This window comes from Pseudomonas sp. BIC9C (assembly GCF_034541995.1).
Classification (GTDB): Bacteria; Pseudomonadota; Gammaproteobacteria; order Pseudomonadales; family Pseudomonadaceae; genus Aquipseudomonas; species Aquipseudomonas fluorescens_CC.
Genome location: NZ_JAWDGM010000010.1, coordinates 1 through 52,923 on the forward strand (window position 1 = coordinate 1; position 52,923 = coordinate 52,923).

The following is a 52,923-nucleotide window of genomic DNA, read 5'->3' on the forward strand; positions in this document are numbered from 1 at the left end:
TCCATGCCGGGTTACCCACTGCGCAGAACCTCCACTCGGCCTTCCGACGGGGCAGATCAAGATCAAGATCAAGATCAAGATCAAAAGCCAAAGCGAGGCGGCCTGCGGGCCGACCTGTTCTTCAAGCCTGTATCGGCGGTGCATATAAATCTGTGGCCCTGCAAAAACTCCAATGTGGGAGCGAGCCTGCTCGCGAAGGCGGACTGGCATTCACTAATGATGTCGACTGCCACGACCCCTTCGCCACAGGCGGCGATCTTTTGCTTTTGAGCTACAGTGGCGGCTGCGCGTATCACACGCGCAGCGGTTTTTTTTCACCTGGAGACACCGGATTGTCGAGCGCCTTACCGCCCAACCCCGTTGAACCGCCCAATCGCTGGCAGGACCTGCTGGCAGGTTTATCGATTGCCGGTCTGCTGCTGCCCGAGGCGGTCGCTTATTCAGGCATCGCCGCACTGGCGCCCCAGGCCGGGGTGATCGCCTTGTTCGCCGGGTTGCTGTGTTATGGCCTGTTCGGCACCAGCCGCTTTGCGATCGTCTCGGCCACTTCATCCTCCGCTGCCGTGCTGGCCGCCGCGACCGCTACCCTGGCCAATGGCGATCCCGGGCTTCGCTCGACCCTGGCCTTCGGCCTGGTGCTGGTGACCGGGATGTTTTTCTTGCTGGCCGGGCTGTTCAAGCTCGGCAGCGTGACGTCGTTCATCGCCAAACCGGTGTTGCGCGGCTTTGCCTTTGGCCTGGCGCTGACCATCATTCTCAAGCAGCTCGCCAGTGTGGTCGGCGCGCATTTGACCGAGCCCAATCTGGTGCGGTTTCTGCCGCAGTTGTTGGGACAACTGCCGCAATGGAACTGGGTTGCCGCTGGCGTTGCGGCGGTGGCGTTGGCCTTGTTATGGCTGTTCTCGCGGTTTTGCCGCCTGCCGGGTGGTTTGTTGGTGGTAGTCATCGGCATTACGGCCAGTCAGTGGCTGAACCTGCCGGCCTATGGCGTGAAGTTGATCGGCGCGATCGACCTGAGCCTGGAGGTGCCGAAGCTGCCGGTACTGCCGTTTACCGATTGGCTGCGTCTGGGTGAACTGGCGTTCGCCATGGTGATGATTCTGTATGCGGAGTCTTATGGCTCGATCAGTGCCTATGCGCTCAAGCACGGGGATCGCGTTACCTCGAACCGCGATCTGCTGGCCCTCGGCGCCTCCAACTTGCTGTCCGGCCTGTTCCACGGCATGCCGGCGGGAGCGGGGTATTCGGCCACGTCGGCCAATGAGGCGGCAGGTGCCACTTCGCGCCTGGCCGGTATCGTGGCGGCGCTGGTGGTGCTGGTCATTGTCCTGACGGTGCTGCCCTACATTGCCCTGACCCCGGAGCCGATCCTCGCCGCCATCGTTATCCATGCCCTTGGACGCGGCCTGAGCCTGCAACCGCTGGGACGGTATTTCATCTGGCGCCGTGACCGTTTGCTGGTGATCTGCGCCGTGGGTGCGGTGTTGGTGCTAGGGGTGCTGGACGGCTTGCTGGTGGCGGTGGCGATCAGTGTATTGCTGATGCTCAAGCAGATGTCGGCGGCGGATATCCAGATTCTGGGGCGCATCGATGGCGGTCACGACTTTGTCGACCTGCAACGCCATCCAGCGGCGCAAACCGTGCCAGGCGTGTTGATTGTGCGGCCGGGTGAGGCGTTGTTCTTTGCCAACGTCGAGCGGATTCTTGGGGGAGCCTTGCATCTGATCCGGCATTCGCAAACGCCGATTCATACGGTGATTCTAAGTCTTGAGGAATCGCCAGATCTGGATGGCACCAGCATCGAGGCGTTGCAGGCGTTTTTCGTGCGGGTGCATCTGGAAGGCAAGCACCTGACTCTGGCTCGCCTCAAGGACAGTGCGCAAACGGCGCTGGCGGCGTTGCCGGAGGTGAAGGCCAACGGTGTGGTGCTGAGCGGGTTGAGCGTGGATGGTGCGGTGCAGCAGGCTCTTAACCAGTCTGTGGGCCAAGAGTGACTGCCTGTGGCGAGGGAGCTTGCTCCCGCTGGGGCGCGTAGCGACCCCCATTCCGGCAACGCAGTCCATCAGAAGGAACGCAGTGGCCGATTTTAGGGCCGCTGCGCAGCCCAGCGGGAGCAAGCTCCCTCGCCACAGGAACCGCGTTTGACCGTTGCAGGCATAAAAAAACGCCGCCCATCTCAAGATGGGCGGCGTTTTTCATTGCGTTGCAACGTTAGGCTTGAACGACCGGGATATTGGCGTTCGCAGCAGCTTCACGGAACTCGGCGATCTGGTCGAAAGACAGGTAGCGGTAGACATCGGCCGCCATACTGTCGATCTTGCCAGCGTATTCCATGTACTCCTCGACGGTCGGCAGGCGACCCAGGATGGAAGCCACGGACGCCAGCTCGGCCGAAGCCAGGTAGACGTTCGCGCCGTCGCCCAGACGGTTCGGGAAGTTACGGGTCGACGTCGACACCACGGTGGAGTTGGCTTCTACACGTGCCTGGTTACCCATGCACAGCGAGCAGCCTGGCATTTCCATGCGAGCGCCGGCCTTGCCGTAGATGCCGTAGTAGCCTTCTTCGGTCAGCTGGTGAGCGTCCATCTTGGTCGGCGGCGACAGCCACAGACGGGTTGGCAGCTGACCCTTGACCTGTTCCAGCAACTTGCCGGCGGCGCGGAAGTGACCGATGTTGGTCATGCACGAACCGATGAACACTTCGTCGATCTTCTCGCCAGCAACGCTGGAGAGCAGGCGAGCGTCGTCCGGGTCGTTCGGCGCGCAGAGCACAGGCTCCTTGACGTCGGCCAGGTCGATCTCGATGACTTCGGCGTATTCGGCGTCCTTGTCAGCTTCCAGCAGCTCAGGGTTGGCCAGCCAGGCTTCCATCGCTTGGGCGCGACGTTCCAGGGTACGAGCATCGCCGTAGCCTTCGCCGATCATCCAGCGCAGCAGGGTGATGTTCGATTGCAGGTACTCGGCGATCGACTCTTTGGACAGCTTGATGGTGCAACCGGCAGCCGAACGTTCGGCCGAGGCGTCGGACAGTTCGAACGCTTGCTCGACGGTCAGTTTTTCCAGACCTTCGATCTCCAGGATGCGACCGGAGAAGGCGTTCTTCTTGCCTTTCTTCTCTACGGTCAACAGGCCTTTCTGGATCGCGTAGTAAGGAATGGCGTGAACCAGGTCACGCAGGGTGACGCCTGGCTGCAGTTCGCCTTTGAAGCGAACCAGGATCGACTCAGGCATGTCCAGCGGCATGACGCCGGTGGCTGCGGCGAACGCGACCAGGCCGGAACCGGCCGGGAACGAAATGCCGATCGGGAAACGGGTGTGGGAGTCACCACCGGTACCGACGGTGTCCGGCAGCAGCATGCGGTTCAGCCACGAGTGGATGATGCCGTCGCCCGGACGCAGGGAAACGCCGCCGCGGGTCATGATGAAGTCAGGCAGGGTGTGGTGGGTGGTCACGTCGATCGGCTTTGGATAAGCCGCGGTGTGGCAGAAGGACTGCATCACCAGGTCGGTCGAGAAGCCCAGGCACGCGAGGTCTTTCAGTTCGTCACGGGTCATTGGACCGGTGGTGTCCTGGGAACCGACGGTGGTCATCTTCGGTTCGCAGTAGGTGCCCGGACGGATGCCGGTCACGCCGCAAGCCTTGCCGACCATTTTCTGCGCCAGGGTGTAACCCTTGGTGCTTTCAGCCGGTGCTTCAGGCTTCTTGAACAGGGTCGAAGGTGCCAGGCCCAGTTCGGCGCGAGCCTTCTCGGTCAGGCCACGGCCGATGATCAGCGGGATACGGCCGCCAGCACGCACTTCGTCGAGCAGGACCGGGGTCTTCATTTCGAAGGTGGTCAGGACTTCGTCGGTGCCGTGCTTGCAGACTTTGCCAGCATGCGGGTACAGGTCGATCACGTCGCCCATGTGCATGTTGGACACGTCGAATTCGATTGGCAGTGCGCCGGCATCTTCCATGGTGTTGTAGAAGATCGGAGCGATCTTGCTGCCGAAGCAGAAACCGCCGGCACGCTTGTTCGGCACGTAAGGAACGTCGTCACCGAAGAACCACAGTACCGAGTTGGTGGCCGATTTACGCGAAGAACCGGTACCGACCACGTCGCCGACGTAGGCGATCGGGAAGCCGGCATTGCGCATTTCTTCGATCTGTTTCATCGGGCCGGTGACGCCTTGCTCGTCCGGCACGATGCCGTCGCGAGCCATTTTCAGCATGGCCAGGGCGTGCAGCGGGATGTCCGGGCGGGACCAGGCATCTGGAGCAGGGGACAGGTCGTCGGTGTTGGTTTCGCCGGTGACCTTGAATACGCGCAGGCTGATCTTGTCGGCCAGGGTCGGGCGCTTCACGAACCACTCGCCGTCAGCCCAGGATTGCAGCACGCCTTTGGCGTGAACGTTACCCTTCTTGGCTTTCTCAGCGACGTCGTGGAAGGCGTCGAACATCAGCAGGGTGTGCTTGAGTTCTTCGGCAGCTACTGGGGCCAGTTCGGCGTCGTCCAGCAGGGTTACCAGGGTCACGATGTTGTAGCCGCCCTGCATGGTGCCGAGCAGTTCAACAGCGCGCTTCTTGTCGATCAGGGGGGATTTGGCTTCGCCTTTGGCGATGGCGGACAGGAAGCCGGCCTTGACATAGGCCGCTTCGTCCACGCCTGGCGGAACGCGATTGGTGATCAGGTCAACGAGGAATGCTTCTTCGCCAGCCGGGGGATTTTTCAGCAGCTCGACCAGGCCTGCAGTTTGTTCGGCGTTTAGCGGCTGGGGAACGATACCCAGTGCTGCGCGCTCTTCGATATGTTTGCGGTAGGCTTCAAGCACAGTTATTACCCTCATCAGTGGTCCCAAATGGGTGTCCGGGACGCTCATCCCGAAATTGCCGTACTCATGCGCTGCATGGCGTTGTGAGCCACTTAGCCAGAATTACCGACAATTCCTTACAGAAGCTGCTTTCAAAGTTTTACGCCTGCAGAACGGGAGCTGATGAGGGTTGGCGCCGGGCTTTTCCCCGCTGGAAAAACCCTTCGCCAACACCGCTCTGAAGGAACGACTGTGCTCGTGACGCTTTGAAAACAGCTTCTAACGGACATTGGCGCCTAAAAAGGCAGGCTGATTCTACGGCAAAAAAAAATTAAAGGTAAGTCAGGTTTTATTGGACTTTGGTGGAGGCGGCCAGCAACCCCCGGTTCACCCTAGGCCCTGAACTTTGAGGGGTGATCAATGGCGGACAAAGGGCTAACATGCCGGCCTGTCCTGCTTTTTCGCGTTTTGCCTATCTATGCCCAATCAGACCATCAAGACACCTTGCGTCGGCCTCTGCTCCACTGTTTACGGTGACCTGGTGTGCCGTGGCTGCAAGCGTTTCCACCACGAAGTGATCCACTGGAACGGTTACAACGAGGAAGAGAAGCGCGCGGTATGGCTGCGTCTTGAGCAATTGCTGTCGCAGGTGATGGCCGCCAAGGTGGAAATTTTCGACCCGGCACTGCTGAGAATGCAGCTGGAGCAACGCAAGATCCGTTTCGTGCCCCATCAGTCGGAATACTGCTGGGCCTACCAGTTGATCGCGCGGGGCGCGCGGGTGATCAACAACCTGGAAGCCTACGGGATGGTGTTGCTGCCGGAGTTTCGCGACTGGAACCTGCCGGAATTGCGCGATGCCATTGATCGGGAATTTTTCCTGCTCTCCGAGGCCCATTACCAGCGCTACATTGCGCCGGGGTTCCTCAAGGATGCGTTTGGCGGGTAATTTTAAAAGCTTCGCGAGCAGGCTCGCTCCCACAGTTGAAATGCATTCCTTGTGGGAGCGAGCCTGCTCGCGAAGACGCCCTGACAGGCGCTACAAATCTCAATGCTTGTTCGCAATCTCCTCCAGATGATCCTCGATCTCCCGCGGCTTGAGCACCAGCACATCGCTCTCGACCGCATCGAGCACCACTTCCGCCGTATTGCCGATCAAGGTCCCGGACAAACCGCTGCGGGCCACGGTGCCGATCACCGTCACCGCCGCTTGCAGTTTGTGCACCATGAACGGAATCAGCACATCCGCCGGGCCTTCCTCGATGTGCAGGTGTTCATCGTCGATGTCGAATTCAGCCTGGAACGACTGGCATTGCTCGCGGTAGCGCGCCTGGATGGTTTCACTGAGCTGAAACGTCGGGTCGGCCGACGACAGCATCGGCGACGGGTGGGCGCTGATCACGTGCAGGTGGGCCTTGGCCAGGGTCGCGATGTCATAGCCATGATCAATGATGGTGTCGTGCAGGTGGCGGTGTTCGGCGTCGGTGTTGCCGACGTCGACAGCGGCCAGGATCACTTTGTCTTTCCATGAACCTGCGGTTTTCACCAGCAGTACCGGGGAAGGGCATTGGCGCAGCAATTTCCAGTCCTCGGGTGTCAGCAGGGCCTTTTTCAGTGCGCTGTCGGGAAAGTGCTGCTTGACCACCAGTCCGCAGCCTTCGGCTTGCTGCACATCGATGATGGTTTGATGCAGGCTCTGATTCCAGGCCTGTTCAGTAGTGATGTTGTAACCGTCCTCCAGTAAAGCGGCCTTGAGCACCCCCAACATGCCACTGTGATCATGCCTGGGGTCGCACACCAGCAGATGCAGATGCGCCTGGGTCACGCCTGCAATCAATTTGGCCCGTTTGAGCGCCAGGCTTTCGGAGTGTTCGGGGTCGATGACCACCAGAATGCTGCGTACGGCTTGCATGATCGGGATCTCCTGAAAATAAAAAGCACGGCGTTGCACAACTATAGTTGCTGTCTGCGATTCGGGGACTTGATGCATATCAACGGTTGGCGACTGGTGGTCTGCGGGCAGGCCGGTATAATCGGCGCCCTTCGTTTTGAACCTATTTTTCCGTGAGCCCCATGATCCTTCCCGAAATTCACGAGTTCCTTGGCTGCCGCACCCCCGACGGCTGGGTTCAAGCCGCGCTGGCCGATCAGGAAACCCTGCTGATCGACCACAAGAACTGCGAATTCAAGGCCGCCAGCACCGCGTTGAGCCTGATCGCCAAGTATCACTCCCACGTCGACCTGATCAACATGATGTCGCGCCTGGCCCGGGAAGAGCTGGTGCACCACGAACAGGTCATGCGCCTGATGAAACGCCGCAAGATCGCGCTGCGCCAGCTGTCCGCCGGGCGCTATGCGTCGGGGCTGCGCAAGGTGGTACGCAGTCACGAGCCGGTGAAACTGGTGGACACATTGGTGGTGGGGGCATTCATCGAGGCCCGCAGTTGCGAGCGTTTCGAAGCGCTGGTGCCGCATCTGGACGAAGAGCTGGGCAAGTTCTATTTCGGTCTGCTCAAGAGCGAAGCCCGGCACTTCCAGGGTTACCTGAAACTGGCTTACCAGTACGGGGACGCCAAGGACATCGCCCAGGTGATCGACAAGGTTCGTGCCGCCGAGCAGGAACTGATCGAATCCCCGGATGTGGAATTCCGCTTCCATAGCGGCGTACCCGCGGCAGCCTGATTATTCGGTGTTGTTTTTGCGGACGCCTTCGCGAGCAAGCCCGCTCCCACAGTGAAATGCATTCCAACTGTGGGAGCGGCGGTGTGGCGATCCGACTTGCTCGCGAAGGGGCTATCAGCCACACAAAAGCTAACGGCTCAAACCCAACCGTTCATGCCATTGCGCAATGGACTCTTCGGGGTACAGCTCGAACTGTTGATCCCCAGGCTGCGCCCGAACCTCCACCCAAGGCGCTTTTGAGCCGAGCATCAGGTGCGTGTGCTCCGGCGGCACCGGCAGAGGCGTGTCGATGGCCGAGGCGAAGGGGTGAATCAACTCGGGCCATTCGGGGCTGAACAGCCATAAACCCGAGCCGCACACCGAGCAGAAATGCCGCTCGGCGGTGCTGCTGTGGGCGCGTTTGTCGCCTTGTTCCTTGAGTCGCGCGTGGTAAATCGCGATGTGCTTGCGCCCGCGAACCTTGAGGCTGGCGGCATCGCCACCTAGGTTGATCGCATAGCCGCCACCGCCCTGGGTCTTGCGGCAGATCGAGCAGTAACAACGCTGGTAAGGGTAGGGGTGGGCGCTGGTCAAACTGAACGACACCGCGCCGCAATGGCAGGAGCCTTCGAGGTGCATGGTGGTCTCCGGTGGCTTGGGGAATCCGGTATTAGCCTAGAAGACCAGAGTCGACAGTGCCGACGCCATCGCAGGCAAGCCAGCTCCCACAGGTTATGTGCCGGGTACAAGTTTTCTGTTCGCCTGCAATCCTTGTGGGAGCTGGCTTGCCTGCGATGAACGATGACACGGTGGCACTGGACGCACACTAATGGCCGGGTCAGCATGGCCGCCTCGAAACCGGGATCTAAAACCCATGCGACGACTACCTTCCCTGGCAGCCCTGCGAACCTTCGAATGCGCCGCCCGTCACGCCCATTTCGGTCGGGCGGCGGCCGAGTTGTGTGTCACCGACAGCGCGGTCAGCCACCAGATTCGCCAACTCGAAGAGCAACTCGGTGTGTCGCTGTTCGTGCGCGAAGGCCGGCAGATTCGCCCAACCCTGGCCGCCGGGCGCCTGATGCAGAGCTTGCAACAGGCCTTCGAACTGATTGGCGATGCCTGCGATGAACTGCGCGATCCTTCATCCCTCGCGGTATTACGCCTGGCGGTCACCGCCGAGCTGGCGCAAAAGTGGCTGATGAGTCGCCTCACGGATTTCTACGCGCGCTATCCGCACATCACCTTGCATCTGTATGAACAACCGATCGACGCCACGGCGCCCGGGGAAGACATCGACCTGGCGATCACCTACGGCACCGGCCCGGTGGACAGCACCGCGTATTTCGTCCGGCCGCTGCCGGCGTTGCAGTTCTTCCCGGTGTGCAGCCCCGGCCTGTTCAACCAGGGCACCCTGAAAACCCCGAAGGACCTGGCTCGCCATTGCCTGCTGCACGACGACCAGGACGGCAAGACCTGGACCGCGTGGCTCACCAGCCATGCCGGCGACCAGCGCCCGGACCGCCAGTTGTATTTTGCCCATGCCGGGCTGGCGCTTGAAGCCGCCGCTCAAGGGCAGGGCGTGGCCATGGGCGACAACCTGACGGCTCAGGAAGATTTGCTCAGCGGTCGGCTGGTCCGGCCGTTTACGTCGAGCATGACCGCCTTGGGCCAATATGCGCTGGTGTGCGAGCGGGTGCGGCTGGAGCGTCCGGCGGTGGCGCAGATGCTGGAATGGTTCAATGATCAGTTGCTCGATTAATGAGTTTAATTCAAGTATTCCGAAATAATCATCGTTGGCGGGCCAGTCGCCAACGCCCTTAGCCTGTGGTCATTCCAATCCCTGCTGAAGAGGTTTGACCATGGCACGTTTGCTTGACACCACTCCCAAACAGGACGGTTTCCGTCTGCCCGGTGAATTCGAAGCCAAGTCCGGTTGCTGGCTCGGCTGGCCGGAGCGCACTGACGTCTGGCGCAATGGAGCCAAGCCGGCGCAGAAAGTCTGGGTGCAGATCGTCACCGCCATTTCCATGAGCGAGCCGGTCACCGTGTGTGCCTCGGCGGCGCAGTTCGCCACCGCGCGCCGCCAGTTGCCACCGCAGGTGCGTGTGGTGGAAATGGCCTGCAACGACACCTGGTTCCGCGACAGCGGCCCGTGCTTTGTGGTCAATGATCAGAGCGGCGAAGTACGCGGCGTCGACTTCGAATTCAACGCCTACGGCGGGCTCGACGGCGGCCTGTACTACCCGTGGGACAAAGACGACCAGATCGCCAGCAAGATCCTCGAAATCGAACGCTTCGACCGCTATCGCGCGCCGCTGATTGCCGAACTGGGTGGCATCCAGAGCGACGGCCAGGGCAGCATCCTGACCACCGAACAATGCCTGCTCAACCGCAACCGCAACCAGCATCTGGGCAAGGACGAAGTCACCCGCCGCCTGACCGATTACCTCGGCGCCGAGCAGGTTATCTGGCTGCCGCGGGGCTGCAAGTTCGATGAAACCGACGGCCATGTCGACGACCTCGCGTGTTTCGTGCGCCCTGGTGAAGTGGTGTTGCAATGGACCGACAACCGCGATGACCCGCAGTGGGAAATCTATCAGGAAGCCTATGACATCCTGCGCAGCACCCGCGACAGTCGTGGCCGCGAGTTGATCGTGCACAAACTGCCGCAGCCGGATGTGCTGGAGTGGACGGCGGAAGAAGCCGAAGGGCTGGACCAGCAGGACAACACCCACACCCGCCAGGCCGGGACGAAAATCTGCGCGTCGTACATCAACTACTACGCCGGCAACCGTTCCATCGTGGTGCCGCTGTTTGGTGATCGCAACGACAAAGTGGCGCTGGCAACCCTGGCCGAACTGTTCCCGCAACACAGCATCGTCGGTATTGAAAACTCCCGGGAAATCCTCCTCGGTGGCGGCAACGTCGCGTGCATCACCATGCCGCAGTACGCCGCCACGACCTCCAGCAAAAAGGGAGCGTGATCGTGGGCCTGCACAAACTGACTCAAGCAATACTGCTGGTGCTTGCACCCCTGTGTGCAGGCCGCCGACACCGCCAGACCGGTGGTCAACCTGTACATCTGGGGCGAATACCTGGCCCCGGACACTTTGAAGAATTTCGAAAAAACCGGCATCCATGTGGTGGCCGACCACTTCGATTCCCTGGAAACCGTCGAGACCAAGCTGCTCACCGGCCGCAGTGGCTACGACCTGGTGCTGACGGCGGGGCAGCATCTGTCCCGGGCCATCGAGAGCGGCGCGGTGCAGACGGTCGACAAGCAGCAACTGCCGCATTTCGCCGGCGTCGGCGAAGAGTTCCGCCAGCACATGGCGGTGTTCGACCCGGGCAACCGCTATGCCGGGATCTACGCCTGGGGCACCACGGGTGTGGGTTATCAGGAAGAGGCCGTGAAAAAGCGCCTGCCCGACGTGCCGACAGACAGTTGGGCGATGCTGTTCGATCCGGCCGTGGTCTCGAAATTCGCTGATTGCGGGGTCAGCCTGCTCAACGATCCCAACGAAGTGTTTGCGGCGGTCATGAAATACGTGGGGCTGGACATCAACCGCCAGAACCTCGACGACCTGAAACTGGCCGAGCAGCAACTGGCGAAGATTCGGCCATACATTCGTTACTTCGACAACGATCTCAACATCAGCGACCTGGCCAACGGCAACACCTGCGTGGCGATGTCGTGGAACGGCAACGTGGGCATCGCAGCGGGCCAGGCCCAGGCAGCGGGAAAACCGTATTCGCTGACGTACCGTATTCCGAAGGAGGGCACCTTGATCTGGTTCGATGCCATGGTCATTCCCAAGGATGCGCCGCATCCAAAGGCCGGTCTTGCCTTGATGGACTACCTGATGACCCCGGAAGTGATCGCGCCGATCACCGACACCATCCACTACGCCAATGCGATCACGGCGGCGGATGGCTTGATCGACCCGGCGATTCGCAATGATCCAGGGACGTATCCGCCGGCGGCGGTCATGGCCTCGCTGTACAGCAAGAATGACAATGGCAAGGCGTTCAACCGGGCGTTGATCCGGGCCTTCAGCCGGTTGAAGTCGGGGTTGTAGCAGGTCTTGGATTTGTATTGTTGGTGATGACGCCTTCGCGAGCAGGCTCGCTCCCACAAGGGACCTCATGAACACTGAGATCCAATGTGGGAGCGAGCCTGCTCGCGAAAAACGATAACGCGGTCTACCGGCCGGGCACCCGCCACAAATACCAGGAGGCCACCGTCCGGTAAGGGCTCCACCCCGACCCGATCTCGATCATCTGCCTGCGCGTCGGCTGCACCTCCAGGCCCTTGAGTCGCCTGTAGCCCTCACGCACGCCAAAGTCATCGGCCGGCAGGATGTCCGGCCGATCCAGGCTGTAGATCAGCAACATTTCCACGGTCCAGCGGCCCACGCCGCGCAACGTGATCAGGCGTTCGATCAGCGCTTCATCGTCCATGGCCAGCGCCGTGGCGTAATCCGGCACCACGCCGTCCAGCGCCGCCTGGGCGATACCCTGAATGGTCGCGATCTTGCTCGCGGAAAACCCGCAACTGCGCAATTTGTCGAAATCTGTCGCGACGATCTGTTCAGGCCTGGGAAACGAACCCGAACCGAACAGCGCCAGCAACCGGCCGACAATCGCATCGCCGGCCTTGGCATGCAGTTGCTGATAGGCAATCGCCCGCACCAGCGACTCATACGGATCACGCGCCGCATGCGGCTGGTGCAGGCACGGGCCGATGGCGTCGATGTGGCGGCGCCAGTCGTCATCGATGGCGGCCAGGAACTCACTGGCCGCCTGATAGCCGTCGGACATGGACTCAGGCTTTCCCGGACGGCTTCAACAGGGTGTTCACTTCGCCATAGGTGAAGGCCTTCAGGTCGTGGGTATCGAACTTGCCGGTTTGCAGAAAGCTTTTGGCAATGCCGGCCATGGCGCCGTAGAGGAATTCGGCGATGCCTGAACCGGCGGACAGGCGGCGCACGCCAAGTGCCTCTAGCACTTCGGGCGACGGCAGGCCCGGGAAGCCAAGCACATTCAATGGCAGCGAGGTGCCGTGGCACAGCGCCTTGATCTCGTACTCCGCGGTAACGCCGGCCGCAAACAGGCCATTGGCACCGGCCGCCTGATACAGCGCGGCGCGCCTGAGGGTTTCGGCGACGCGATCTTCGGCGGGCACCAGGCCCCGCAGGTAGACGTCGGTGCGCGCATTGATGAACAGGTTCACCTGACGGCGATCGGCAACCCGGCGCGCGGTTTCAATCTTGCGTACCAGCAACTCCGGCGGCGAGGAACCGTCCTCGATATTGATCCCGACGGCGCCGGCGGCGATCACGGCGTCAACCACCTCTGCCACCCGTTCCAGGTCATCGGAATAACCCGCTTCGATGTCCACGGTCAGCGGCACCGAAATGACCCGGGCAATCGACTCGACGGTCGAGACCAGGCGCTCAAGGGGCAGGGTGTTGCCGTCCGGGTAGCCATGCACCCAGGCCACCGCCGCACTGCTGGTGGCCACGGCCTTGTTGCCCAGTTGCTCCACCAGCCGCGCCCCGGCGGCATCGGCGACGTTGGTGAGGATCAGCAAACCATCTTGATGGAGTTGGTGCAGTTGATTGTCGAGCCTGTCCATCGAGTTTCCTTCCTTATGAAAAATCTGTGGGGGGATCAGAACGCCAATGGCTCCGTGAGCTGCACCGCTGCGTTTTCCAGCCTGAGCAGAAACGCCTTGCGCGGCTGGCCTCCAGCGTAGCCGGTCAGCGAGCCGTCGGCGCCGATCACCCGATGGCACGGCACGACAATCGATAAGCGGTTATGCCCATTGGCCAGGCCCACCGCCCGACTGGCACCGGGCTTGCCCAGAGTCGCCGCGATGGCGCCGTAGGTGGTGGTCCGGCCGTAAGGAATCTTCGCCAGTTCAGCCCAGACCCGGCGGGAGAACTCGCTGCCAGGCATGTGCAGGGCAACGCTGAACTCAGTGAGCGTGCCGGCGAAATACGCGGACAACTGCGCTTCGATCTGTTGCAAATGCAGGTTGTGTCCCGGTGCCACGGCATAACCGAAACGGTTTTGCAGCGCTTCGACCGAAGGGGGTAGCGATGGCTGATCGAGAAACTCCAGCAGCACCAGCCCACGCCGTTCGGCCATGGCGATCATCGGCCCCAGCGGCGTGGTCAGGCGCGTGTACAGCAGCGGCTCGCTGTTGGCCGCGCGGCCCGGGGTGATGTGAAACGACTTCTGAAAGGCATCGCGAAAACCGCTCAGGGACTCGTAGCCGGAATCGAATGCGACGTCGTCGATGGAGTCGCCCTGTTTGATTCCGTTCAACGCCAAACCCAGGCGCCGGGCGCGCAGCCACGCGTGGAAGGTCATGCGGAAATGCTGCTTGAACCAGCGACGCAGTTTCAGTGGTTCGATGCCTTCGGCCAGTAGCCGGGTGTCGGTCCAGCGCTGCTCCGGGGCGGCGTCTACCGATTTGAACAGCTTCTGCACCCAGTCCGGCGCACTGGCGGCACTGTCCAGTGGTTTGCAGCGCAGACAGGCGCGATAGCCCGCCGCCAGGCATTGCTCGGCGTTGGCAAAGAACTCGACGTTATCCGGCTTCGGGCTGCGGGCGGTGCAACCGGGGCGGCAGAAGATTCGAGTGGTCTTGACCGCCGTGAAAAACACCCCCTCGTAGGAGGTGTCTCGCTCGAGCATGGCGCGAACCATCTCGGCACGGGGCGGCAGCAGCGTTTTTTGTAGGTTCATGGGCGCAGCATAGATCGCGTCATGGGTGGTCTCCACCGGAGAATCGACAGCGAATTTCGTTCATTGCACACGGCACCTTGTGGGAGCGGGCTTGCTCGCGAAGGCGCAGTGTCAGTCACATCAATGTCGAATGACACGACGCCTTCGTCGGAACGCCGCTCGGAGCAAGCCCGCTCCCACATAAAAGAAGCAAAGCCTTCAGGCGCGACGCGCCATCAGCAACACCGAAGCCGCCGCCGACAGCAACCCGGCGCAGCAGCGGTTGAATATCCGCTTGCCCGACGGCCTGGCGAACCAGCGGCGCATGTGCAGGCCCATGTAGGCATAAGCGCCGATGGCGATCCATTCCAGCACCAGAAACAGCGCGCCCAACACCACGAACTGCGGCGCAATGGCGTGGGTCGAATCGACGAATTGCGGCAGGAACGCGGTGAAAATCAGGATGGCCTTGGGGTTGCCGGCCGCTACCAGGAATTCCTGCCGGGCCAGCGCCAGCGTGCCTATGGGCGCTGTAGTGACCACGTTTTCGACGCCAGGATCGGCGCGCCACAATTGCCAGGCGAGGTAGAACAGGTACGCCGCGCCGAGGATCTTGATGGCGTAGAACAGCAGCTCGGAGGTTTGCAACACCACCGCCAGCCCGGCCGAGGCGAGGGCAATCATCCCGGCAAACGCCAGCAACCGGCCGATGCCGGCCACACACGCGGTGCGGTAGCCATAACGGGTCGAATTGCTGACCGACAGCAGGTTGTTGGGGCCGGGTGCCATGTTGAGGGCGAAGCAGGCCGGCAGAAACAGGGTGAGGGTGGCGAGGTCCATGGTGGGCTCCTGTAGCAAGAGCGCTATTTTTTTCACAGCAACGCGGTGGCCAGACCCATACAGTGACGGGCGTAAACCACCGTACAAGGGGTTATCTGGCGAATTTTTTCGCCCCGGCGACACAGAGGATCACGGCGACGGTGACACCCAGCATGCCGAGGCTGACCTGTTCATGCAGCAGGGTGGCGGCCAGGGTCAGGCCGAAAAACGGCTGCAGCAGCTGCAATTGCCCAACGGCGGCGATGCCGCCTTGGGCCAGGCCGCGATACCAGAACACGAACCCGATCAACATGCTGAACAGCGAGACGTAAGCCAGGCTGAACCAGGCCGGCGTGCTGATGCCGGTGAACGAAGCCGGCATGCGCAGCCAGCTGAGAACCGCCACGACCGGTAGCGACACTACCAGTGCCCAGGAAATCACCTGCCAGCCACCGAGCGTGCGCGACAGCTTCGCGCCTTCGGCATAACCCAGGCCGCAGGCGAGGATGGCCAGCAGCATCAGAATGTCGCCTTGCGGGGAGGCGGTCAGCCCTTGGGACAGGGCAAACCCGACCACCAGCAGGCTGCCCAGCACCGAGAAAATCCAGAACGCCGCCCGTGGCCGCTCGCCGCCGCGCAGAACGCCAAACACCGCCGTCGCCAGGGGCAACAGGCCGACGAAGACGATGGAATGTGCGGACGTCACGTATTGCAGTGCCAGCGCCGTCAGCAGGGGGAAACCGATGACCACACCCAGGGCGACGATCATCAGCGGTATCAGTTGATCGCGCGCTGGACGTTTTTCCTTGAATAACCACAGCAGGCACAGCGCCAGGACCGCAGCGATGGTCGCGCGCGCGACCGTGAGGAACACCGGGTCAAACTCCAGTACCGCCACCCGTGTCGCCGGCAGCGAGCCGCTGAAGATCACCACGCCGATCAGGCCATTGATCCAGCCGCTGGTGCTGTTTTCCAGCGTCCGGTGTTGCAGGTTCGAGGTCCGTTCCATTTGGTTCACGCTCATTGTCTGATTGCACGAAACTCATCGTATGAGCGAGTATCGATACAATCAAAAAATTGTCATGGATACATCTCGACATGCCTCGATCCCGCTACAAAACCCTGGTGGATGCCTTTGCCGCCGATATCCGTTCCGGGCGTTTGCCGCCCGGCACGCGCCTGCCGACTCACCGGCAACTGGCCACTGAGCACGGTCTGGCACTGGTCACCGCCAGCCGGGTGTATGCCGAGCTGGAGGGCATGGGCCTGGTCAGTGGCGAAACCGGACGCGGGACCTTTGTCAGGGAGACCTCGCTGCCGCCGGGGCAGGGCATCTCGCAGCAGGTGGTGGCGGCGGGGATGATCGACCTGAATTTCAACTACCCGTCATTGCCAGGTCAGGCCGACCTGCTACGCAATGCCTTGCGTCAGCTGGCGTTGTCCGGTGACCTGGAATCCCTCCTGCGCTATCAACCCCACGCAGGGCGCCTGCATGAGCGGGCCTCGGTCGCGCGCCATCTGGTTGAACGCGGGCTGAGCGTGCCGGCCGAGCAGGTGTTGATCGTCAGCGGCGCCCAGCATGGCCTGGCGGTGGCAATGATGACGCTGCTCAAGCCCGGCGATGTGATCGCCGCTGATGCGTTGACCTATTCCGGCTTCAAGACGCTGGCCGAAACGTTGCACCTGGAAGTCTTGCCCATTCCGGTCACGGATACCGGGCCTGATCTGCCCGCCCTGGAAAAACTCTGCCGCAGCCGGTCGGTACGGGCCGTGTATTCGATGCCGACCTTGCATAACCCGCTGGGCTGGGTGATGGGCGCCGATCAGCGCGAGCGACTGGTGGCGATAGCGCGCCAGCATGACCTGATGATCATCGAGGACGCTGCCTACGCGTTCCTGGCCGAAAACGTACCGCCGCCACTGGCCGAGTTGGCGCCTGAGAGAACGGTGTACGTGTCCGGTCTGTCGAAGAATGTCGCCACCGGGCTGCGCGTTGGCTTCATGGCCGCACCCGTGCAGTGGGTCGCCGCCTTCGAGCGCACCATCATGGCGACCACCTGGAACACCCCCGGCGTGATGACCGCTATCGCCACGGCCTGGCTCGACGATGGCACCGTCAGCCAGCTGGAAGCGCAAAAGCGGGCTGACGCTCAGGCCAGGCAAACCCTGGCCCGGGAGGTGCTGGCGGGGCTCAGGACCATCAGTCACCCGAATTCCTACTTCATCTGGCTACCGTTGACCGAAGACGCCCGGGCCGACCAGATCGCCATGGCGCTGATGCGCGAGCAGGTGTCGGTGTCGCCAGCCGAGCCCTTTGCGGTTTCGGCCCATGTACCGCACGCGATACGCCTGGCGTTGGGATCGGTAGACATGGACTCGCTGCGCATTGCCCTGAACAAAGTGAAGAGCGTCGTCGGCTATTACTCATAGCGAGGCCGGGCAGGGCAGTTTTCTTCAATACGCGAGTCGGTCGGCGCTTTACCTTGAGGGCCTTGTTCAACTCGACGGAAGAAGGTGTGCAATGAGTCTGATGATGTCCATGGCGGCGTTCGCGCTGGTCGCTTCCATCACCCCGGGGCCGGTCAATATTGTGGCGTTGAGCTCCGGCGCGCGGTTCGGCTTGCGGGCCAGCCAGCGTCACGTGGCCGGGGCCACGCTGGGGTTTGTCTTGCTGTTGGTGCTGATGGGGTTGGGCCTGCATGAGTTGTTGCAACAGTGGCCCGCGCTGACGCAGGTGGTGCAATGGGCGGGCGTAGCCTTTCTGCTGTACATGGCCTTCAAGCTGGCGGCTGACAATGGACACGTGCAAGCCAGTGAGTCGACGCAGGCCCCTTCGATGCTGTATGGCGCCATCATGCAATGGCTCAACCCGAAGGCCTGGCTGGCCTGCGTCGCCGGCATGGGCGCGTTTGTCGCCGATGGCGAGGCGCGTCTGGTTTGGCAATTCGCCGCGATTTATCTGGTGATCTGCTATGTGTCGGTGGGGTGCTGGGCGTATGCCGGGACGTTTCTACGCGGATTTTTGCACAACCCGGCGGGGATGCGGTTGTTCAACCGGAGCATGGCAGCGTTGTTGGCGGTGAGTGCGGTGTATCTGGTGTTGCCGTAACGGCCAGATACTGTGGCGAGAATGCTCGCAACGCAGCTTTTGTGGCGAGGGAGCTTGCTCCCGCTCGGCGGCGAAGCCGTCGCAAAACCTGCATGCAAGATTTGCCTGAAGGAACGAGGGGCCGCTTCGCAGCCCAGCGGGAGCAAGCTCCCTCGCCACAGATTCAGCCAGGCCACGAACTCAGGTAAAGCCTCGGGTATCACCCCCGATACTGCCCCGGCGTTGCCGCCAGGTGCTGTTTGAATGCCCGTTGAAAATGCGCCTGATCGGCGAACCCTGCTTCCAGCGCCACGTCTGCAATCAGCTTGCCACTGCGTAATTGATCCTGGGCGAACTGGATGCGCCGGTTCACCAGGAACGCGTGGGGCGTCATGCCGTACTGCTGTTTGAAGGCGCGGATCAGGTAGGACGGTGACAGTTGCGCCGCCTCGCAAATATCTTCGAGCTTGAGGGTTTGCGTGCAGTGGTCGCGGATGTAATCGGCGGCACGCTCCAGCTTGAAGTTGGGTTCACGCAGCGGTGGGTCGATCGGGTTCAATCGCTGCTGCACATCAGTGAAAAACTCCACCGCCACGCTGTGTTTGCGCAGCACATCCTGTTGCGGGTCGACCAACACTTCATACAACCCCGCGAGACCGGCAAACAGGTTGGCGTCCCGCGTATGGGTCACCGAAAAGCGGCGAAACGCCGTGTCATCGCTGAACCCGAGCTGGTGCTGCAAATCGGTCAGCCACGGCGTATCGACGTACAGCATCAGGTACGACCAGGGTTGGTCTTCGATCGGGTTGCAGGCGTGGACGTCGCCGGGGTTCATCAGTACGACCGTGCCGGCGCTGACTTCGAATGCGCACTGCTCATGGATATAGGTGCTGCGCCCGGCGGTGATCGCCCCGATGGAAAAGTGCTCGTGGGCATGCCGGGTGTAGCAGACTTCGCGCCCGTCGGCGATGGAGCGGGCTTCGATGAAGGGCAGGGCATCATCGCGCCAGAAGCGCGGGGCCTTGTCGGCGTTTTTGGCAACGGCGTGCTTCATGCTCACTCCTTGGCAGGTCAGTGCCCGAGTGTATTAGCTCTCGCCGTCAAAGGCTCGTTGCAGTTCGGCGATGTCGAGTTTTTTCATCTGCATCATCGCTTGCATGGCCCGTTGGGATTTTTTCGTGTCCGGGTCTTTGATCATGTCCATCATGGCGACGGGGACGATCTGCCACGACAGCCCGAACTTGTCCCGGAGCCAACCGCATTGCTGGGCCTCGGGCGCGCCGCCGGCCGACAGGTTGCCCCAGTAATGGTCGACTTCTTCCTGGGTCAGGCAATTGACCTGAAATGAAACCGCCTCACTGAACTTGAACAACGGCCCGCCGTTGAGGCCAGTGAAGCTCTGCCCGTCGAGCTCGAAGCTGACGGTCATGACCGAACCTTCGGGCCGGCCGTGGAATTCGAAACCGGCGTGGCCGTAATGGGTGATGGCCGTGATTTTCGAATGATCGAAGATCGAACAATAGAACTTCGCCGCCTCTTCGGCCTGATTGTCGAACCACAGGCAGGGTGTGAGTTTTTGTACGCGTTGCATGGTGCCAACTCCTCTGCAGATTGCGCATGTCCCGGACTTTCAGAGTAGTCAGCCTCTGGTCGTCTGGCCGTACCGTAGATCGAGAAAAATGCTACGTGGTTGTGACGGTGTAGTCGAAATGACGTTAAGAAGAGTCAAATAGACCATTTTTGCGGTGGGTCTTTATGACTCCTATGCGCACAAGTGCCCGGATCTAAAGGGGTAAAAAGCTGGCACGGGACTTGATCAGGTAAACGTACAACTGAACGGCTACAGGAGTACGGGACATGTTCAACTTCTTCAGCAACCCTCAGAACGTTCTTGAATTGTCGAGCCGTGTGCTCGGTGCTGGCCTGACGATGCTGCTGGCCGGCATCTACGGTGCCTATCTTTACGACGGCCACCTGTCGATTGTCGTGCTGGTGGCCATGCATGCCATGACCATTGTCGGCCCGACCCTGTTGAAAATCGGCTATGTCATGCGCCTGCTTTCCCAGTATCGGCTGAGCCGAGGCCTGGTCCGGGTGGTGGCTTGATGCGCCGGCTTGCCGTTGCACCGGTCTTCAGTCTGGGCTTCCGGCCGTTCTTTCTCGCCGGTGCCGGTTTCGCGACCATCGCCGTGGCTATCTGGGCTTTGTGGCTGTACGGGCGCTTGCCCGGTGCGCAACCGGTGGGCGGCATGCTCGCCTGGCATCGGCATGAAATGCCCTTCGGATTTGCCTCGGCCATCATTGCCGGGTTCCTCCTGACCGCGGTGCCCAACTGGACCGGCCGGCCTGGGCTCAAGGGCTGGCCGCTGATCGGCCTGGTGCTGGTGTGGCTGCTGGCCCGGCTGGCCTGGTACCTGCCGATATCGGCGCCCTTGCTCCTGGCCTTGCAAGTGCCTTTCCTGCCGCTGCTGGCGTGGGTGTTGGGCCGCGATCTGCTGGCCGCGGGCAAGCGCGAGAATTATCCGATTCTGTTGATGGTGTCGCTGCTGGCCGGGTGTCAGGCGTTGACGTTGCTGGGGTTTGCCGTTGATGACGCCAATCTGCAACGCCGTGGCGTGCTGGCCGCTTTGTGGTTGGTGGGCGCGCTGATGAGCGTAATCGGCGGGCGGGTGATTCCGTTCTTTATCCAGCGCGGCTTGAACCGTCCGGCAACGCCAGCGGCCCATCCGTTGCCGGGCAAGGTGTTGCTGGTCTGCGCCATGCTGGCGGCGGTGTCTTTTGCCGCCGGTTTGAACGACGTCCCACGTGTGTGGCTGGCAGTGTTGTTTGCGTTGATCAGCAGTTTGCATCTGCTGCGCCTGTGGCGCTGGCATGACGGCGGCCTGTGGCGCGTGCCGCTGCTATGGTCGCTGTACCTGGCTTACGCCTGGCTCGCGGTGGCGACGCTGGCCATGGCGCTGTGGCATCTGGGCGTGATGCCGCAACAAAGCCTGGCCACCCATTCGCTGGCCGTCGGGGGTATCGGCGGGTTGATCCTGGCGATGATCGCGCGGGTCAGCCTGGGGCATACCGGGCGTTTGCTGCAGCCGTCCAGGGCGATCGTTGCTGGGTTTGTCCTGCTGTTGCTGGCGGGGGCATGTCGAGTGTGGTTCGTGCCTTTCTCCGAGTATGGCCTGGCGCTGTCGGCGCTGTTGTGGTGTGGCGCCTTTGCGGTTTTTGTCTGGCGCTACACCGGCATTTTGTTGGGGCCGAGGCTCTAGCGAAGACCTTCAGGGCCGCCCTTCGAGGCGGATTTTTCATGACCGGTGGTCGATGCGCCACGGCCTGCCGGAAAATTTGCGCTTAGCTGAAGGGATAGCCCGAGGCGCGCGCAGGTTGGACAAGACCGCAGCGACGCCCCTTCAGATCATCGTGAGCCTGAGGAATTGCGCCATGCTGACCCTGAACATCAATGGCCAGGATCAGGAGCTGGATGTCCCCGCCGACATGCCGCTGCTCTGGGTCTTGCGCGATGTGGCCCACCTCACTGGCACCAAATTCGGCTGCGGCATCGCCCAATGCGGGGCCTGCACCGTGCACGTCGACGGCGCACCGCTGCGCGCCTGTATCACACCGGCCACGGCTGTGGCCCATGGGCAAAGGATTCTCACCATCGAAGGCCTGTCCGCGGACGGTTCGCACCCGGTGCAACAGGCCTGGGCGGAACTTGACGTGGTCCAGTGCGGTTACTGCCAGTCCGGGCAGATCATGTCGGCGGCGGCGTTGCTGGCGAAGATTCCGAAACCGACCGACAGCGACATCGATCAGGCACTGTCCGGCAACATCTGCCGCTGCGGCACTTACCCGCGGATTCGCGCCGCCGTCAAGCGCGCCGCCGAGCTGGGTTGAGGTGGCCATGAACAGCATCAGCAGGTTATCGCGCCGTGGTTTTCTCAAGGGCAGTGCGTGGCTGGGCGGTGGGCTGGTGGTCGCGTTTGTCATTCCCGGCGCTCACCGGTTCGCCATGGGCGCGGAGAACCGGGGCAACGTGTTTGCACCCAACGCCTTCCTGCGCATTGGCAATGACAACAGCGTCACCGTGTTGCTGGGACACTCGGAAATGGGCCAGGGCATCTGGACCGGCCTGACCATGCTGATTGCCGAAGAGCTAGACTCCGACTGGGCAAGGATCCGTGTCGAGCATGCTCCGGCATCGGCTGCCGATTACGGCATGGCCGGGTTTGGCGGGATGCAGATCACCGGTGGCTCGACCTCGACCTGGATGGAGTTTGATCGCTATCGCCAGGCGGGCGCAGCGGCGCGCCTGATGTTGATCGAGGCGGCGGCCAAGCGTTTCAATGTTCCGCCGTCCGGGATTCAAACCGAGTCGGGCGTGGTCATCGCTGGCGAGCATCGCGCCACTTATGGCGAATTGGCCGATGACGCCGGTCAACTGCCTCGGCCGGACCCGGCCTCGATCAAACTCAAGGACGCCAAGGACTGGCGGCTGATCGGCAAACCCACCAGGCGTCTGGACACACCGGAGAAAATCACCGGTCGGGCGAAATTCGGCATGGACGTGCAGTTCGACGGGCTGATGACGGCGATGGTCGCCCGTTCACCCACATTCGGCGGTAGCGTCAAATCCTTTGAAGGCGCCGAAGCGCTGGCAATTCCGGGTGTACACAAAGTGGTGCAGGTGCCGACGGGCATCGCGGTGATTGCCGATCATTATTGGGCAGCGAAGCTGGGCCGCGATGCGCTGAAAATCGACTGGAACCTGGGGCCGAATGCCGGGCTCGATAGCCAGGCGCTGCTGGAAAGCTTCCGCAATCTTGCCGCCACCCCCGGCCTGAACGCCGGTCAGGCCGGCGATACCCAGGCTGCGCTGGCCAAGGCGGCCAAGGCAATCGACGCTGAATACAGCGTGCCTTATCTGGCCCACGCGCCGATGGAACCGCTGAACTGCACGGTGCGCATCACCAAGGACAAGTGCGAAATCTGGACCGGTACCCAGTTTCAGACCCTGGACCAAATGGTCGCCGGGAAAATCACCGGGCTCAAGCCCGAACAGGTCGAGATCCATACCGAGTTTCTTGGCGGCGGCTTCGGGCGGCGGGCCAATCCGACGTCGGATTTCGTCAGCGAGGCGGTGTATGTCGCCAAGGCCGCCGGTGCACCGGTGAAAACCGTGTGGGCGCGGGAGGACGATATCCGTGGTGGCTATTACCGCTCGGCGTTCCTGCACCATGCACGTATCGGGCTGGATGCCGACGGCCTGCCACTGGCCTGGAAGCATGTGATGGTCGGGCAGTCGATCATGGCCGGAACTTCGCTTGAAGCGAGCATGGTCAAGGACGGGATCGACAAGACCTCCGTTGAAGGCGTGGCCGACAGCCCCTACCTCGAAGGGCTGGCCAACCACCAGATTGAACTGCATTCACCGCAGACCGGGATCAGCGTGTTGTGGTTGCGTTCGGTGGGGCACACCCACACCGCGTTTGTCATGGAATCGCTGATCGATGAACTGGCCACGGCAGCGGGCAGGGATCCGGTGGAATATCGGCGCACCTTGCTCAAGGACCATCCGCGCCACCTCGGTGTGCTGAACCTTGCGGTGGAGAAAGCCGACTGGAAGGCACCGCTGCCGGATGGCCATGCACTGGGTGTGGCGGTGCACGAGTCGTTCGGCAGTTACGTGGCTCAGGTGGCCGAAGTGTCACAGGACAACCTCGCCATTCGCGTGCACCGGGTGGTGTGTGCGGTGGATTGCGGCATCGCGGTCAACCCGCAGAGCATCGCCGCGCAGATGGAGTCGTGCATTACCTTTGGCCTGGGCTTCACCTTGCACAGCAAACTGACGCTCAAGGACGGGCGGGTGGTGCAGTCCAACTACCACGACTATCAGGTGCTGCGGCTCAACGAAATGCCGGTGGTCGAAGTGCATATCGTACCCAGCAGCGACAAGCCCGGCGGCATCGGCGAAGCCGGTGTGCCACCCACGGCCCCGGCGGTGGCCAACGCGGTGTTTGCCCTGACCGGGCAGCGCCTGCGGGAGCTGCCGTTGCAGTTGTCGGGGGTGTGAGATGAAACGACATCATTGGTTGCTTGGGGCGGTGATCCTGGTCGTTCTCGTCGCCTACGCATCGCACGTGTTCGCCGATGACCGCGAGGCCTTGCAGGCGTTCGATACCGTGCAGAAGGTGTTCCAGAGCCCTCGTTGCCAGAACTGCCACATTCCCGGTGATTCGCCGCTGCAATTCGATGCCGGGGTGCCTCACGCCATGAATGTTGTGCGTGGCATGGACGGCAAGGGCTCGGCCGGGTTGCCCTGTGCGACGTGCCATGCCCAAAGCAATCCACCGGCCAGTTATGGGCCTCACGCGCCACCCGGCGCGCCACACTGGAGTCTGCCGCCGGCAGCGCAACGGATGGCCTGGATCGGCCTGCCGGCCGACCGGCTATGCGCGATGATCAAGGATCGCTCCAGCAACGGCGATCGGGATTTCGCCGCGCTGATCAAACACGTCAGCGAGGACAAGCTGGTGCTTTGGGGCTGGAGTCCGGGCGGCAATCGCGCGCCGGTGCCGGTGCCCCACGATATCTTCGTCACCCGGTTCAAGCGCTGGGCCGATGCAGGAGGGCCGTGCCCGGTGTCGGGTAGCTGACCAGTGGCACGCAAACAGGGAGCCAATGCGGGCATGTGCGACTCTAACGTGCATACCTGCCAAAGGAGTGAACGATGTTGATCTCAGGAAAAACGGGCAAATCGGGTCAATCCACCAATCCGTTGCTCACGCCACAGCAAGAACGTGAACGGCTGCGCGATCTGGCGCGCCAGGCCGAGCGAGAGTTGGCGGGCGTGCAAATGGCGAGCATGGATGAGCTGACGCTGCTGTCCAATCGCCATGGCTTCAGCGAACTGGCCAAGCTCGGGCTGGACGCTTGCCGGGAAGTGGCGACGCCGGCGACGCTGCTGTACTTCACCCTCGATGAATTCAAGCGCAACTGCTATCTATATGGCCGGGCCAAGGGTGACGATGCGCTCAAGACATTCGCCGATGTCCTGCGTATCGGCTTTCGTGAAAACGATGTGGTCGGACGGCTTGAAGGCGACCGGTTCGCGGCGCTGCTGACCGGTTCCAGTGTCGTGGAGATTGCAGCGATCAAGGCGCGACTCGACGAGATACTCGATGAACGCAACGCCACGGCGCATCGCAGTTATGACATTCGGTTCCGCGTTGTCCAGGTCGAGTATGACCCTGAGGTTCATGAGTCAATCGAGGAACTGCTGGGGGAGGCCGAGAGTGTGATGAGCCGTTAGGGTTGTGCCGTACTGGCGGACGCCTTCGCGGGCAAGCCCGCTCCCACAGGGCGGTGTGAACAACACAGGCCAGTGTGGGAGCGGGCTTGCCCGCGAAGAGGCCCGAACAGGCACTACATCCTTTCACTTGGCAAACAACTGCCCGATATCCTTGAACGCCTTGAACTCCAGCGCATTTCCGCAAGGGTCAAACAGAAACATCGTCGCCTGTTCACCCACCAGCCCCTGAAAACGAATGCCCGGCTCGATCACGAAGCGAGTCCCCAGCGACTTCAGCCGCTCGGCCAGCGCCTCCCATTCCGCCATGCCGAGCACCACGCCAAAGTGCGGCACCGGCACATCGTGACCATCAACGGCATTGGTGTGCGCGGCTTCTTGCGCAGGGTTGTTTGGCGCCAGGTGAATCACCAGTTGATGACCGAAGAAATTGAAATCCACCCAGTGATCGCTTGATCTGCCTTCCTCCAGGCCAAACACCTCACCGTAAAAGTGCCGGGCGGCAGGCAAGTCGTAGACAGGAATGGCCAGGTGAAAAGGGGACAGTTGCATCAGGCGTACCTCGGTGGCGGGTGGGAGTGTGTTGAGTTTAGTCCTGTGCTTTTTGATTGAAAGACGATAATTTTTGCATCGAGCTCAAATTATTTCGATCAATCGAGGCCGCTATGCTGCGAGAACTGAAAACCTTTGTCGCCGTGGCGCGCCACGGCACCTTCGCCGCGGCCGGCATGCACATCGGCCTGACGCAATCGGCGGTCAGCGCGCAGATTCGCAACCTGGAACACGCCCTCGGCATCCGCCTGTTCGATCGCACCGGCCGCCAGGCACTGCTCAATGCGGCGGGGCAGCGTGCGTTGCCGATGGCCAGGGAAATGCTCGAAACCTTCAGCCGCATGGCCGTCAGTGACGACATCAGTGAGTGCCGTGGTGAGTTGAAAATCGGCGCGGTGGCGACGGCACAGACCGGGTTGCTGCCGCAGGCGCTGCTGCGATTGCGTCAGCAGGCACCCTTGCTGGAACCCAAGCTGGTGCCCGGTGTATCACTGAATCTGCTGAGTCAGGTGGACACGGGAGAAGTGGATCTGGCGATCCTGATCAAGCCGCCGTTCGAGTTGCCCAAGGAGTTGTTCGCGCAGATGATCCGCCGGGAGCCGTTTGTGCTGATCGTACCGGCGGACCTGGAAGGCGATGATCCGTTGCAACTGCTCGTCGAGCATCCTCATGTGCGCTACGACCGCAATTCGTTTGGCGGGCGGCTGGTTACGCGGTTTCTGCGTGAGCAACAGATCGAAGTGCGCGTGGCGCTGGAGCTGGATGAACTGGAGGCCATTGTCAAAATGGTCGAGTGTGGCCTCGGGATTTCCCTGTTGCCAGAGGCGGGGCTGTGGCTTGAGCATGGGGCGAAGGTCAGGGTGATTCGGTTGGGCGAGTTGACCTTCTACCGCGAGATTGTGTTGTTGCGGCGGTACAGCCAGCGAACGCAGCCGATTCAGCAGTTGTTCGCGAAATGCCTGAACATCGAATAACCCTGTGGGAGCGAGCCTGCTCGCGAAGGCGTTCTGACATTCGACATTGAAGTTGACTGACACACCGCCTTCGCGAGCCGGCTCGCTCCCACAGGGGTGGGCTGCGACGCCCCGGAAATTGCAGGCGTAAAAAACCCGCCAGAAGAGGCGGGTTTTTTGGCTGACCGAGGATTACTCTTCGAGGCTGCCCATGGCCGTGGTGTTGAAGCCACCGTCCACGTACATGATTTCACCGCTGATGCCGGACGCCAGGTCCGAGCACAGGAAGGCGCCGGCGTTGCCGACTTCTTCGATGGTGACGTTGCGGCGCAGTGGGGTTTGCGCTTCGTTGGCGGCCAGCATCTTGCGGAAGTTCTTGATGCCGGAAGCGGCGAGGGTGCGGATCGGACCGGCCGATACACAGTTGACGCGAGTACCGTCCGGGCCCAGGGAGCCGGCCAGGTAGCGTACGCCAGCTTCCAGGGAAGCCTTGGCCATGCCCATTACGTTGTAGTTCGGCATGGTGCGCTCGGCGCCCAGGTACGACAGGGTCAGCAGGCTGCCGTTGCGGCCTTTCATCATTTCGCGGCCGGCCTTGGCCAGGGCCACGAAGCTGTAGGCGCTGATGTCGTGTGCGATGCGGAAACCGTCACGGGTGGTGGCTTCGGTGAAGTCGCCGTCCAGTTGGTCGCCAGGCGCGTAGCCCACGGAGTGCACGATGCAGTCCAGGCCGTCCCACTTCTTGCTCAGTTCTTCGAAGACCTTGGCGATTTCTTCATCGCTGGCCACGTCGCACGGGAAGCACAGCTCAGGGCTCGAACCCCAGCCTTGTGCGAACTCTTCGACACGACCCTTGAGTTTGTCGTTCTGATAAGTGAAGGCAAGCTCAGCGCCCTCGCGATGCATGGCGGCAGCGATGCCGGATGCGATGGACAGCTTGCTGGCGACACCGACGATCAGTACGCGCTTACCGGCGAGAAAACCCATGTGTTGCTCCTCTCTTTCAGGTTATTGCGCAGTTTCCGGAGCCAGGAAAGCGGCTTCCAGCAACTGCTGTGTATACGGATGTTGGGGAGCGGCAAAAATGCTTTGCGCGTCTCCCTGTTCGACCACTTGGCCATGCTTGACCACCATCAACTGGTGGCTCAGCGCTTTCACCACAGCCAGGTCATGGCTGATAAACAGATACGTCAGGTTGTACTTGGTTTGCAGCGAACGCAAAAGCTCCACTACCTGGCGTTGTACCGTGCGGTCGAGGGCCGAAGTCGGCTCGTCCAGCAAAATCAACGCCGGTTTTAACACCAATGCCCGGGCAATGGCGATTCTCTGCCGTTGCCCGCCGGAAAATTCGTGGGGGTAGCGGTGCCGGGTTTCCGGATCCAGGCCTACCTCCCTGAGTGCTGCAATGATCGCTTGTTCCTGTTCTGCCTTGCTGCCCATCCTGTGGATCCGCAGGCCTTCGCCAACGATCTGGCTCACGCACATCCGCGGGCTCAGGCTGCCGAACGGGTCCTGAAACACCACTTGCATCTCCCGCCGCAGCGGCCTGACCTGTTGCTGGGTCAGGCTATCGAGCGCCTGGCCTTCAAAGCGAATGGCGCCTTTGCTGGCGATCAACCGCAAAATCGCCAGACCCAGCGTCGATTTGCCGGAACCGCTTTCACCCACGATCCCCAGGGTCTGACCCTGGGGCAGGCTGAAATTGATACCGTCGACCGCCTTGACGTAATCCACCGTGCGCTTGAGCAAGCCTTTCTTGATCGGAAACCAGACTTTCAGGTCCTCGACCGCCAGCAAGGGCGGGCCGATCACATTGCTCGCCGGCTTGCCGCCGGGCTCCGCTGCCAGCAGTTCCCGAGTGTACGGATGCTGCGGCGCGCGGAACAATTCTTCGCACGATGCCTGTTCGACGATGCAACCTTGCTGCATGACACATACGCGATGCGCAATTCTTCGCACAAGGTTCAAATCATGGCTGATCAGCAGCAGGGCCATGCCCAATCGGGCCTGCAGTTCCTTGAGCAATTCGAGGATTTTCAGCTGAACGGTCACGTCCAGCGCGGTGGTAGGCTCGTCGGCGATCAGCAGTTCCGGCTCATTGGCCAGGGCCATGGCGATCATCACCCGCTGGCGCTGGCCGCCGGACAATTCGTGGGGCAGGGCCTTTAGACGCTTGTGCGGCTCGGGGATGCCGACCATCTCCAGCAGCTCCAGGGTGCGCTTGGTTGCGACCTTGCCGGTCAGGCCCTTGTGGATGCCCAGCACCTCATTGATCTGTTTCTCGATCGAGTGCAGGGGATTGAGCGAGGTCATCGGCTCCTGGAAGATCATCGCAATCCGGTTACCGCGAATGTGGCGGATGGTTTTTTCTTTCAGGTCCAGCAGGTTCTGCCCGGAATATTCGATGGTGCCGGACGGATGCCGGGCGAGCGGGTAGGGCAGCAGGCGCAGGATCGAGTGTGCGGTGACCGATTTACCGGAGCCGCTTTCGCCGACCAGGGCCAGGGTTTCGCCGCGCTTGATGTCGAAGCTGATGCCTTCGACCGCCCGCTGGCAGCGATTGCCGACGACAAAGTCGACGGACAGGTCGCGCACTTCGATCAGATTGTGCTGATTCATTTCACTTCCTCGGGTCGAAGGCATCGCGAGCGGACTCGCCGATGAACACCAGCAAACTCAGCATCAAGGCCAGCACCGCAAAGGCGCTGATGCCCAACCACGGCGCCTGCAGGTTGGATTTGCCCTGGGCCACCAGTTCACCCAGCGAAGGGCTGCCCGCCGGCAGGCCGAAGCCGAGGAAGTCCAGGGCGGTCAATGTGCCGATGGCGCCGGTGAGGATGAACGGCATGAAGGTCATGGTCGAGACCATCGCGTTGGGCAGGATATGGCGGAACATGATCGCGCCGTTCTGCATGCCCAGGGCGCGAGCGGCGCGCACGTATTCCAGGTTGCGCCCGCGCAGGAACTCGGCGCGCACCACGTCCACCAGGCTCATCCACGAGAACAGCAGCATGATCCCCAGCAACCACCAGAAGTTGGGCTGCACGAAACTGGCGAGGATGATCAGCAGGTACAGCACCGGCAGCCCGGACCAGATCTCCAGGAAGCGCTGCCCGGCCAGATCCACCCAGCCGCCGTAGAAACCCTGCAAGGCCCCGGCGATCACGCCGATGATCGAGCTGAGCACGGTCAGGGTCAGGGCGAACAGCACCGAAATACGGAAGCCGTAGATCACCCGGGCCAGCACATCGCGGCCCTGATCGTCGGTGCCCAGCAGGTTGTCCGTCGAGGGCGGGGCCGGGGCCGGGACTTTCAGGTCGTAGTTGATGCTCTGGTAACTGTAGGGAATCGGCGCCCACAGCACCCAGGCGTCCTTGGCCTTGAGCAGTTCGCGGATATACGGGCTCTTGTAGTTCGCCTCCAGGGGAAATTCGCCGCCGAAGGTGGTTTCCGGGTAGCGCTTGAGCGCCGGGAAGTACCAGTTGTTGTCGTAGTGCACCACCAGCGGCTTGTCGTTGGCGATCAGCTCGGCGCCCAGGCTGGCGCCGAACAGGATCAGGAACAGCCACAGCGACCACCAGCCACGCTTGTTGGCCTTGAACAGTTCGAAGCGTCGGCGATTGAGAGGGGACAGGTTCATCTCAATGCTCCCGGCTTTCGAAGTCGATGCGCGGATCGACAAAGGTGTAGGTGAGGTCGCCGATCAGTTTCACCACCAGCCCGAGCAGGGTGAAGATGAACAGTGTGCCGAATACCACCGGGTAATCGCGGTTGATCGCCGCCTCGAAACTCATCAGGCCGAGACCGTCGAGGGAGAAGATCACCTCCACCAGCAACGAGCCGGTGAAGAAGATGCCGATGAGCGCTGAAGGAAAACCGGCGATCACCAGCAGCATGGCGTTGCGGAACACGTGACCGTACAGCACGCGGTGGTTGGTCAGGCCCTTGGCCTTGGCGGTGATCACGTACTGCTTGTTGATCTCGTCGAGGAAGCTGTTCTTGGTCAGCAGGGTCATGGTCGCGAAGTTGCCGATGACCAGAGCGGTCACCGGCAGCGCCAGGTGCCAGAAGTAGTCGAGGACCTTGCCGCCCATGCTCAGTTCATCGAAGTTGTTCGAGGTCAGCCCGCGCAACGGGAACCAGTCCAGGTAACTGCCGCCAGCAAATACCACGATCAACAGGATGGCGAACAGGAACGCCGGGATCGCGTAGCCGACGATGATCGCCGAACTGGTCCAGACGTCGAAGTGGCTGCCGTGCCGCGTGGCCTTGGCGATCCCCAGCGGGATCGACACCAGGTACATGATCAGCGTGCTCCACAGCCCGAGGGAGATCGACACCGGCATCTTTTCCTTGATCAGGTCGATGACCTTGGCGTCGCGGAAGAAGCTGTCGCCGAAATCCAGGGACGCATAGTTCTTGACCATGATCCACAGGCGTTCCGGCGCCGATTTGTCGAAGCCGTACATGTGCTCGATCTCCTTGACCAGCGCCGGGTCCAGGCCTTGGGCGCCGCGATAGGCCGAGCCTGCCACCGACACTTCGGCACCGCCGCCGGCGATGCGGCTGGTGGCGCCTTCAAAGCCTTCGAGCTTGGCGATCATCTGCTCCACCGGCCCGCCCGGGGCGGCCTGGATGATCACGAAGTTGATCAGCAAGATGCCGAACAGGGTTGGAATGATCAGCAGCAGTCGCCGAAAAATGTACGCCAGCATCTGATTACTCCGTGCCCGCAGGACCGGCCTGCAGTGTGGTTTCGACTTCTATCGCAGGCTTGATGTCGGGCTTGACCCACCAGGTGGCCGTGCCGATGTCGTATTTAGGCGAGACCTTCGGGTGGCCGATGTGGTTCCAGTACGCCACGCGCCAGGTCTTGATGTGCCAGTTGGGTATTACGTAATAGCCCCATTGCAGAACGCGGTCCAGCGCGCGGGCATGGGCCACCAGGCTCTTGCGCGAATCGGCGTTGATCAGTTGCTCGACCAGTTGATCGACCACCGGGTCTTTCAGGCCCATGGAATTGCGGCTGCCGGGTTTGTCGGCGGCGGCCGACATCCAGAATTCCCGTTGTTCGTTACCTGGCGAATTGGATTGCGGGAAGCTGCCGACGATCATGTCGAAGTCCCGGGAACGCACGCGGTTGATGTATTGCGAGACGTCGACCCGGCGAATCACCAGGTCGATACCGAGGTCACTCAGGTTGCGCTTGAACGGCAGCAGCACCCGTTCGAATTCGGTCTGGGCCAGCAGGAACTCGATGACCACCGGTTTGCCGGTGGCGTCGACCATTTTGTCATCGACGATGCGCCAGCCGGCCTCCTGCAGCAGTTGATAGGCTTCCCTTTGCTGGGTGCGGATCATGCCGCTGCCGTCGGTGGTCGGGTTCTGGAACGCTTCGCTGAACACTTGCGGCGGCAGCTTGCTGCGCAACGGGTCGAGGATCGCCACCTGATCGGCATCCGGCAGGCCGGTGGCGGCCATTTCCGAGTTCTCGAAATAACTGCGGGTACGCGCATAGGCACTGTTGAACAGCTGCTTGTTGGTCCATTCGAAGTCCAGCAACAGCGACAAGGCCTGGCGCACGCGCACATCCTGGAACACGGGGCGGCGCAAATTGAATACGAACCCTTGCATACCGGTCGGATTGCCGTTGGGAATCTGTTCCTTGACCAGCCGACCTTCGGTGACCGCTGGAGTGTTGTAGGCGTTGGCCCAGTTTTTCGCGGTCATTTCCAGCCAGTAGTCGAACTGCCCGGCCTTGAGCGCTTCCAGGGCCACGGTGTTGTCGCGGTAGTAATCGGTGGTCATCACGTCGAAGTTATAGAAGCCCCGGTTGACCGGCAGGTCCTTGCCCCAGTAATCCTTGACGCGCTCATAGCGCACCGAGCGCCCGGCCTTCACTTCGCTGACCTTGTACGGGCCGCTGCCCAGCGGAATTTCCAGGTTGCCCTTGTTGAAGTCGCGGTCGGCCCACCAGTGCTTGGGCAGCACCGGCAGCTGGCCGAGGATCAGCGGCAGCTCGCGGTTATTGGTGTGCTTGAACTTGAACAGAACGGTGAGCGGGTCTTCGGCGACCACTTCCGCTACGTCGCTGTAGTAGCCGCGGTACATCGGCGCGCCGTCCTTGGTCAGCATCTGGAAGCTGAACACCACGTCTTCGGCACGAACCGGATGGCCGTCATGGAAGCGTGCTTCGGGGCGCAGGTAAAAGCGCACCCAACCGTTGTCCGGGGCTTTTTCGATCAGCCGGGCGATCAGGCCGTACTCGGTGAACGGTTCGTCCAGGCCTTGCTTGGCCAGGGTGTCGTAGATCACGCCGATGTCGTCCGCCGGCACGCCTTTGCTGATGAACGGGTTGAGGCTGTCGAAGCCGCCGAAACCGGCCTGACGGAACGTCCCGCCCTTGGGCGCATCCGGATTGACGTAGTCGAAGTGCTTGAAGTCGGCCGGGTATTTCGGCGGCTCGTTGTACAGGGTCACTGCGTGTTGCGGGGCGGCGCAGGCCAGCCCGGCGAACAACAGGCCGCTGGCCTGCAGCAGCAGGGTGCGGATGGGGTTCATTGATCTTTCTCCGAAGATTTCAGCCACCACGCGTTCAGGCCCAGGGCATAGGGCGGCGTGGTGACGAAGGCGAGCCGGTTGCGGTACGCCAGGCGGTGATAATTGAGGTACCAGTTGGGAACGATGTAGTGCTGCCACAGCAGCACGCGGTCGAGGGCCTTGCCGGCGGCGACTTGCTCGTCGCGGGACCGGGCGGCCAGCAACTGTCCGAGCAAATGGTCGACCACCGGGTTGGCGATGCCGGCGTAGTTCTTGCTGCCCTTGACCCCGGCCTGGCTGGAGTGAAAGTACTGCCACTGTTCCAGCCCCGGGCTGAGGGTCTGGTTGAGGGTCATCAGGATCATGTCGAAATCGAACTGGTCGAGGCGTTGCTTGTATTGCGCGCGATCGACCGTGCGCAGCCGCGCATCGATGCCGATGCTGGCGAGGTTCTCGACATAAGGCTGGAGTATGCGTTCCAGGTTCGGGTTGACCAGCAACAGCTCCAGTCGCAAGGGTTGCCCGGCGGCGCTTTGCAGGCGCTGGCCATTGAGCTTCCAGCCGGCTTCGGCAAGCAGGCCGAGGGCTTTGCGCAAGGTTTCTCTGGGGATGCCGCGCCCGTCGGTCTGCGGCAGGCTGAACGGTTCGGTAAAGAGCCTGGCCGGCAGTTGTTCACGATAGGGCTTGAGCAACAGCCATTCATGCCCGACCGGTAAACCGCTGGCCGAGAGCTCACTGTTGGGGTAGTAGCTCATGGCGCGTTGGTAGGCACCGCCGAACAGCGTGCGGTTGGTCCATTCAAAGTTGAACATCAGCCCCAGCGCTTCACGGACCCTGGCGTCCAAGAACATCGAGCGACGGCTGTTCATGAAAAGACCCTGGGTCTGGGTCGGGATCTGGTGGGGGATCTGTGCCTTGATCACGTCGCCGCGGCGTAGGGCGGGAAAGTTGTAGCCGGTGTCCCAGTTCTTCGCCTGATGCTCGATATAGATGTCAAACTCACCGGCCTTGAAAGCCTCGAACGCCACGTCGCTGTCGCGGTAGAACTCGACTTCCATGCGGTCGAAGTTGTACTTGCCGCGATTGACCGGCAGGTCCTTGCCCCAGTAATCCTCGACTCGTTCGAAGACGATCTGTCGCCCTGGGGTGACTGACGTGATGCGATACGGTCCGCTGCCCAGTGGCGGCTCGAAGGTGGTGGCCTTGAAGTCGCGACCTTTCCAGTAGTGCTGCGCCAGCACCGGCATTTCGCCCAGGCGCAGAATCAGCAGCGGATTGCCGGCACGCTTGAACACGAAACGGACCCGCTGCGGGTTGAGGATGTCGACCCGCTGCACTTCCTGAAGGCTGGTGCGGTACAGCGGATGGCCTTCCTTGAGCAGCAAGCGATAGGAGAACGCGACGTCGTAGGCGGTGATCGGCGTACCGTCATGGAAGCGTGCTTCGGGACGCAGGTTGAACACCACCCAGCTGCGGTCCTCGCTGTACTCCACCGACTGGGCAATCAGGCCATAGCTGGACGCGGGCTCGTCACCCGAAGGCGCGTACTGCCCGGTGCCGACCATCAGTGGCTCGTTGAGTTCGTTGATGCCGTATTGCAGGAAGTTCGGTGTGGTGACCGGGCTGGTACCCTTGAAGGTGTACGGGTTGAGCGTGTCGAAAGTGCCAAACGCCATCACCCGCAACGTACCGCCCTTGGGCGCTTGCGGGTTGACCCAGTCGAAGTGGGTAAACCGGGCCGGATACTTGAGCGTGCCGAACTGCGCATAACCATGGCTTTCGCTGATCGTCGCGCTTGCGGTGGAGCTCAAGGCCAGGCTGATCAGGAGCAGGGGCAGGGTACGCTTCAAATAGGGAATCCGATCCAGGCGGCTTGGGCATTATGGATCGTACAGTAACAGCTTGTATGGACAGGAAAAAGACGGGGGGTAAATGCGCAATATTGGCCGGGCCACAATCTCTGTGGGAGCGAGCTTGCTCGCGATGAGGGCGTGTCAGTCGCCATCAATGCAAACTGATAAGCCCTCATCGCGAGCAAGCTCGCTCCCACAGTTTTTTATGCTGCTCACAAGAATTGCGCAGGAATAAAAAAGCCCCAGGATTCAGGGGCTGTTTTTTAGTGCGGATTGGCCACCGTCAACATCTGACCGGGCTTCAGCGCCTGGCCGACACGCGGGTTCCAGCGCTTGAGGTGCTGCATCTCTACGTTGAAGCGCTTGGCCACGATGTACAGTGAATCGCCTTGCTGGACCTTGTACGTGGTCTGCTGCTTCTTGTTATTCGCCGCAATCACGGTGTTGACCCGCCCGGAACTGCGTTTGCCGTTGTCCTGCATGACCAGGGTCTGGCCGGGCTTGAGATTCTTGCCGGTCATATTGTTCCAGCGTTGCAGGTCCTTCACGTCAACGTTGTTGGCCTTGGCGATGGAGCCGAGGTTGTCACCCCGTTTGACCCGGTAGGAACGCCTGGCGGCGGCGACCTGGGTATCGTCGGCGCCTTCGAAGACCGGTTTGAGCGATTTCTTGCTGATCAACTCTTCAGGACGCATGGTCTGCAGGCTGCTGGTCAGCAGTTGCGCCTTGGAGGTCGGCACCAGCAAGTGCTGCGGGCCGTCGATGGTGGTGCGCTGCTTGAAGGCCGGGTTGAGCTGGAACAGTTCGTCTTCGTCGATGTTGGCGACTTCAGCCACCTTGGACAGGTCCATGCGCTGGTTGATTTCGACGACCTGGAAGTAGGGTTCATTGGCGATCGGGTTGAGGTTCACGCCGTAGGCTTCCGGTGCCATCACCACTTGCGACAGCGCCAGCAGCTTCGGCACATAGGCCTGGGTTTCGGCCGGCAGCGGCAGGTTCCAGTAGTCGGTTGGCAGGCCAAGACGCTCGTTGCGCTCGATGGCCCGGCTGACGGTGCCTTCACCGGCGTTGTAGGCCGCCAGGGCCAGCAACCAGTCGCCGTTGAACATGTCGTGCAGGCGGGTCAGGTAATCCATCGCGGCGGTGGTCGACGCGGTGATGTCGCGCCGGCCATCATAGAATCGGGTTTGACGCAGGTTGAAGTAGCGCCCGGTGGAGGGGATGAATTGCCAAAGACCCACCGCGTCGGCCCGGGAATAGGCCATCGGGTTGTAGGCACTTTCAATCACTGGCAGCAGTGCCAGCTCCAGCGGCATGTTGCGCTCTTCAAGGCGTTCGACGATGTAGTGAATGTAGAGGCTGCCACGTTCGCCGGCGTTTTCCAGGAAGGATGGATTGCTGGCGAACCACAGGCGCTGTTGCTCGATGCGCGGGTTGACGCCCAGCCCGTCCTGCAGCTGGAAGCCCTGCCGCATGCGCTCCCAGACGTCCTGTGGAATTTGCGGACTGGGTTTTTCGCTGAGCCAGATCGGCTTCTGCTTGGCGCGCGCGGCGATGTTCGGCGTATGCGCCGCATCAGTCTGCGGCGCATGGCTGGAACAGCCCGCCAGGGTGGCGGACACAGCCACCGCTATGGCTTGAGCCAAGCGGGTCAATGCGTCGGAACTGATGGCTTTGCGAATAGGTGACGACATTGGCTGGAAGTAAGTTCCGGGCAAAAATGTCGGGCGATTCTAGAAAGCACACCCAGCGCGGTCAACCTTTCAGAATTGTTGCAACCTTTTGAGATCCCTTTAGAACCTGACTTTCCAGGCTCGAAGCGCAGCAAAAACCATATCGGGCGCCGAGTTATCGGTGCCGGTCCGTTCGTCCGCTTTTTCTTTAACGGATGTTTCACCGGAGCGAAAAAACGGGTTTGTGAGCTTTTCCAGCGCCAGTGTCGACGGCAGCGTCATGATCCCGGATTCCCGTTGTCGGGTGACTTTGGCCAGGCGCTCGGCGGTGTCCGGATTGTCCGGTTCGACCGCTGCCGCGAACTTCAGATTGCTGAGGGTGTATTCGTGGGTGCAGTAGACCAGCGTGTCTTCCGGCAACGCCGCGAGGCGTGTCAGCGAGCTGTACATTTGCTGTGGCGTGCCTTCGAACAATCGCCCGCAGCCGGCGGCAAACAAGGTGTCGCCGCAGAAAAGCAGCCCGTGATGGTAATAGGCGATATGCCCCAGGGTGTGGCCAGGGACCGCAAAGACGTCGAAGTCCCAGCCGAGCACGCTGACCTTGTCGTTGTCCTTGAGCGCGACATCCCGCGCCGGGATCGTTTCGCTGGCCGGACCATAGACTTTCGCGTTTGTCGCTTTCTTCAGCAATTCGACGCCGCCGACGTGGTCATGATGGTGGTGAGTGATCAAAATATCACTCAGTACCCAACCCGGATTGGCCGCGAGCCAGGCTTGTACCGGGGAGGCATCACCCGGGTCGACCACCGCGCAGCGTTTGCTGCCGTGGTCCTGTAACAACCAGATGTAGTTGTCGGTGAAGGCGGGCAGGGCAGTGATCTGTATCATCGTCGGATTCGCCAAGCGGAAAACAATGGCGCATCTTAGAACTTCCTGGCGCGTTGGAGAATGCAATGACTGATAAAGCGTTCGCACAGGCTGATCCTGACTGGCTGGCGTTGATCAGCGCGGCCCGCGAGTGGCTGGCGGGTCCGATCGGGCAATTTCTGCTGGACGAAGAGCGGCGCATGCTCGAAGACGAACTCGGGCGGTTCTTTGGTGGCTATCTGGTGCATTACGGCCCCTCGGCCCAGCCCCCACCGTCAGCGCCGCAGGTGCAGCGTAACGTGCGCCTTGGCGCGCCATTGCCGGGGGTAGAGATCGTTTGTGAAGAACAGGCCTGGCCGCTGAGCGAGCATGCTGCCGATGTGGTGGTATTGCAGCATGGCCTGGACTTCTGCCTGTCGCCCCACGGTTTGCTTCGCGAGGCGGCAAGCAGCGTACGCCCCGGCGGGCATTTGCTGATCATTGGCATCAATCCCTGGAGCAGTTGGGGGCTGCGGCATGTGTTCGCCCAGGATGCGCTGCGCAAGGCGCGCTGCATTTCGCCGTCGCGGGTCGCGGACTGGCTGAACCTGCTGGGCTTCGCGCTGGAGAAACGCCGCTTCGGGTGCTATCGTCCGCCGCTTGCGTCACCGGCATGGCAGACCCGCCTGGCCGGTTGGGAGCGCAAGGCCGGTGACTGGCAACTGTCGGGCGGCGGCTTCTATTTATTGGTGGCGCGCAAGATCGTGGTGGGCCTGCGACCGGTCCGTCAGGAGCGGCGCGAGCCAATGGGCAAGCTGATTCCTTTGCCGATGGCCAAGGTCAACCGTCGCAACAACGAACCGTAATACACACTTTTCATTTGCGGCCGGGTCTGTCCCGGCTTCGGGCGTCGTCGATCAACGATCGGCGGGCCGGCGCATTTTCTGGATAGATTGGCATGAGCGATAGCGTAGAACTGTTCACCGACGGCGCCTGCAAAGGCAACCCGGGCCCTGGCGGCTGGGGCGCACTGCTGGTGTGCAAGGGCGTCGAAAAGGAACTCTGGGGCGGCGAAGCCAATACCACCAACAACCGCATGGAGCTGATGGGCGCGATCCGTGGCCTGGAAGAACTCAAGCGTCCCTGTGACGTGCTGCTGGTGACCGACTCCCAGTACGTGATGAAAGGCATCAACGAGTGGATGGACAACTGGAAGAAGCGCGGCTGGAAAACCGCGGCGAAAGAGCCGGTGAAAAACGCTGACCTGTGGAAGTTGCTCGACGAGCAGGTCAATCGCCACAAGGTCACGTGGAAATGGGTGCGCGGACACATTGGCCATCATGGCAACGAACGGGCCGACCAGTTGGCCAACCGTGGCGTCGATGAAGTGCGTGGGTACAAGCAGGGCTGATTCCGGTACTACCGATGCACCGCGCCGTGGCCTTCGCGAGCAAGCCCGCTCCCACACTGGATTCGTGTCGTCCACAAAGTTGTGAGCTGGCGCCGATTCAATGTGGGAGCGGGCTTGCTCGCGAAGGCGGCGACACGGTCTATCTGAAACACTCCGGCGAGCGTGTTAACATCGCCGCTTTTGCACGATTGACCGATTGAGAGCTGAGCACTGATGGCCACCAGATCCGTTGTACTCGACACCGAAACCACTGGCATGCCGGTGACCGACGGCCACCGGATTATCGAAATCGGTTGTGTCGAGTTGATCGGCCGACGCCTGACGGGCCGGCACTTTCACGTGTACCTGCAACCCGATCGGGAAAGTGACGAGGGCGCCATCGGTGTCCACGGCATCACCAACGAGTTCCTCGTGGGCAAGCCGCGTTTTGCCGAAGTGGCCGAAGAGTTCTTCGAGTTCATCAAAGGCGCGCAACTGATCATCCATAACGCGGCGTTCGACGTTGGCTTCATCAACAACGAATTCGCCCTGATGGGGCGCCAGGACCGCGCGGACATCACGCAGCACTGCACGATCCTCGACACCCTGATCATGGCCCGGGAACGTCACCCGGGGCAGCGCAACAGCCTTGACGCCTTGTGCAAGCGCTATGGCGTCGACAACTCCGGCCGTGAATTGCACGGCGCCTTGCTCGACTCCGAGATTCTCGCCGACGTCTACCTGACCATGACCGGGGGGCAGACCAGTCTCTCCCTGGCCGGTAACGCGTCCGATGGCAATGGATCCGGTGAAGGGGCGGACAATTCAGCCACCGAGATCCGTCGTTTGCCGGCGGACCGCCAGCCGACGCGTATCATCCGCGCCAGCGAAGACGACCTGGCCCGCCACGCCGCGCGCCTGGAAATCATCAGCAAATCCGCGGGCGCTCCGGCGTTGTGGGTGCAGTTGGCCGAGGCAGAAGCTCAGGCTTGAACCCAGTCTTTTTTGTAAGTTTTTTGTGGCGAAGAGGCAAACCCCTTCGCCACAAGTTGGTGCATCCCGCTCGCTACATCCGCTGCAACACTCTACCCTGAGGTGATTGGCAGGCTCTGGTCTGCCGCCTCAGGACACTGAGCCTCATGTATAAAGATCTGAAATTCCCGGTCCTGATTGTCCATCGCGACATCAAGGCCGACAGCGTCGCCGGCGACCGTGTGCGGGGGATTGCCCGGGAGCTGGAGCAGGAAGGATTCAGCGTCGTTTCGGCAGTGGACTACACCGAAGGAAGACTGGTGGCGTCGACTTACCATGGCCTGTCCTGCATGTTGATTGCGTCTGAGGACGCCAGCACCCATTCGCATTTGTTGCAAAACATGGCCGAACTGATCGGTCTGGCACGAGTGCGTGCGCCGGATCTGCCGATTTTCGCCCTTGGCGAAAAAGTGACCCTGGAAAACGCGCCCGCCGACGCCATGGCCGAGCTCAATCAGTTGCGCGGCATCCTTTACCTGTTTGAAGACACGGTGCCCTTTCTTGCCCGGCAGGTGGCCCGCGCCGCGCGCAAATACCTTGATGGCCTGTTGCCGCCGTTTTTCAAGGCCTTGGTGCAACACACGGCGGATTCCAATTATTCCTGGCACACCCCCGGTCACGGCGGTGGCGTGGCGTATCACAAAAGCCCGGTCGGGCAGGCGTTTCACCAGTTTTTCGGGGAAAACACCCTGCGCTCGGATCTTTCGGTGTCGGTGCCGGAACTCGGCTCTTTACTCGATCACACCGGTCCCCTGGCTGAAGCCGAGGCTCGTGCAGCACGCAATTTCGGCGCCGATCACACCTTTTTCGTGATCAATGGCACCTCCACGGCCAACAAGATTGTCTGGCACTCGGTGGTCGCTCGCGATGACCTGGTGCTGGTGGATCGCAATTGCCACAAGTCGGTGCTGCACTCGATCATCATGACCGGCGCGATCCCGCTGTACTTGTGTCCAGAGCGTAATGAGCTGGGGATCATCGGCCCGATTCCCCTGAGTGAGTTCAGCCGTGAATCGATCCAGGCCAAGATCGACGCCAGTCCGTTGACCAAGGGGCGTTCACCGAAGGTCAAGCTCGCCGTGGTGACCAATTCGACCTATGACGGTCTCTGTTACAACGCCGAACTGATCAGGCAGCAACTGGGCAATAGCGTTGAGGTGCTGCACTTCGACGAGGCCTGGTACGCTTATGCCGCATTTCATGAGTTTTTTGCCGGGCGCTACGGCATGGGCACGTCCCGTGATGAAGACAGCCCGTTGGTGTTTACCACCCATTCCACCCACAAGTTGCTGGCGGCATTCAGCCAGGCGTCGATGATTCATGTGCGCGATGGCGGCGCGCGGCAACTGGACCGGGATCGCTTCAACGAAGCGTTCATGATGCACATCTCGACCTCGCCGCAGTACGGCATCATCGCCTCGCTGGACGTGGCCTCGGCGATGATGGAAGGGCCGGCCGGGCGTTCGCTGTTGCAGGAAATGTTCGACGAGGCCCTGAGTTTTCGCCGGGCACTGGCCAACTTGCGACAGCACATTGCTGCGGATGACTGGTGGTTTTCGATCTGGCAACCGCCGTCGGCGGAAGGCATCGAGCGGGTCGTCACCGAGGACTGGTTGCTGCAGCCCGATGCCGACTGGCATGGTTTTGGCGGCGTGACCGAGGATTATGTGTTGCTCGACCCGATCAAGGTCACGCTGGTGATGCCAGGGCTGACGGCCGGTGGCGCCCTCAGCGAGCGCGGGATTCCGGCGGCGGTGGTCAGCAAGTTCCTTTGGGAGCGTGGCCTGGTGGTCGAGAAAACCGGGCTGTATTCGTTCCTGGTGCTGTTCTCCATGGGCATCACCAAAGGCAAGTGGAGCACGCTGCTCACCGAGTTGCTGGAGTTCAAGCGCAGCTATGACGCCAATGTCAGTCTGACCAGTTGCCTGCCTTGCGTGGCGCAAGAGAATGTGGCGCGGTATCAGGGCATGGGCCTGCGTGATCTATGCGATCAATTGCATGCCTGTTATCGCAGCAATGCCACCGCCAGGCACCTCAAGCGCATGTACACCGTATTGCCGGAAGTCGCGATGAAACCGGCGGACGCCTATGATCAATTGGTGCGCGGTGAGGTTGAGGCGGTGTCGATCGATGCGCTGGACGGGCGGATCGCCGCGGTGATGCTGGTGCCGTATCCCCCCGGCATTCCGCTGATCATGCCAGGCGAGCGCTTTACCGAGTCGACCCGCTCGATCATCGATTACCTGGCGTTTGCCCGCACGTTCGATAGCAGTTTCCCGGGGTTCGTTGCTGATGTGCACGGATTGCAACACGAAGATCAGGGCAGTGGGCGGTGCTACACCGTCGATTGCATCAAGGAGTGAGGACCTTTCCCAGTATGCAACCGGTTATGAATCCGATTTACCCAGGCTTGTCGGTACGGGTTGCCGATGACGGTTTTGCCGCCTATATCTGGGGCAGTGATTTCAGTTTTGAAGTCGCGGCCTACGGTGCGGCCGAAATAGGTACGCCGGTGGCACAGTGGCCGGTCACCCCGATCACGCCTTATCGCAAGTGCTACGGCATCGACCCCGAGGAATTCAGCAGCTTTCGCGATGCCGCCGACTGCGCGATTTTCATGGCCTATCTGGATGACCAGCCCGTGGGGCATCTGGTGGTCAGCACCAACTGGAACGGCTTTGCCCATATCGACGAACTGGCGGTGCATGCACCGGCCCGACGGCATGGAGTGGCCAAGGCCCTGCTGGATGTGGCGCAATTCTGGAGCCGCAAGAAAAAACTCCCGGGCATCATGCTCGAAACCCAGAACAACAACCTGGGAGCCTGCCGGCTCTATGAACGCTGCGGTTACGTGATTGGCGGAATCGACCACCTGCGCTATCGCGGTATCGACCCGAATACCGCCGAAGTGGCGCTGTTCTGGTATCGACTGTTCGAAAATCCGTTGGAACACCCGCTCAGTTCGTCAGCATCGCCGCGGCTTGTTCCGTGACGATGGCCAACAGGGTCTGAACCGCTGCAGACGGTTCGGCGTTTTTCAGAGACAGGGCGTAGAGACTGACCGGGACGGCGGGTGCCAGCGGGCAGGTATCCAGTCCCGAGGCTTTGGCGCCGAGCGCGGTGAAGGGGTCGACGATGGCCAGGCCTTCGCCGGCCTCGACCATGCTGCGCATCATCTGATGGGTCTGGACCCGGGTCTGAATCACTGGGGCAGGGCGTAAGCCGTGCAATTTGTTTTCCAGTGCCGGGCTCAGCGGGTCGTGTCCCTCCAGGCCGATCATTGATTGACCGGCCAGGTCCTGCAATGAAATGTATTTCTGTTTCGGTTGCAGCCAGCCATGGGGTGCGAGCAACTGAAGTTTGCCCTGGGCAATCACCTGGCAATCGAGGTCGGCGTGATCGGGGTCGTGCAGGCTCAGCCCCAGATCACTTTCACGCAGCAGCAGGCTTCTGACGATGTCGCGGGTCGGCTGGCTCAGCAGTATGCAAGGCGCGTCGGGCAGGCGTCGGCGCAGGGCTGCGATACTGCATGGCAGCAATTGGTTGGCGAGAGGCGGGGTACAGATGATGCGCAGCGGCGGCGCCAGGTATTGCCTGAGGCTGTTGGCCAGGCGCTGTACGGGTTCGAGCGCGTCGTAGACCCGGGCGATTTCCACCTGCAATTCCCGCGCTTCGCGGGTGGCCTGCAATCGTCCGCGCACGCTGGCGAACAGCATGAAGCCCAACTGATCCTCGGCGTCGCGTAGCAAACGCTCGACTTCGGTCACGGGCAACTGCAGCCATTCGGCGGCGGTGCCCAGGTGACCGGTCTGCAAGAGCGCCTGGATCACTTCGATATGGCGTAAGCGCATGCGTGAAGTCCATGTTCAGCAGGTAGAGGAGTCAGTGGCTGAATCCTACCCCAAGTCCGCGCATATGACTTCTGCTCATAACGATGAGTTATGAAACGCTGATGGTTTGCGGTTCGCGGATAATGGTCACGCCGGTTTGCACCAGCAGAAATTCATTGTCGTCGACCTTGTTGACACGGTCGCCAATGGCCAGCTTGTAGGTGGTGACAGGCCCTGAACCGTCTACCGCCGGGGTAGATTCCTGGAACTCGTGCACCGAATAAATACGGCCTTGCGCGTCTCTTGCATGGAACTGACCGACGAGTACTGCTGCCATCTGCTTAGAACCTCTGGAGATAAATCACTCAATTTGCGGCTCTGTAGACCGTGACTGGGTGCGGTAAGTTTTCCTACAGGAAAAAAATAGTCAGGGGCGGCGTTTTCAGTCGCCCGCTGCTGGAATCGTCATCTATAACTACAAGCTCTTCATATCGGACAGTCGAGAAATTCCCATGAGCAACGTCTATACGATCGCCATCCTGGTCGGCAGCTTGAGAAAGGAATCGATCAACCGCAAGGTCGCACGGGCCCTGATAGAACTGGCGCCGGCCAATCTCAAGCTGAACATCGTCGAGATTGGCGATCTGCCGCTCTATAACGAAGACATCGATGGCGCTTCACCGCCGGCAGCCTACAGCACTTTCCGGCAACAGGTGAGTTCATCCGACGCGGTGCTGTTCGTGACCCCGGAATACAACCGGTCGGTGCCGGCGCCGCTGAAAAATGCGATTGACGTGGGTTCGCGTCCGTATGGCAAAAGTGCCTGGAACGGTAAACCGGGCGCTGTTATCAGCGTTTCGCCGGGGGCCGTCGGCGGGTTTGGCGCCAACCACAACCTGCGTCAATCCATGGTGTTTCTCAATGTGCCGCTGATGCAGCAGCCGGAGGCCTATCTGGGGAATGCCGGTTCGGCGTTCGACGAGGCGGGAAAATTGTCCGAGTCGGTCAAGCCGTTCCTGCAAAAATTCATCAATGCCTATGGGCAATGGGTCGAGCAGCACAAGAAAATTTGATGTTCATGGCCAGGCACAGCAAAAAAATCAGGCATTGCCCGGTACATTTGGCCAAAGATCCGCCACCAGAAACAGACGTTCAGCTTCTTCCCAGTCACCGTTGGCATTTTCCGTCAGGCGCACCAGCAATTGTGCCGGCGCCAGCGGGTCCAGCTCATCGAGCCACGCCTGCATCTGGCCAGGGTTCCAGGTGTGCTCCGCCGAATAGTGCGCCGGCGCCAGCCAGGCGTGGCGGGGCAGAGGTTGCCAGCGCCCCGGCGGGCTCTGGGCCAACAACGCCGGCCAATCCTTTTGATGCAGCCAGCGCCCCCGCAAATGCTGCGGATGTGCGCCCAACGGCGGGGCAGCCTGTCCGGGCCACGGGTACAGCAGATAACCCCCCAGCCACAAATGGGCACTGAACGCCTGGATGTCCAGTCCGGCCAGCACTTCACGGCTCTCGGGGCGTGCGGAAATCGGCAGTTGATGCTGGCTCAGGTGCGCCAGTTTACGGTCGAGCCGATCGTGGCACCCTGGACCCAGCCACTGGGCGGTGTCGTGTCCGTCGCCGGATTGCGGGCCGAGGTAGAGCTTGATCGCCAGTTCCAGGTGATGCACACCGTCGCGGTCGCGCAGCAGCATGTCCAGTTCACCCAGGGTGTGCCCCTCGCGCCGAATCGGCATGTTGGCGGCAATCAGCTCAATGCCCGGCGCATGCTGCACGGCGAATTGCCAGAGGCGTTCGTAGTACAGGCCCAGGCGCCGGGTCCGGGCCTGGGCCAGCCAGTGCAGCAAGCCATAACTGTCCCGGTCCAGCTGCCGCAGCCAATGTTCCAGTCGTTGCGGTGCCTGCACCCAGTCGCTGCCGGCCAACGGGTGGCGTTGCGGCCAGGGGGTATCTCCCAGCATGGGCGGCGCGAGAATGACCCACGCCAGGTCACGCACTTCGGGATGGCGTAACTGATGGGGCAGGTGGAGCAAATCCGGAAATAGCATCATCTTGCGAGCATAGCCCGAAACCCGGGCACACCCTTGAAGCTGAAAGGATTTTGTCTACGGCCGGCTTTCGCCCATAATCGTGGTTTTCGCCGCCACACAGATCCCCGCAGGAGCCCCATGGAGCAATTTCGCAATATCGGCATCATCGGTCGCCTGGGCAGTTCCCAGGTGCTGGATACCGTCCGCCGACTGAAACGGTTTCTGCTCGATCGTCACCTGCACGTGATCCTCGAAGACACCATCGCCGAAGTGCTGCCAGGGCACGGCCTGCAAACCTCGTCGCGCAAGATGCTCGGCGAAGTCTGCGACATGGTCATTGTGGTCGGCGGTGACGGCAGCCTGCTCGGTGCCGCCCGGGCGTTGGCCAGGCACAATATTCCGGTGCTCGGCATCAACCGGGGCAGCCTGGGTTTCCTGACCGACATTCGCCCCGACGAGCTGGAAACCAAGGTCGCCGAAGTACTGGATGGCCACTATCTGGTGGAAAACCGCTTCCTGCTGCAGGCCGAAGTCCGCCGCCACGGCGAGGCCATCGGTCAGGGTGATGCCTTGAACGATGTGGTGCTGCACCCCGGCAAATCCACGCGAATGATCGAATTCGAGCTGTACATCGATGGCCAGTTCGTCTGCAGCCAGAAGGCCGACGGCCTGATCGTTGCCACACCGACCGGTTCGACCGCTTACGCGCTGTCGGCGGGCGGACCGATCATGCATCCCAAGCTCGACGCTATTGTGATCGTGCCGATGTACCCCCATACCTTGTCGGGCAGACCGATTGTGGTCGACGGCAACAGTGAGCTGAAAATCGTCGTGTCCAAGGATATGCAGATTTACCCGCAAGTCTCGTGTGACGGGCAGAACCACTTTACCTGCGCGCCCGGCGACACCATTACCATCAGTAAAAAAGCCCAGAAACTGCGGCTGATTCACCCGCTCGACCACAACTACTATGAAGTCTGCCGGACCAAGCTCGGCTGGGGCAGCAAGTTGGGGGGTGGAGGCGACTGATGCTCGATCCCGCGCGTAGCTACGACCTGATCGGTGACGTGCATGGTTGCGCTCTGACCCTGGAGCACTTGCTAGACCGACTCGGTTATCACAAGCAAGGTGGCGTTTGGCGGCACGCGTCGCGCATGGCGGTGTTCGTCGGCGATATCATCGACCGCGGCCCGCGAATTCGCGAGGCGCTGCACATCGTCCACGACATGGTCGAGGCCGGTCACGCGTTGTGCATCATGGGCAACCATGAGTTCAACGCGCTGGGCTGGGCCACGCCGGCGTTGCCCGGCAGCGGCAAGCAGTTCGTGCGTGAGCACACGCCGCGCCATGCCCGCCTGCTGCATGAAACCCTGACCCAGTTCGAACTCCATCCGGGTGACTGGCACGACTTCCAGCAATGGTTCTATGAGCTGCCATTGTTCGTCGACGCCGGGCGTTTTCGCGTGGTCCACGCCTGCTGGGATGCCGGGCTGATCGAGCCGCTGCGGGCATTGTTCCCCAACGGTTGCGTCGACGAGCCTTTTCTCCAGGCATCGGCGCAGTCGGGTTCGTTTGCCTGCACCGTGTTCGATCGGCTGCTGCGCGGTACGGACATGCGCTTGCCCCATGGCCTGACCATGACCAGCGGCGACGGCCTGACGCGTTCGTTCTTCCGCACCAAGTTCTGGGAAGAGGATCCGAAAACCTACGGCGACATCGTGTTCCAGCCGGACGCGCTGCCTGAGCCCGTGGCCCGGACACCACTGACGTCCACTGAAAAGAACAGCTTGCTGCGCTATGGCGTCGATGAGCCGCTGCTTTTCGTTGGCCATTACTGGCGCAGCGGCAAGCCGGCACCGATCCGGCCGAACCTGGCCTGTCTGGATTACAGCGCGGTGCTGTACGGCAAACTGGTTGCCTATCGACTCGATCAGGAAACCCGCCTGGATCCGCATAAATTCGTCTGGGTCGATGTCGAGCGGCCGGAGGTGCTGCAATGAGTGCTGTAGCGGTACTGCGTCTGCCCCTGGCGGTGGACCTGAGCGGTTTTGTCACCTTGCTCAAGCGCATGCAAGTGCCCCATCGGGTCAGCGAAGAAGCGGGCGAGCAGGTGCTGTGGGTGCCAGACAACATCAGTGAAGACGTGCGCGCGCTGTACGAACGCTTTCCGGCGGGCGATCCCGACCGGCAACTGGACATTCCGGTGGCGCAGACCATCAAGCGTCCGGGGTTCGTCGAGCAAGTGAAATACGCCAAGGCGACCGCGCTGGTATTACTGCTGAGTGTGATCGTCGGCGCGATCACGCTGTTGGGCGACAACCTGCAAACGATGCGCTGGCTGACCTTCCTCGAGTTCCGCGTTGCCGGCGAATACCTCCACTTCACGCCACTGGCCGACAGCCTGGCGGCAGGGCAGTGGTGGCGCCTGTTCACACCGATGCTGATCCACTTCGGGATCCTGCACCTGGCGATGAATGGCATGTGGTACTGGGAGCTGGGGCGGCGCATCGAGTCGCGCCAGGGCAGTATCAACCTGATCGGCCTGACCTTGCTGTTCAGCCTGGTGTCCAACTACGCCCAGTACTACTTCAGCGGCCCGACCTTGTTCGGTGGCTTGTCCGGCGTACTGTACGGCCTGCTCGGGCATTGCTGGATCTTCCAGCTGCTGGCGCCGAACCCGGCGTATCGCCTGCCGCGCGGGGTGCTGGTGATGATGCTGGTGTGGTTGCTGCTGTGCCTGTCCGGGCTGGTCTCGATGATCGGCTTTGGCGAGATCGCCAACGCGGCCCATGTCAGCGGGTTACTCATCGGATGCTTCACCGGTTTGTTGGGCGGTTTGTATAACCGCCGTAAACTGGCCGCCTAATTCAGACATGCAATAAAGAGCACGGAGACCTGATGTCCTCTTTTAACGAAATGATCAAAAACATCACCCCCGATATCTACGAGAGCCTGAAGCTGGCCGTGGAAATCGGCAAATGGTCCGACGGTGGCAAACTCACCGCCGAACAACGCGAGCTGTCGTTGCAGGCGATGATCGCCTGGGAAATCCAGAACCTGCCAGAGGACCAGCGTACCGGCTACATGGGGCCGCGGGAATGCGCCTCGAAGTCGATCGAAGTGCCGAATATCCTGTTCAAGTCGGATGCCATCCATTGATCGAGATTGGCCGTGGTGCAATCAGCAAAATGTCGGCGCGCCTTGACGGGCCGAACGTGCAATACGCTTTCCGTCTGGGCGAAACCGAGGTCCCGGTCAATCCGTTGATCGGCACCACGGTGCGCCTGGAATACCTGGGTGCGATTCACTGCATCCATTGCGGACGCAAGACCAAAACCAGTTTCAGCCAGGGTTACTGCTACCCCTGCATGACCAAGCTGGCCCAGTGCGACGTGTGCATCATGAGCCCGGAGCGCTGCCACTTCGACGCCGGCACCTGCCGCGAGCCCGAATGGGGCGAGAAGTTCTGCATGACCGATCACGTGGTGTACCTGGCCAACTCGTCGGGGGTGAAAGTCGGGATTACCCGGGCCACCCAGTTGCCGACCCGCTGGCTCGACCAGGGTGCGAGCCAGGCCTTGCCAATCATGCGCGTATCGACCCGGCAACAGTCCGGTTTCGTCGAGGACCTGTTCCGTAGCCAGGTGGCCGACAAGACCAATTGGCGTGCTTTACTCAAGGGCGATGCGGCGGCCGTTAACCTGACCGAGATCCGCGACCGACTGTTCGACAGCTGCGCCGAAGGTCTGCTGGGGCTGCAGGATCGATTTGGCTTGCAGGCTATCCAGATGGTTACCGATGTCGAACCGCTGGAAATCCGCTACCCGGTCGAGCAATACCCGGCGAAGATTGTCAGCTTCAACCTGGACAAGAACCCGATTGCCGAAGGCACGCTGATGGGGGTCAAGGGCCAATACCTGATCTTCGACACCGGCGTGATCAATATTCGTAAATACACGGCTTACCAGCTCGCCGTGCATCAGTAAGGACTCCAGCATGCGCACCGAACAACCGAAGATGATTTACCTGAAGGACTATCAGGCGCCCGAGTACCTGATCGACGAAACGCACCTGACCTTCGAGTTGTTCGAGGACCACAGCCTGGTCCATGCGCAACTGGTGATGCGCCGCAACCCCGAGCGTGGCCCTGGGCTGCCGCCGCTGGTGCTGGACGGCCAGCAGCTGGAGCTGTTGTCGGTCACCCTGGCCGACCGTGAGCTGGGCGCCGCCGACTACCAGTTGACTGAAAATCACCTGACCCTGCACCCGACCAGCACCACCTTCACGGTCGATACCAGCGTCAGGATCCACCCGGAAACCAACACCGCGCTGGAAGGCCTGTACAAGTCCGGCACGATGTTCTGCACCCAGTGCGAGGCCGAAGGCTTTCGCAAGATCACCTATTATCTCGACCGTCCGGACGTGATGAGCACGTTCACCACCACGGTCGTCGCCGAACAACACAGCTATCCGGTGCTGCTGTCCAACGGCAACCCGATTGCTTCCGGTCCTGGCGAAGACGGCCGGCACTGGGCGACCTGGGAAGACCCGTTCAAGAAACCGGCGTACCTGTTTGCGCTGGTGGCCGGCGACCTGTGGTGCGTCGAAGACAGCTTCACCACCATGAGCGAGCGCACTGTGGCGCTGCGCATCTACGTCGAGCCGGAAAACATCGACAAGTGCCAGCACGCCATGAACAGCCTGAAGAAGTCCATGCGTTGGGACGAAGAGGTCTATGGTCGCGAGTACGACCTGGACATCTTCATGATCGTCGCCGTGAACGACTTCAACATGGGCGCCATGGAGAACAAGGGCCTCAACATCTTCAACTCCAGCGCCGTGCTGGCCAAGGCCGAAACCGCCACCGATGCCGCGCACCAGCGGGTCGAGGCGATCGTCGCCCACGAGTACTTCCACAACTGGTCGGGCAACCGCGTGACCTGCCGCGACTGGTTCCAGCTGTCGCTCAAGGAAGGCTTCACCGTGTTCCGCGATGCCGGTTTTTCCTCGGACATGAATTCGGCCACGGTCAAGCGCATCCAGGACGTGGCGTACCTGCGCACCCACCAGTTCGCCGAAGATGCCGGCCCCATGGCCCACGCCGTGCGCCCGGACAGCTTCATCGAGATTTCCAACTTCTACACCCTGACCGTGTATGAAAAGGGTTCGGAAGTGGTTGGCATGATTCACACCCTGCTCGGTGCCGAAGGCTTCCGCAAAGGCAGCGACCTGTACTTCGAGCGCCATGACGGCCAGGCGGTGACCTGCGATGACTTCATCAAGGCCATGGAAGATGCCAATGGCGTTGACTTGACTCAGTTCAAACGCTGGTACAGCCAGGCTGGTACACCGCGCCTGGCGGTGAGCGAGTCTTATGACGCGGCGGCAAAAACCTACAGCCTGACCTTCCGCCAGAGCTGCCCGCAAACCCCGGACAAGGTTGAAAAACTGCCGTTCGTGATCCCGGTCGAACTGGGGCTGCTGGATACCAAAGGGGCGGCGATTGCCCTGCGTCTGTCCGGTGAAGCCAGCGCGCAAGGTACCTCGCGGGTCATCTCGGTGACCGAGGCCGAGCAGACCTTCACCTTCGTCGATATCGCCGAACAACCGCTGCCTTCGTTGCTGCGTGGTTTCTCGGCGCCGGTAAAACTGAGCTTCCCGTACAACCGCGACCAGTTGATGTTCCTGATGCAGCACGACAGCGATGGCTTCAACCGCTGGGATGCCGGCCAGCAATTGTCGGTGCAGGTGCTGCAAGAGTTGATCGCCCAACAGCAGAAGGGCGAAGCGCTGGTACTCGATCAGCGTCTGGTGTCCGCACTGCGCACGGTGCTTTTGGATGAGTCGCTGGATCAGGCGATGGTGGCGGAAATGCTGTCGCTGCCGAGCGAAGCGTACCTGACCGAGATCAGCGAAGTGGCGGATGTCGACGCCATTCACACCGCCCGCGAGTTTGCCCGCAAGCAACTGGCCGACGCGCTGTTCGAAGGTCTGTGGCAGCGTTATCAGGGCAATCGCGAATTGTCGAAGCAGACGCCGTATGTGGCCGAAGCCGAGCATTTCGCGCGTCGTGCCCTGCAGAACATCGCGCTGTCGTACCTGATGCTCAGCGGCAAGCCGGAAGTATTGGCCGCAACCCTGGAGCAGTTCGACGCGTGCGACAACATGACCGAGCGCCTGACCGCACTCGCCGTGTTGGTCAATTCGCCGTTCGAGGCCGAGAAAGCCAAGGCACTGGGCAGCTTCGCCGAGCACTTCATGGACAACCCGCTGGTCATGGATCAGTGGTTCAGCGTCCAGGCCGGCAGTGTGTTGCCGGGTGGTCTGGAGCGGGTTCGTCAGTTGATGCAGCATCCTGCGTTCAACATCAAGAATCCGAACAAGGTGCGGGCACTGGTCGGTGCGTTTGCCGGGCAGAACCTGGTCAACTTCCACGCTGCCGATGGTTCGGGGTATCGCTTCCTGGCTGACCTTGTGATCGAGTTGAATGGCTTCAATCCGCAGATTGCTTCTCGCCAGTTGGCGCCTTTGACTCGCTGGCGCAAGTACGACAGTGCTCGTCAGGCGTTGATGAAGGGGGAGCTGGAGCGGATTCGGGCTTCGGGGCAGTTGTCCAGTGATGTGTTTGAGGTGGTCAGCAAGAGTTTGGCTTGATCTTGGCTTTTTTGGACTTGGCGGCCTCTGGGCCGACCAAGGCCTTTGCTGATTGAGTACATATCCGTTTCTTCGGAAATGGCGGCTGGCGGTTTCGCCCTTACGGCGAGTCCCTTTTGGCAAACGCCCCAAAAGGAACCAAAAGGTCTCGCCCCTTTCGTACGGCCCCTCGCCAA

Annotated in this window: 49 protein-coding genes and 1 pseudogene; 28 read left to right on the forward strand and 22 right to left on the reverse strand. The window is 61.4% G+C overall.

Annotated elements, in window-relative coordinates; translation table 11 throughout:
• Both RS887_RS30075 and RS887_RS30080 read left to right on the forward strand, forming a co-directional pair.
• Positions 1 to 270, forward strand: a 270-nt coding sequence (locus RS887_RS30075; protein WP_416340019.1) for a hypothetical protein, incomplete at its 5' end; no start/stop codon positions are given.
• Between the two features lie 62 nt (positions 271 to 332).
• Positions 333 to 1,994, forward strand: coding sequence for a SulP family inorganic anion transporter (locus RS887_RS30080; protein ID WP_322618263.1), 1,662 nt, complete (start codon positions 333 to 335; stop codon positions 1,992 to 1,994).
• Positions 1,995 to 2,211: 217 nt separating this feature from the next.
• On the opposite strand, the gene acnB is transcribed toward RS887_RS30080, so the two are convergent.
• Positions 2,212 to 4,812, reverse strand: coding sequence for a bifunctional aconitate hydratase 2/2-methylisocitrate dehydratase (gene acnB, locus RS887_RS30085; protein ID WP_322618299.1), 2,601 nt, complete (start codon positions 4,810 to 4,812; stop codon positions 2,212 to 2,214).
• Between the two features lie 457 nt (positions 4,813 to 5,269).
• Between acnB and RS887_RS30090 the strand changes: the two genes are divergently transcribed.
• The gene (locus RS887_RS30090; RefSeq protein ID WP_007937731.1) at positions 5,270 to 5,740 is read left to right on the forward strand and encodes a DUF1289 domain-containing protein; all 471 of its coding nucleotides are present in this window, start codon (positions 5,270 to 5,272) and stop codon (positions 5,738 to 5,740) included.
• Positions 5,741 to 5,839: 99 nt separating this feature from the next.
• Here RS887_RS30090 and RS887_RS30095 read toward each other — a convergent pair whose 3' ends face one another.
• Positions 5,840 to 6,703: a universal stress protein gene (locus tag RS887_RS30095; RefSeq protein WP_322618264.1), complete on the reverse strand. Its 864-nt coding sequence runs from the start codon at positions 6,701 to 6,703 to the stop codon at positions 5,840 to 5,842.
• A 161-nt stretch (positions 6,704 to 6,864) separates the two neighbouring features.
• Between RS887_RS30095 and RS887_RS30100 the strand changes: the two genes are divergently transcribed.
• Entirely contained in the window at positions 6,865 to 7,473 is a 609-nt protein-coding gene (locus tag RS887_RS30100) for a tRNA-(ms[2]io[6]A)-hydroxylase (RefSeq protein ID WP_008017540.1), read from the forward strand.
• A gap of 129 nt (positions 7,474 to 7,602) precedes the next feature.
• Here the strand turns inward: RS887_RS30100 and RS887_RS30105 are convergent, their stop codons facing one another.
• Positions 7,603 to 8,091, reverse strand: a complete 489-nt coding sequence (locus RS887_RS30105; RefSeq protein WP_322618265.1) for a GFA family protein — start codon at positions 8,089 to 8,091, stop codon at positions 7,603 to 7,605.
• 235 nt (positions 8,092 to 8,326) lie between these two features.
• Between RS887_RS30105 and RS887_RS30110 the strand changes: the two genes are divergently transcribed.
• From RS887_RS30110 to RS887_RS30120, 3 genes and pseudogenes are all read left to right on the forward strand, one after another.
• Complete coding sequence (locus RS887_RS30110) at positions 8,327 to 9,211, forward strand: LysR substrate-binding domain-containing protein (protein WP_008017542.1); 885 nt, start codon at positions 8,327 to 8,329, stop codon at positions 9,209 to 9,211.
• A gap of 100 nt (positions 9,212 to 9,311) precedes the next feature.
• A complete protein-coding gene (aguA, locus tag RS887_RS30115; protein WP_322618266.1) occupies positions 9,312 to 10,436 on the forward strand; it encodes an agmatine deiminase in 1,125 nt (374 codons plus the stop codon).
• A 2-nt stretch (positions 10,437 to 10,438) separates the two neighbouring features.
• A pseudogene (locus tag RS887_RS30120) lies at positions 10,439 to 11,531 on the forward strand (extracellular solute-binding protein).
• Positions 11,532 to 11,655: 124 nt separating this feature from the next.
• Here RS887_RS30120 and RS887_RS30125 read toward each other — a convergent pair.
• From RS887_RS30125 to RS887_RS30145, 5 genes are all read right to left on the reverse strand, one after another.
• Positions 11,656 to 12,273 (reverse strand): DNA-3-methyladenine glycosylase, encoded by a 618-nt coding sequence (locus RS887_RS30125; RefSeq protein ID WP_322618267.1) that lies wholly within the window; start codon positions 12,271 to 12,273, stop codon positions 11,656 to 11,658.
• Between the two features lie 4 nt (positions 12,274 to 12,277).
• Positions 12,278 to 13,090: an isocitrate lyase/phosphoenolpyruvate mutase family protein gene (locus tag RS887_RS30130; protein WP_322618268.1), complete on the reverse strand. Its 813-nt coding sequence runs from the start codon at positions 13,088 to 13,090 to the stop codon at positions 12,278 to 12,280.
• 35 nt (positions 13,091 to 13,125) lie between these two features.
• Positions 13,126 to 14,208 carry a methylated-DNA--[protein]-cysteine S-methyltransferase gene (locus tag RS887_RS30135; RefSeq protein WP_322618269.1) on the reverse strand — a complete coding sequence of 361 codons (1,083 nt, stop codon included), beginning with the start codon at positions 14,206 to 14,208 and terminating at the stop codon, positions 13,126 to 13,128.
• A 198-nt stretch (positions 14,209 to 14,406) separates the two neighbouring features.
• Positions 14,407 to 15,027 (reverse strand): LysE family translocator, encoded by a 621-nt coding sequence (locus RS887_RS30140; RefSeq protein WP_322618270.1) that lies wholly within the window; start codon positions 15,025 to 15,027, stop codon positions 14,407 to 14,409.
• Positions 15,028 to 15,118: 91 nt separating this feature from the next.
• Positions 15,119 to 16,015: a DMT family transporter gene (locus tag RS887_RS30145; RefSeq protein WP_322618271.1), complete on the reverse strand. Its 897-nt coding sequence runs from the start codon at positions 16,013 to 16,015 to the stop codon at positions 15,119 to 15,121.
• Between the two features lie 89 nt (positions 16,016 to 16,104).
• Here RS887_RS30145 and RS887_RS30150 point away from each other — a divergent pair, with 89 nt between their 5' ends.
• Both RS887_RS30150 and RS887_RS30155 read left to right on the forward strand, forming a co-directional pair.
• Positions 16,105 to 17,436 carry a PLP-dependent aminotransferase family protein gene (locus RS887_RS30150; protein WP_322618272.1) on the forward strand — a complete coding sequence of 444 codons (1,332 nt, stop codon included), beginning with the start codon at positions 16,105 to 16,107 and terminating at the stop codon, positions 17,434 to 17,436.
• A 91-nt stretch (positions 17,437 to 17,527) separates the two neighbouring features.
• The gene (locus tag RS887_RS30155; RefSeq protein ID WP_322618273.1) at positions 17,528 to 18,115 is read left to right on the forward strand and encodes a LysE family translocator; all 588 of its coding nucleotides are present in this window, start codon (positions 17,528 to 17,530) and stop codon (positions 18,113 to 18,115) included.
• A 199-nt stretch (positions 18,116 to 18,314) separates the two neighbouring features.
• Here the strand turns inward: RS887_RS30155 and RS887_RS30160 are convergent, their stop codons facing one another.
• Together RS887_RS30160 and RS887_RS30165 are read right to left on the reverse strand one after the other, a co-directional pair.
• The gene (locus tag RS887_RS30160) at positions 18,315 to 19,148 is read right to left on the reverse strand and encodes an AraC family transcriptional regulator (protein WP_322618274.1); all 834 of its coding nucleotides are present in this window, start codon (positions 19,146 to 19,148) and stop codon (positions 18,315 to 18,317) included.
• 33 nt (positions 19,149 to 19,181) lie between these two features.
• Positions 19,182 to 19,685 (reverse strand): VOC family protein, encoded by a 504-nt coding sequence (locus tag RS887_RS30165; protein ID WP_008017554.1) that lies wholly within the window; start codon positions 19,683 to 19,685, stop codon positions 19,182 to 19,184.
• Positions 19,686 to 19,951: 266 nt separating this feature from the next.
• On the opposite strand from RS887_RS30165, the gene RS887_RS30170 reads away from it, so the two are divergent.
• From RS887_RS30170 to RS887_RS30195, 6 genes are all read left to right on the forward strand, one after another.
• Positions 19,952 to 20,200 (forward strand): transmembrane sensor/regulator PpyR, encoded by a 249-nt coding sequence (locus RS887_RS30170; protein WP_322618275.1) that lies wholly within the window; start codon positions 19,952 to 19,954, stop codon positions 20,198 to 20,200.
• Positions 20,200 to 21,354: an NnrS family protein gene (locus RS887_RS30175; protein WP_322618276.1), complete on the forward strand. Its 1,155-nt coding sequence runs from the start codon at positions 20,200 to 20,202 to the stop codon at positions 21,352 to 21,354. Before RS887_RS30170 ends, RS887_RS30175 begins: the two co-directional genes overlap by 1 nt.
• A gap of 172 nt (positions 21,355 to 21,526) precedes the next feature.
• The gene (locus RS887_RS30180; RefSeq protein ID WP_057398449.1) at positions 21,527 to 21,982 is read left to right on the forward strand and encodes a (2Fe-2S)-binding protein; all 456 of its coding nucleotides are present in this window, start codon (positions 21,527 to 21,529) and stop codon (positions 21,980 to 21,982) included.
• A gap of 7 nt (positions 21,983 to 21,989) precedes the next feature.
• Entirely contained in the window at positions 21,990 to 24,158 is a 2,169-nt protein-coding gene (locus RS887_RS30185) for a xanthine dehydrogenase family protein molybdopterin-binding subunit (protein WP_322618277.1), read from the forward strand.
• Position 24,159: 1 nt separating this feature from the next.
• Positions 24,160 to 24,741, forward strand: a complete 582-nt coding sequence (locus RS887_RS30190; protein ID WP_322618278.1) for a hypothetical protein — start codon at positions 24,160 to 24,162, stop codon at positions 24,739 to 24,741.
• Between the two features lie 74 nt (positions 24,742 to 24,815).
• Positions 24,816 to 25,397 carry a GGDEF domain-containing protein gene (locus RS887_RS30195; protein WP_322618279.1) on the forward strand — a complete coding sequence of 194 codons (582 nt, stop codon included), beginning with the start codon at positions 24,816 to 24,818 and terminating at the stop codon, positions 25,395 to 25,397.
• A 123-nt stretch (positions 25,398 to 25,520) separates the two neighbouring features.
• On the opposite strand, the gene RS887_RS30200 is transcribed toward RS887_RS30195, so the two are convergent.
• Positions 25,521 to 25,946, reverse strand: a complete 426-nt coding sequence (locus RS887_RS30200; RefSeq protein WP_322618280.1) for a VOC family protein — start codon at positions 25,944 to 25,946, stop codon at positions 25,521 to 25,523.
• 113 nt (positions 25,947 to 26,059) lie between these two features.
• Here RS887_RS30200 and RS887_RS30205 point away from each other — a divergent pair, with 113 nt between their 5' ends.
• The gene (locus RS887_RS30205) at positions 26,060 to 26,920 is read left to right on the forward strand and encodes a LysR family transcriptional regulator (protein WP_322618281.1); all 861 of its coding nucleotides are present in this window, start codon (positions 26,060 to 26,062) and stop codon (positions 26,918 to 26,920) included.
• Positions 26,921 to 27,091: 171 nt separating this feature from the next.
• On the opposite strand, the gene fabI is transcribed toward RS887_RS30205, so the two are convergent.
• The 8 genes from fabI to gloB form a co-directional block, all read right to left on the reverse strand.
• Entirely contained in the window at positions 27,092 to 27,886 is a 795-nt protein-coding gene (gene fabI, locus RS887_RS30210) for an enoyl-ACP reductase FabI (RefSeq protein ID WP_111288616.1), read from the reverse strand.
• A 21-nt stretch (positions 27,887 to 27,907) separates the two neighbouring features.
• Positions 27,908 to 29,518, reverse strand: a complete 1,611-nt coding sequence (locus tag RS887_RS30215) for an ABC transporter ATP-binding protein (RefSeq protein ID WP_322618282.1) — start codon at positions 29,516 to 29,518, stop codon at positions 27,908 to 27,910.
• 1 nt (position 29,519) lies between these two features.
• Positions 29,520 to 30,539, reverse strand: coding sequence for an ABC transporter permease (locus RS887_RS30220; protein WP_007999322.1), 1,020 nt, complete (start codon positions 30,537 to 30,539; stop codon positions 29,520 to 29,522).
• Position 30,540: 1 nt separating this feature from the next.
• Positions 30,541 to 31,614: a microcin C ABC transporter permease YejB gene (locus RS887_RS30225; protein ID WP_008016112.1), complete on the reverse strand. Its 1,074-nt coding sequence runs from the start codon at positions 31,612 to 31,614 to the stop codon at positions 30,541 to 30,543.
• Positions 31,615 to 31,618: 4 nt separating this feature from the next.
• A complete protein-coding gene (locus RS887_RS30230; RefSeq protein ID WP_322618283.1) occupies positions 31,619 to 33,460 on the reverse strand; it encodes an extracellular solute-binding protein in 1,842 nt (613 codons plus the stop codon).
• Positions 33,457 to 35,277 (reverse strand): extracellular solute-binding protein, encoded by a 1,821-nt coding sequence (locus tag RS887_RS30235; RefSeq protein ID WP_416340020.1) that lies wholly within the window; start codon positions 35,275 to 35,277, stop codon positions 33,457 to 33,459. The genes RS887_RS30230 and RS887_RS30235 overlap by 4 nt, the downstream gene beginning before the upstream one ends.
• A gap of 278 nt (positions 35,278 to 35,555) precedes the next feature.
• The gene (locus RS887_RS30240; protein ID WP_322618285.1) at positions 35,556 to 36,986 is read right to left on the reverse strand and encodes a transglycosylase SLT domain-containing protein; all 1,431 of its coding nucleotides are present in this window, start codon (positions 36,984 to 36,986) and stop codon (positions 35,556 to 35,558) included.
• A 99-nt stretch (positions 36,987 to 37,085) separates the two neighbouring features.
• On the reverse strand, positions 37,086 to 37,853 hold the full coding sequence (gene gloB / locus RS887_RS30245; protein ID WP_322618286.1) for a hydroxyacylglutathione hydrolase: 768 nt from the start codon (positions 37,851 to 37,853) through the stop codon (positions 37,086 to 37,088).
• A 65-nt stretch (positions 37,854 to 37,918) separates the two neighbouring features.
• Here gloB and RS887_RS30250 point away from each other — a divergent pair, with 65 nt between their 5' ends.
• From RS887_RS30250 to RS887_RS30270, 5 genes are all read left to right on the forward strand, one after another.
• A complete protein-coding gene (locus RS887_RS30250) occupies positions 37,919 to 38,677 on the forward strand; it encodes a methyltransferase domain-containing protein (protein WP_322618287.1) in 759 nt (252 codons plus the stop codon).
• Between the two features lie 92 nt (positions 38,678 to 38,769).
• Entirely contained in the window at positions 38,770 to 39,222 is a 453-nt protein-coding gene (gene rnhA, locus RS887_RS30255; protein ID WP_108215886.1) for a ribonuclease HI, read from the forward strand.
• Between the two features lie 213 nt (positions 39,223 to 39,435).
• A complete protein-coding gene (gene dnaQ, locus RS887_RS30260; protein ID WP_008016120.1) occupies positions 39,436 to 40,194 on the forward strand; it encodes a DNA polymerase III subunit epsilon in 759 nt (252 codons plus the stop codon).
• A gap of 146 nt (positions 40,195 to 40,340) precedes the next feature.
• Complete coding sequence (locus RS887_RS30265; protein WP_322618288.1) at positions 40,341 to 42,596, forward strand: arginine/lysine/ornithine decarboxylase; 2,256 nt, start codon at positions 40,341 to 40,343, stop codon at positions 42,594 to 42,596.
• A 14-nt stretch (positions 42,597 to 42,610) separates the two neighbouring features.
• Complete coding sequence (locus RS887_RS30270; RefSeq protein WP_322618289.1) at positions 42,611 to 43,225, forward strand: GNAT family N-acetyltransferase; 615 nt, start codon at positions 42,611 to 42,613, stop codon at positions 43,223 to 43,225.
• Here RS887_RS30270 and RS887_RS30275 read toward each other — a convergent pair.
• Both RS887_RS30275 and RS887_RS30280 read right to left on the reverse strand, forming a co-directional pair.
• Positions 43,191 to 44,084 carry a LysR family transcriptional regulator gene (locus RS887_RS30275; protein WP_322618290.1) on the reverse strand — a complete coding sequence of 298 codons (894 nt, stop codon included), beginning with the start codon at positions 44,082 to 44,084 and terminating at the stop codon, positions 43,191 to 43,193. The two genes, RS887_RS30270 and RS887_RS30275, sit on opposite strands and share 35 nt — an antisense overlap.
• Positions 44,085 to 44,172: 88 nt before the next feature.
• The gene (locus RS887_RS30280) at positions 44,173 to 44,400 is read right to left on the reverse strand and encodes a hypothetical protein (protein WP_008016124.1); all 228 of its coding nucleotides are present in this window, start codon (positions 44,398 to 44,400) and stop codon (positions 44,173 to 44,175) included.
• Between the two features lie 175 nt (positions 44,401 to 44,575).
• Here RS887_RS30280 and RS887_RS30285 point away from each other — a divergent pair, with 175 nt between their 5' ends.
• Complete coding sequence (locus RS887_RS30285; RefSeq protein WP_322618291.1) at positions 44,576 to 45,136, forward strand: NAD(P)H-dependent oxidoreductase; 561 nt, start codon at positions 44,576 to 44,578, stop codon at positions 45,134 to 45,136.
• Between the two features lie 27 nt (positions 45,137 to 45,163).
• Here RS887_RS30285 and RS887_RS30290 read toward each other — a convergent pair whose 3' ends face one another.
• Positions 45,164 to 46,114, reverse strand: coding sequence for a DUF1853 family protein (locus RS887_RS30290; RefSeq protein WP_322618292.1), 951 nt, complete (start codon positions 46,112 to 46,114; stop codon positions 45,164 to 45,166).
• A gap of 117 nt (positions 46,115 to 46,231) precedes the next feature.
• Between RS887_RS30290 and RS887_RS30295 the strand changes: the two genes are divergently transcribed.
• The 6 genes from RS887_RS30295 to pepN are packed head-to-tail and all read left to right on the forward strand — an operon-like array spanning position 46,232 to position 52,747.
• Complete coding sequence (locus RS887_RS30295; RefSeq protein WP_322618293.1) at positions 46,232 to 47,122, forward strand: NAD(+) kinase; 891 nt, start codon at positions 46,232 to 46,234, stop codon at positions 47,120 to 47,122.
• Complete coding sequence (locus tag RS887_RS30300) at positions 47,119 to 48,093, forward strand: metallophosphoesterase (RefSeq protein ID WP_416340021.1); 975 nt, start codon at positions 47,119 to 47,121, stop codon at positions 48,091 to 48,093. The genes RS887_RS30295 and RS887_RS30300 overlap by 4 nt, the downstream gene beginning before the upstream one ends.
• The gene (locus RS887_RS30305) at positions 48,090 to 48,959 is read left to right on the forward strand and encodes a rhomboid family intramembrane serine protease (RefSeq protein ID WP_322618295.1); all 870 of its coding nucleotides are present in this window, start codon (positions 48,090 to 48,092) and stop codon (positions 48,957 to 48,959) included. Before RS887_RS30300 ends, RS887_RS30305 begins: the two co-directional genes overlap by 4 nt.
• A 32-nt stretch (positions 48,960 to 48,991) precedes the next feature.
• Positions 48,992 to 49,252, forward strand: coding sequence for a YeaC family protein (locus tag RS887_RS30310; protein WP_322618296.1), 261 nt, complete (start codon positions 48,992 to 48,994; stop codon positions 49,250 to 49,252).
• The gene (locus RS887_RS30315) at positions 49,249 to 50,079 is read left to right on the forward strand and encodes a DUF2797 domain-containing protein (protein WP_322618297.1); all 831 of its coding nucleotides are present in this window, start codon (positions 49,249 to 49,251) and stop codon (positions 50,077 to 50,079) included. The genes RS887_RS30310 and RS887_RS30315 overlap by 4 nt, the downstream gene beginning before the upstream one ends.
• 10 nt (positions 50,080 to 50,089) lie before the next feature.
• The gene (gene pepN, locus RS887_RS30320; protein WP_322618298.1) at positions 50,090 to 52,747 is read left to right on the forward strand and encodes an aminopeptidase N; all 2,658 of its coding nucleotides are present in this window, start codon (positions 50,090 to 50,092) and stop codon (positions 52,745 to 52,747) included.
• Positions 52,748 to 52,923 lie beyond the last annotated feature (176 nt).

Excerpts from the sequence above, each read along its gene's own strand:
- RS887_RS30090 (WP_007937731.1), top strand. The coding sequence starts at position 5,270 with ATGCCCAATCAGACCATCAAGACACCTTGCGTCGGCCTCTGCTCCACT.
- RS887_RS30095 (WP_322618264.1), bottom strand. The coding sequence starts at position 6,703 with ATGCAAGCCGTACGCAGCATTCTGGTGGTCATCGACCCCGAACACTCC.
- RS887_RS30100 (WP_008017540.1), top strand. The coding sequence starts at position 6,865 with ATGATCCTTCCCGAAATTCACGAGTTCCTTGGCTGCCGCACCCCCGAC.
- RS887_RS30105 (WP_322618265.1), bottom strand. The coding sequence starts at position 8,091 with ATGCACCTCGAAGGCTCCTGCCATTGCGGCGCGGTGTCGTTCAGTTTG.
- RS887_RS30110 (WP_008017542.1), top strand. The coding sequence starts at position 8,327 with ATGCGACGACTACCTTCCCTGGCAGCCCTGCGAACCTTCGAATGCGCC.
- aguA (WP_322618266.1), top strand. The coding sequence starts at position 9,312 with ATGGCACGTTTGCTTGACACCACTCCCAAACAGGACGGTTTCCGTCTG.
- RS887_RS30125 (WP_322618267.1), bottom strand. The coding sequence starts at position 12,273 with ATGTCCGACGGCTATCAGGCGGCCAGTGAGTTCCTGGCCGCCATCGAT.
- RS887_RS30130 (WP_322618268.1), bottom strand. The coding sequence starts at position 13,090 with ATGGACAGGCTCGACAATCAACTGCACCAACTCCATCAAGATGGTTTG.
- RS887_RS30135 (WP_322618269.1), bottom strand. The coding sequence starts at position 14,208 with ATGAACCTACAAAAAACGCTGCTGCCGCCCCGTGCCGAGATGGTTCGC.
- RS887_RS30140 (WP_322618270.1), bottom strand. The coding sequence starts at position 15,027 with ATGGACCTCGCCACCCTCACCCTGTTTCTGCCGGCCTGCTTCGCCCTC.
- RS887_RS30145 (WP_322618271.1), bottom strand. The coding sequence starts at position 16,015 with ATGGAACGGACCTCGAACCTGCAACACCGGACGCTGGAAAACAGCACC.
- RS887_RS30150 (WP_322618272.1), top strand. The coding sequence starts at position 16,105 with ATGCCTCGATCCCGCTACAAAACCCTGGTGGATGCCTTTGCCGCCGAT.
- RS887_RS30155 (WP_322618273.1), top strand. The coding sequence starts at position 17,528 with ATGAGTCTGATGATGTCCATGGCGGCGTTCGCGCTGGTCGCTTCCATC.
- RS887_RS30160 (WP_322618274.1), bottom strand. The coding sequence starts at position 19,148 with ATGAAGCACGCCGTTGCCAAAAACGCCGACAAGGCCCCGCGCTTCTGG.
- RS887_RS30165 (WP_008017554.1), bottom strand. The coding sequence starts at position 19,685 with ATGCAACGCGTACAAAAACTCACACCCTGCCTGTGGTTCGACAATCAG.
- RS887_RS30170 (WP_322618275.1), top strand. The coding sequence starts at position 19,952 with ATGTTCAACTTCTTCAGCAACCCTCAGAACGTTCTTGAATTGTCGAGC.
- RS887_RS30175 (WP_322618276.1), top strand. The coding sequence starts at position 20,200 with ATGCGCCGGCTTGCCGTTGCACCGGTCTTCAGTCTGGGCTTCCGGCCG.
- RS887_RS30180 (WP_057398449.1), top strand. The coding sequence starts at position 21,527 with ATGCTGACCCTGAACATCAATGGCCAGGATCAGGAGCTGGATGTCCCC.
- RS887_RS30185 (WP_322618277.1), top strand. The coding sequence starts at position 21,990 with ATGAACAGCATCAGCAGGTTATCGCGCCGTGGTTTTCTCAAGGGCAGT.
- RS887_RS30190 (WP_322618278.1), top strand. The coding sequence starts at position 24,160 with ATGAAACGACATCATTGGTTGCTTGGGGCGGTGATCCTGGTCGTTCTC.
- RS887_RS30195 (WP_322618279.1), top strand. The coding sequence starts at position 24,816 with ATGTTGATCTCAGGAAAAACGGGCAAATCGGGTCAATCCACCAATCCG.
- RS887_RS30200 (WP_322618280.1), bottom strand. The coding sequence starts at position 25,946 with ATGCAACTGTCCCCTTTTCACCTGGCCATTCCTGTCTACGACTTGCCT.
- RS887_RS30205 (WP_322618281.1), top strand. The coding sequence starts at position 26,060 with ATGCTGCGAGAACTGAAAACCTTTGTCGCCGTGGCGCGCCACGGCACC.
- fabI (WP_111288616.1), bottom strand. The coding sequence starts at position 27,886 with ATGGGTTTTCTCGCCGGTAAGCGCGTACTGATCGTCGGTGTCGCCAGC.
- RS887_RS30215 (WP_322618282.1), bottom strand. The coding sequence starts at position 29,518 with ATGAATCAGCACAATCTGATCGAAGTGCGCGACCTGTCCGTCGACTTT.
- RS887_RS30220 (WP_007999322.1), bottom strand. The coding sequence starts at position 30,539 with ATGAACCTGTCCCCTCTCAATCGCCGACGCTTCGAACTGTTCAAGGCC.
- RS887_RS30225 (WP_008016112.1), bottom strand. The coding sequence starts at position 31,614 with ATGCTGGCGTACATTTTTCGGCGACTGCTGCTGATCATTCCAACCCTG.
- RS887_RS30230 (WP_322618283.1), bottom strand. The coding sequence starts at position 33,460 with ATGAACCCCATCCGCACCCTGCTGCTGCAGGCCAGCGGCCTGTTGTTC.
- RS887_RS30240 (WP_322618285.1), bottom strand. The coding sequence starts at position 36,986 with ATGTCGTCACCTATTCGCAAAGCCATCAGTTCCGACGCATTGACCCGC.
- gloB (WP_322618286.1), bottom strand. The coding sequence starts at position 37,853 with ATGATACAGATCACTGCCCTGCCCGCCTTCACCGACAACTACATCTGG.
- RS887_RS30250 (WP_322618287.1), top strand. The coding sequence starts at position 37,919 with ATGACTGATAAAGCGTTCGCACAGGCTGATCCTGACTGGCTGGCGTTG.
- rnhA (WP_108215886.1), top strand. The coding sequence starts at position 38,770 with ATGAGCGATAGCGTAGAACTGTTCACCGACGGCGCCTGCAAAGGCAAC.
- dnaQ (WP_008016120.1), top strand. The coding sequence starts at position 39,436 with ATGGCCACCAGATCCGTTGTACTCGACACCGAAACCACTGGCATGCCG.
- RS887_RS30265 (WP_322618288.1), top strand. The coding sequence starts at position 40,341 with ATGTATAAAGATCTGAAATTCCCGGTCCTGATTGTCCATCGCGACATC.
- RS887_RS30270 (WP_322618289.1), top strand. The coding sequence starts at position 42,611 with ATGCAACCGGTTATGAATCCGATTTACCCAGGCTTGTCGGTACGGGTT.
- RS887_RS30275 (WP_322618290.1), bottom strand. The coding sequence starts at position 44,084 with ATGCGCTTACGCCATATCGAAGTGATCCAGGCGCTCTTGCAGACCGGT.
- RS887_RS30280 (WP_008016124.1), bottom strand. The coding sequence starts at position 44,400 with ATGGCAGCAGTACTCGTCGGTCAGTTCCATGCAAGAGACGCGCAAGGC.
- RS887_RS30285 (WP_322618291.1), top strand. The coding sequence starts at position 44,576 with ATGAGCAACGTCTATACGATCGCCATCCTGGTCGGCAGCTTGAGAAAG.
- RS887_RS30290 (WP_322618292.1), bottom strand. The coding sequence starts at position 46,114 with ATGATGCTATTTCCGGATTTGCTCCACCTGCCCCATCAGTTACGCCAT.
- RS887_RS30295 (WP_322618293.1), top strand. The coding sequence starts at position 46,232 with ATGGAGCAATTTCGCAATATCGGCATCATCGGTCGCCTGGGCAGTTCC.
- RS887_RS30305 (WP_322618295.1), top strand. The coding sequence starts at position 48,090 with ATGAGTGCTGTAGCGGTACTGCGTCTGCCCCTGGCGGTGGACCTGAGC.
- RS887_RS30310 (WP_322618296.1), top strand. The coding sequence starts at position 48,992 with ATGTCCTCTTTTAACGAAATGATCAAAAACATCACCCCCGATATCTAC.
- pepN (WP_322618298.1), top strand. The coding sequence starts at position 50,090 with ATGCGCACCGAACAACCGAAGATGATTTACCTGAAGGACTATCAGGCG.